Annotated in this window: 60 protein-coding genes (2 of these 60 cut by a window edge); 27 read left to right on the top strand and 33 right to left on the bottom strand. The window is 72.1% G+C overall.

The features are described 5' to 3' along the window. Together ACYP53_RS06640 and ACYP53_RS06635 are read left to right on the top strand one after the other, a co-directional pair. On the top strand, window positions 1-164 hold the final stretch of the coding sequence (locus tag ACYP53_RS06640) for a recombinase family protein (protein WP_459646892.1). It extends 1,486 nt beyond the left edge of the window; the window shows 164 of its 1,650 coding nt (coding positions 1,487-1,650); its start codon lies beyond the left edge, outside the window; it ends in the stop codon at window positions 162-164. 125 nt (window positions 165-289) lie between these two features. Further along, window positions 290-1,120: a hypothetical protein gene (locus tag ACYP53_RS06635; RefSeq protein ID WP_459646891.1), complete on the top strand. Its 831-nt coding sequence runs from the start codon at window positions 290-292 to the stop codon at window positions 1,118-1,120. Window positions 1,121-1,219: 99 nt separating this feature from the next. Here ACYP53_RS06635 and ACYP53_RS06630 read toward each other — a convergent pair whose 3' ends face one another. Next, window positions 1,220-1,624 (bottom strand): hypothetical protein, encoded by a 405-nt coding sequence (locus ACYP53_RS06630; protein WP_459646890.1) that lies wholly within the window; start codon window positions 1,622-1,624, stop codon window positions 1,220-1,222. A 105-nt stretch (window positions 1,625-1,729) separates the two neighbouring features. On the opposite strand from ACYP53_RS06630, the gene ACYP53_RS06625 reads away from it, so the two are divergent. Then, complete coding sequence (locus ACYP53_RS06625; RefSeq protein WP_030057082.1) at window positions 1,730-1,981, top strand: hypothetical protein; 252 nt, start codon at window positions 1,730-1,732, stop codon at window positions 1,979-1,981. 66 nt (window positions 1,982-2,047) lie between these two features. Here ACYP53_RS06625 and ACYP53_RS06620 read toward each other — a convergent pair whose 3' ends face one another. Beyond that, window positions 2,048-4,549: a helicase-associated domain-containing protein gene (locus ACYP53_RS06620; RefSeq protein WP_459646889.1), complete on the bottom strand. Its 2,502-nt coding sequence runs from the start codon at window positions 4,547-4,549 to the stop codon at window positions 2,048-2,050. A 189-nt stretch (window positions 4,550-4,738) separates the two neighbouring features. Here ACYP53_RS06620 and ACYP53_RS06615 point away from each other — a divergent pair, with 189 nt between their 5' ends. Beyond that, window positions 4,739-5,710 (top strand): hypothetical protein, encoded by a 972-nt coding sequence (locus ACYP53_RS06615; protein WP_459646888.1) that lies wholly within the window; start codon window positions 4,739-4,741, stop codon window positions 5,708-5,710. Window positions 5,711-5,756: 46 nt separating this feature from the next. Here ACYP53_RS06615 and ACYP53_RS06610 read toward each other — a convergent pair whose 3' ends face one another. Genes ACYP53_RS06610 through lxmK form a run of 3 tightly spaced genes read right to left on the bottom strand, consistent with a single transcriptional unit; the run spans window position 5,757 to window position 9,142 of the window. Then, window positions 5,757-7,034 (bottom strand): NAD(P)/FAD-dependent oxidoreductase, encoded by a 1,278-nt coding sequence (locus ACYP53_RS06610; protein WP_459646887.1) that lies wholly within the window; start codon window positions 7,032-7,034, stop codon window positions 5,757-5,759. A 37-nt stretch (window positions 7,035-7,071) separates the two neighbouring features. Beyond that, window positions 7,072-8,037 (bottom strand): T3SS effector HopA1 family protein, encoded by a 966-nt coding sequence (locus ACYP53_RS06605; RefSeq protein WP_459646886.1) that lies wholly within the window; start codon window positions 8,035-8,037, stop codon window positions 7,072-7,074. Window position 8,038: 1 nt separating this feature from the next. After that, the gene (gene lxmK, locus ACYP53_RS06600) at window positions 8,039-9,142 is read right to left on the bottom strand and encodes a class V lanthionine synthetase subunit LxmK (protein ID WP_459646885.1); all 1,104 of its coding nucleotides are present in this window, start codon (window positions 9,140-9,142) and stop codon (window positions 8,039-8,041) included. A gap of 158 nt (window positions 9,143-9,300) precedes the next feature. Between lxmK and ACYP53_RS06595 the strand changes: the two genes are divergently transcribed. The 7 genes from ACYP53_RS06595 to ACYP53_RS06565 all read left to right on the top strand — a co-directional run bounded on the left by ACYP53_RS06595 (window position 9,301) and on the right by ACYP53_RS06565 (window position 16,635). After that, on the top strand, window positions 9,301-10,569 hold the full coding sequence (locus ACYP53_RS06595; protein ID WP_459646884.1) for a M16 family metallopeptidase: 1,269 nt from the start codon (window positions 9,301-9,303) through the stop codon (window positions 10,567-10,569). Next, a complete protein-coding gene (locus tag ACYP53_RS06590; RefSeq protein WP_459646883.1) occupies window positions 10,569-11,831 on the top strand; it encodes a M16 family metallopeptidase in 1,263 nt (420 codons plus the stop codon). The genes ACYP53_RS06595 and ACYP53_RS06590 overlap by 1 nt, the downstream gene beginning before the upstream one ends. Window positions 11,832-11,881: 50 nt before the next feature. Then, a complete protein-coding gene (locus ACYP53_RS06585; protein WP_459646882.1) occupies window positions 11,882-12,853 on the top strand; it encodes an LLM class flavin-dependent oxidoreductase in 972 nt (323 codons plus the stop codon). Next, on the top strand, window positions 12,850-13,464 hold the full coding sequence (locus ACYP53_RS06580) for a flavoprotein (protein ID WP_189919844.1): 615 nt from the start codon (window positions 12,850-12,852) through the stop codon (window positions 13,462-13,464). Before ACYP53_RS06585 ends, ACYP53_RS06580 begins: the two co-directional genes overlap by 4 nt. Next, on the top strand, window positions 13,461-14,390 hold the full coding sequence (locus ACYP53_RS06575; RefSeq protein ID WP_189919846.1) for a hypothetical protein: 930 nt from the start codon (window positions 13,461-13,463) through the stop codon (window positions 14,388-14,390). The genes ACYP53_RS06580 and ACYP53_RS06575 overlap by 4 nt, the downstream gene beginning before the upstream one ends. Before the next feature lie 103 nt (window positions 14,391-14,493). Next, window positions 14,494-14,778, top strand: coding sequence for a helix-turn-helix domain-containing protein (locus ACYP53_RS06570; protein WP_189919848.1), 285 nt, complete (start codon window positions 14,494-14,496; stop codon window positions 14,776-14,778). Window positions 14,779-14,850: 72 nt separating this feature from the next. Beyond that, window positions 14,851-16,635, top strand: a complete 1,785-nt coding sequence (locus ACYP53_RS06565) for an ABC transporter ATP-binding protein (protein ID WP_189919850.1) — start codon at window positions 14,851-14,853, stop codon at window positions 16,633-16,635. A 71-nt stretch (window positions 16,636-16,706) separates the two neighbouring features. Here the strand turns inward: ACYP53_RS06565 and ACYP53_RS06560 are convergent, their stop codons facing one another. From ACYP53_RS06560 to ACYP53_RS06550, 3 genes are all read right to left on the bottom strand, one after another. Beyond that, window positions 16,707-17,981: a cation:proton antiporter gene (locus tag ACYP53_RS06560; protein ID WP_189920116.1), complete on the bottom strand. Its 1,275-nt coding sequence runs from the start codon at window positions 17,979-17,981 to the stop codon at window positions 16,707-16,709. Between the two features lie 73 nt (window positions 17,982-18,054). Beyond that, window positions 18,055-19,227, bottom strand: coding sequence for an ABC transporter permease (locus ACYP53_RS06555; protein WP_189919852.1), 1,173 nt, complete (start codon window positions 19,225-19,227; stop codon window positions 18,055-18,057). Beyond that, the gene (locus tag ACYP53_RS06550; RefSeq protein ID WP_189919854.1) at window positions 19,224-20,141 is read right to left on the bottom strand and encodes an ABC transporter ATP-binding protein; all 918 of its coding nucleotides are present in this window, start codon (window positions 20,139-20,141) and stop codon (window positions 19,224-19,226) included. The genes ACYP53_RS06555 and ACYP53_RS06550 overlap by 4 nt, the downstream gene beginning before the upstream one ends. 63 nt (window positions 20,142-20,204) lie before the next feature. Between ACYP53_RS06550 and ACYP53_RS06545 the strand changes: the two genes are divergently transcribed. After that, window positions 20,205-20,621 (top strand): hypothetical protein, encoded by a 417-nt coding sequence (locus tag ACYP53_RS06545; protein WP_459646881.1) that lies wholly within the window; start codon window positions 20,205-20,207, stop codon window positions 20,619-20,621. Next, entirely contained in the window at window positions 20,618-20,932 is a 315-nt protein-coding gene (locus ACYP53_RS06540) for a transcriptional regulator (protein ID WP_189919858.1), read from the top strand. The genes ACYP53_RS06545 and ACYP53_RS06540 overlap by 4 nt, the downstream gene beginning before the upstream one ends. 207 nt (window positions 20,933-21,139) lie before the next feature. On the opposite strand, the gene ACYP53_RS06535 is transcribed toward ACYP53_RS06540, so the two are convergent. The 4 genes from ACYP53_RS06535 to ACYP53_RS06520 all read right to left on the bottom strand — a co-directional run bounded on the left by ACYP53_RS06535 (window position 21,140) and on the right by ACYP53_RS06520 (window position 22,741). Further along, the gene (locus ACYP53_RS06535; protein ID WP_189919860.1) at window positions 21,140-21,322 is read right to left on the bottom strand and encodes a hypothetical protein; all 183 of its coding nucleotides are present in this window, start codon (window positions 21,320-21,322) and stop codon (window positions 21,140-21,142) included. Between the two features lie 57 nt (window positions 21,323-21,379). Beyond that, window positions 21,380-21,532, bottom strand: coding sequence for an LxmA leader domain family RiPP (locus ACYP53_RS06530; protein ID WP_189919862.1), 153 nt, complete (start codon window positions 21,530-21,532; stop codon window positions 21,380-21,382). Between the two features lie 217 nt (window positions 21,533-21,749). After that, window positions 21,750-22,097 (bottom strand): helix-turn-helix domain-containing protein, encoded by a 348-nt coding sequence (locus ACYP53_RS06525; protein WP_229928855.1) that lies wholly within the window; start codon window positions 22,095-22,097, stop codon window positions 21,750-21,752. A gap of 467 nt (window positions 22,098-22,564) precedes the next feature. Beyond that, entirely contained in the window at window positions 22,565-22,741 is a 177-nt protein-coding gene (locus ACYP53_RS06520) for a hypothetical protein (RefSeq protein ID WP_459646880.1), read from the bottom strand. Between the two features lie 345 nt (window positions 22,742-23,086). Between ACYP53_RS06520 and ACYP53_RS06515 the strand changes: the two genes are divergently transcribed. Further along, the gene (locus tag ACYP53_RS06515; protein ID WP_189919868.1) at window positions 23,087-25,123 is read left to right on the top strand and encodes a helix-turn-helix domain-containing protein; all 2,037 of its coding nucleotides are present in this window, start codon (window positions 23,087-23,089) and stop codon (window positions 25,121-25,123) included. A 168-nt stretch (window positions 25,124-25,291) separates the two neighbouring features. Here ACYP53_RS06515 and ACYP53_RS06510 read toward each other — a convergent pair whose 3' ends face one another. Next, the gene (locus ACYP53_RS06510; protein WP_459646879.1) at window positions 25,292-25,927 is read right to left on the bottom strand and encodes an NAD(P)-dependent oxidoreductase; all 636 of its coding nucleotides are present in this window, start codon (window positions 25,925-25,927) and stop codon (window positions 25,292-25,294) included. A gap of 133 nt (window positions 25,928-26,060) precedes the next feature. Here ACYP53_RS06510 and ACYP53_RS06505 point away from each other — a divergent pair, with 133 nt between their 5' ends. Together ACYP53_RS06505 and ACYP53_RS06500 are read left to right on the top strand one after the other, a co-directional pair. Beyond that, window positions 26,061-26,834: an SDR family NAD(P)-dependent oxidoreductase gene (locus ACYP53_RS06505; RefSeq protein ID WP_459646878.1), complete on the top strand. Its 774-nt coding sequence runs from the start codon at window positions 26,061-26,063 to the stop codon at window positions 26,832-26,834. A gap of 127 nt (window positions 26,835-26,961) precedes the next feature. Further along, complete coding sequence (locus tag ACYP53_RS06500) at window positions 26,962-27,588, top strand: TetR/AcrR family transcriptional regulator (protein WP_189919874.1); 627 nt, start codon at window positions 26,962-26,964, stop codon at window positions 27,586-27,588. A 132-nt stretch (window positions 27,589-27,720) separates the two neighbouring features. On the opposite strand, the gene ACYP53_RS06495 is transcribed toward ACYP53_RS06500, so the two are convergent. Continuing rightward, on the bottom strand, window positions 27,721-28,593 hold the full coding sequence (locus ACYP53_RS06495; protein ID WP_459646877.1) for an alpha/beta fold hydrolase: 873 nt from the start codon (window positions 28,591-28,593) through the stop codon (window positions 27,721-27,723). A gap of 74 nt (window positions 28,594-28,667) precedes the next feature. On the opposite strand from ACYP53_RS06495, the gene ACYP53_RS06490 reads away from it, so the two are divergent. After that, on the top strand, window positions 28,668-29,258 hold the full coding sequence (locus ACYP53_RS06490; RefSeq protein ID WP_459647957.1) for a TetR/AcrR family transcriptional regulator: 591 nt from the start codon (window positions 28,668-28,670) through the stop codon (window positions 29,256-29,258). Window positions 29,259-29,314: 56 nt separating this feature from the next. Here the strand turns inward: ACYP53_RS06490 and ACYP53_RS06485 are convergent, their stop codons facing one another. Continuing rightward, window positions 29,315-30,043 (bottom strand): dienelactone hydrolase family protein, encoded by a 729-nt coding sequence (locus ACYP53_RS06485; protein WP_459646876.1) that lies wholly within the window; start codon window positions 30,041-30,043, stop codon window positions 29,315-29,317. A 155-nt stretch (window positions 30,044-30,198) separates the two neighbouring features. Here ACYP53_RS06485 and ACYP53_RS06480 point away from each other — a divergent pair, with 155 nt between their 5' ends. Continuing rightward, a complete protein-coding gene (locus tag ACYP53_RS06480; RefSeq protein WP_189919880.1) occupies window positions 30,199-31,275 on the top strand; it encodes a fatty acid desaturase family protein in 1,077 nt (358 codons plus the stop codon). Between the two features lie 223 nt (window positions 31,276-31,498). Then, window positions 31,499-33,310 (top strand): RICIN domain-containing protein, encoded by a 1,812-nt coding sequence (locus ACYP53_RS06475; protein ID WP_459646875.1) that lies wholly within the window; start codon window positions 31,499-31,501, stop codon window positions 33,308-33,310. A gap of 143 nt (window positions 33,311-33,453) precedes the next feature. Here the strand turns inward: ACYP53_RS06475 and ACYP53_RS06470 are convergent, their stop codons facing one another. The 6 genes from ACYP53_RS06470 to ACYP53_RS06445 form a co-directional block, all read right to left on the bottom strand. Further along, a complete protein-coding gene (locus ACYP53_RS06470; RefSeq protein WP_459646874.1) occupies window positions 33,454-34,626 on the bottom strand; it encodes a methyltransferase domain-containing protein in 1,173 nt (390 codons plus the stop codon). 3 nt (window positions 34,627-34,629) lie between these two features. Then, window positions 34,630-34,788, bottom strand: coding sequence for a hypothetical protein (locus ACYP53_RS06465; protein ID WP_189919884.1), 159 nt, complete (start codon window positions 34,786-34,788; stop codon window positions 34,630-34,632). Between the two features lie 128 nt (window positions 34,789-34,916). After that, entirely contained in the window at window positions 34,917-35,165 is a 249-nt protein-coding gene (locus ACYP53_RS06460; protein ID WP_459646873.1) for a Scr1 family TA system antitoxin-like transcriptional regulator, read from the bottom strand. A gap of 153 nt (window positions 35,166-35,318) precedes the next feature. Next, on the bottom strand, window positions 35,319-36,200 hold the full coding sequence (locus ACYP53_RS06455) for an alpha/beta fold hydrolase (protein WP_033824403.1): 882 nt from the start codon (window positions 36,198-36,200) through the stop codon (window positions 35,319-35,321). A 234-nt stretch (window positions 36,201-36,434) separates the two neighbouring features. Beyond that, a complete protein-coding gene (locus ACYP53_RS06450) occupies window positions 36,435-37,439 on the bottom strand; it encodes an NADP-dependent oxidoreductase (protein ID WP_359985489.1) in 1,005 nt (334 codons plus the stop codon). Window positions 37,440-37,570: 131 nt separating this feature from the next. Beyond that, entirely contained in the window at window positions 37,571-38,257 is a 687-nt protein-coding gene (locus ACYP53_RS06445) for an SDR family oxidoreductase (RefSeq protein ID WP_459646872.1), read from the bottom strand. 110 nt (window positions 38,258-38,367) lie between these two features. On the opposite strand from ACYP53_RS06445, the gene ACYP53_RS06440 reads away from it, so the two are divergent. Next, entirely contained in the window at window positions 38,368-38,928 is a 561-nt protein-coding gene (locus tag ACYP53_RS06440) for a TetR/AcrR family transcriptional regulator (RefSeq protein ID WP_459646871.1), read from the top strand. 41 nt (window positions 38,929-38,969) lie between these two features. After that, window positions 38,970-40,184, top strand: a complete 1,215-nt coding sequence (locus ACYP53_RS06435) for an IS630 family transposase (RefSeq protein WP_459646870.1) — start codon at window positions 38,970-38,972, stop codon at window positions 40,182-40,184. A gap of 140 nt (window positions 40,185-40,324) precedes the next feature. Here the strand turns inward: ACYP53_RS06435 and ACYP53_RS06430 are convergent, their stop codons facing one another. Beyond that, the gene (locus ACYP53_RS06430; RefSeq protein ID WP_459646869.1) at window positions 40,325-40,870 is read right to left on the bottom strand and encodes a DUF6879 family protein; all 546 of its coding nucleotides are present in this window, start codon (window positions 40,868-40,870) and stop codon (window positions 40,325-40,327) included. A gap of 286 nt (window positions 40,871-41,156) precedes the next feature. Here ACYP53_RS06430 and ACYP53_RS06425 point away from each other — a divergent pair, with 286 nt between their 5' ends. Together ACYP53_RS06425 and ACYP53_RS06420 are read left to right on the top strand one after the other, a co-directional pair. Beyond that, window positions 41,157-41,912 carry a DUF6879 family protein gene (locus ACYP53_RS06425; RefSeq protein ID WP_459646868.1) on the top strand — a complete coding sequence of 252 codons (756 nt, stop codon included), beginning with the start codon at window positions 41,157-41,159 and terminating at the stop codon, window positions 41,910-41,912. Next, window positions 41,909-42,754: a helix-turn-helix domain-containing protein gene (locus ACYP53_RS06420; RefSeq protein ID WP_459646867.1), complete on the top strand. Its 846-nt coding sequence runs from the start codon at window positions 41,909-41,911 to the stop codon at window positions 42,752-42,754. Before ACYP53_RS06425 ends, ACYP53_RS06420 begins: the two co-directional genes overlap by 4 nt. 79 nt (window positions 42,755-42,833) lie before the next feature. Here the strand turns inward: ACYP53_RS06420 and ACYP53_RS06415 are convergent, their stop codons facing one another. Together ACYP53_RS06415 and ACYP53_RS06410 are read right to left on the bottom strand one after the other, a co-directional pair. Then, entirely contained in the window at window positions 42,834-43,025 is a 192-nt protein-coding gene (locus ACYP53_RS06415) for a DUF397 domain-containing protein (RefSeq protein ID WP_459646866.1), read from the bottom strand. 10 nt (window positions 43,026-43,035) lie between these two features. Continuing rightward, window positions 43,036-43,884 carry a helix-turn-helix domain-containing protein gene (locus tag ACYP53_RS06410; RefSeq protein WP_459646865.1) on the bottom strand — a complete coding sequence of 283 codons (849 nt, stop codon included), beginning with the start codon at window positions 43,882-43,884 and terminating at the stop codon, window positions 43,036-43,038. Between the two features lie 253 nt (window positions 43,885-44,137). On the opposite strand from ACYP53_RS06410, the gene ACYP53_RS06405 reads away from it, so the two are divergent. Further along, entirely contained in the window at window positions 44,138-44,503 is a 366-nt protein-coding gene (locus ACYP53_RS06405; protein ID WP_459646864.1) for an ATP-binding protein, read from the top strand. Then, entirely contained in the window at window positions 44,503-44,757 is a 255-nt protein-coding gene (locus ACYP53_RS06400) for a hypothetical protein (protein ID WP_189921252.1), read from the top strand. The genes ACYP53_RS06405 and ACYP53_RS06400 overlap by 1 nt, the downstream gene beginning before the upstream one ends. A gap of 179 nt (window positions 44,758-44,936) precedes the next feature. Here the strand turns inward: ACYP53_RS06400 and ACYP53_RS06395 are convergent, their stop codons facing one another. Beyond that, on the bottom strand, window positions 44,937-45,305 hold the full coding sequence (locus ACYP53_RS06395; protein ID WP_459646863.1) for a nuclear transport factor 2 family protein: 369 nt from the start codon (window positions 45,303-45,305) through the stop codon (window positions 44,937-44,939). Window positions 45,306-45,375: 70 nt separating this feature from the next. On the opposite strand from ACYP53_RS06395, the gene ACYP53_RS06390 reads away from it, so the two are divergent. After that, window positions 45,376-46,251: a LysR family transcriptional regulator gene (locus ACYP53_RS06390; RefSeq protein ID WP_459646862.1), complete on the top strand. Its 876-nt coding sequence runs from the start codon at window positions 45,376-45,378 to the stop codon at window positions 46,249-46,251. A gap of 100 nt (window positions 46,252-46,351) precedes the next feature. On the opposite strand, the gene ACYP53_RS06385 is transcribed toward ACYP53_RS06390, so the two are convergent. The 3 genes from ACYP53_RS06385 to ACYP53_RS06375 form a co-directional block, all read right to left on the bottom strand. Next, window positions 46,352-46,693, bottom strand: coding sequence for a hypothetical protein (locus tag ACYP53_RS06385; protein ID WP_459646861.1), 342 nt, complete (start codon window positions 46,691-46,693; stop codon window positions 46,352-46,354). Between the two features lie 62 nt (window positions 46,694-46,755). Continuing rightward, window positions 46,756-47,343 carry a TIGR03086 family metal-binding protein gene (locus ACYP53_RS06380; protein WP_459646860.1) on the bottom strand — a complete coding sequence of 196 codons (588 nt, stop codon included), beginning with the start codon at window positions 47,341-47,343 and terminating at the stop codon, window positions 46,756-46,758. 56 nt (window positions 47,344-47,399) lie between these two features. Then, entirely contained in the window at window positions 47,400-48,587 is a 1,188-nt protein-coding gene (locus ACYP53_RS06375) for an alpha/beta hydrolase family protein (protein WP_459646859.1), read from the bottom strand. 179 nt (window positions 48,588-48,766) lie between these two features. Here ACYP53_RS06375 and ACYP53_RS06370 point away from each other — a divergent pair, with 179 nt between their 5' ends. Next, the gene (locus ACYP53_RS06370) at window positions 48,767-49,606 is read left to right on the top strand and encodes an AraC family transcriptional regulator (RefSeq protein ID WP_459646858.1); all 840 of its coding nucleotides are present in this window, start codon (window positions 48,767-48,769) and stop codon (window positions 49,604-49,606) included. On the opposite strand, the gene ACYP53_RS06365 is transcribed toward ACYP53_RS06370, so the two are convergent. From ACYP53_RS06365 to ACYP53_RS06345, 5 genes are all read right to left on the bottom strand, one after another. Continuing rightward, window positions 49,588-50,298 (bottom strand): VC0807 family protein, encoded by a 711-nt coding sequence (locus ACYP53_RS06365; RefSeq protein WP_459646857.1) that lies wholly within the window; start codon window positions 50,296-50,298, stop codon window positions 49,588-49,590. The genes ACYP53_RS06370 and ACYP53_RS06365 overlap by 19 nt on opposite strands. A gap of 124 nt (window positions 50,299-50,422) precedes the next feature. Beyond that, the gene (locus ACYP53_RS06360) at window positions 50,423-51,406 is read right to left on the bottom strand and encodes an ABC transporter substrate-binding protein (RefSeq protein ID WP_189919915.1); all 984 of its coding nucleotides are present in this window, start codon (window positions 51,404-51,406) and stop codon (window positions 50,423-50,425) included. A gap of 90 nt (window positions 51,407-51,496) precedes the next feature. Next, on the bottom strand, window positions 51,497-52,369 hold the full coding sequence (locus ACYP53_RS06355; RefSeq protein ID WP_189919917.1) for an ABC transporter ATP-binding protein: 873 nt from the start codon (window positions 52,367-52,369) through the stop codon (window positions 51,497-51,499). Then, window positions 52,369-53,436, bottom strand: coding sequence for a FecCD family ABC transporter permease (locus tag ACYP53_RS06350; RefSeq protein WP_459646856.1), 1,068 nt, complete (start codon window positions 53,434-53,436; stop codon window positions 52,369-52,371). The genes ACYP53_RS06355 and ACYP53_RS06350 overlap by 1 nt, the downstream gene beginning before the upstream one ends. Beyond that, window positions 53,433-53,530, bottom strand: partial view of a FecCD family ABC transporter permease gene (locus tag ACYP53_RS06345; RefSeq protein ID WP_459646855.1) — the final stretch only. Its footprint extends 988 nt past the window's final position; the window shows 98 of its 1,086 coding nt (coding positions 989-1,086); its start codon lies off the right edge, out of view; it ends in the stop codon at window positions 53,433-53,435. Before ACYP53_RS06345 ends, ACYP53_RS06350 begins: the two co-directional genes overlap by 4 nt.

The following is a 53,530-nucleotide window of genomic DNA, read 5'->3' as shown; positions in this document are numbered from 1 at the left end:
CCCCGGCGGCGAAGGCGGGCAAGGTCCTGGATCTGACTCGGCTTGCCCTCCACTTCGGAGAGGAGGGGCTGATGCGGCGGTCGGTGTCAAGGAAGGTCACGACAGTCGAAGGGCTCGACAGCTCAGGCACTGGCACATCCGAACCTGGTCAAGCGAAAGGCTGACGAGGTAGGCGATCGCCCCGCCTTCGGACCGTGCCGAAGACAAGGCGAGTCTTTGGCTTCTGACAGTGTGAGTTGTCGCCCACCGTGTGTCAGGCTTCACTCAGAAGGCGGATGAAGGAGCAGCGTTGACCTCAGAAGGTATCGAAGGCATCCCCAACGCTCCGGGGGCAGTCCATAACAGCATGTCCGGGACGGTTTCCGGTCCGGTGGTACAGGCATCGCAGATCGGCAACATGACGATCAACTACAATGCGATGCCGCCTCCAGTTGACGTAGCTCCCGATCAAGGCGCAATTGAAGAGCCTTCCTCGAATTACTTCGAGCCTGTTCCTAGGTCTCTGGATTTGATTGCCTCGATGGCTATGCGCCAGCCACCGTCTTGGGAGTATCTTATCTATGCGGGATATTTGCACATCGGAGTGAAGGAGCTGGAGTCGAGGTGGCTGGACTACAGTCTGGGGCATAGGCTTGTCGGCCCCATGTTCTCGAATGCTGAAGATTTGTCCAATCATATAGCTGTGGCATTCAATGAGGCAGCCGACATTGCCCACCAGGTGGGACTGTGGCTCTCTCCTGATGCTCAGGAGAGAGCGTTTGGTGCGCCAGGGGAGCCGGGCGACTCGGTGCTGATCGAGCATCTGGCACGCCGACTGGTCGGTACCTACGGAAGTCTGATCGACTGGTCCATTTCAGTGAGATCTATAAGGACTCCTGAGCATCTCTCCCGGATTGTCGATACTGCTGCAAAATTTGCCGACAAATCCATCCGGAAATTCCGTCTTTTTGTTGCCGATCTACTGGAGAGGCTTGATCGACTCTCGACCCTCGGGGCGGATGCGCCGACGGGGTCGATATTTCTTGATTTCTCTTACGTCATGGATATTGATTCCGGAGTGGTCGATGAGTTTCAGGCGGAGTTGAGGCGTGTGAAGCGGCGCCAGCGCCGATGGTTCTGACTGCAGCACGAGGGCTTGCCAGCTTGTGGCGAGCTGGCAGCTTTGCTGAGTGCAGTCGCAGTGGCCAGTGTCGCGCATTCCGCGGAGAACCGGGACGGGCTACTTCCACTCGTACAGCTTGCCCGTGGAGGTGCCGTCCGGGGCGGTGTCGAACTCGAAGAGGCCGACGGCGGAGTTGAGCCGTTCCAGCTGCGGGGCGGCGGTGGAGAAGAAGATCGCGCCGCGGTACTTGACGACGCCTCCCTCGGCGAAGTGGCCGATGCCGCTGCCGTGCCAGGTGACGGTCTGGCCGTCGGCGGTCATGTCGACGCCCTGGCCCTCGCCGAACAGCGTGCCGTCGGCGCGGAGCTCGGTCTCGTACGTGCCGAAGCCGGAGACCTCGACGCCGAAGTAGGTGGCGGTGCCCGCGAACGACACCTCGACGACCGCGTGCCCGTCACCGGCCGCGATGACCCGTCGGCCGGTGTCCTTGCCGTTGACCTCACCGATCAGTTCGCCGAGCATGATGCCTCCTCTGCGCAACCCCCTGTCCTTCCGGACTACGCCGCGTCCCGGGGCGGCGCAACCGCACGCCGGTGACCGGCGGAGGCCTCGCTCGTTGAGCCGGTCATGAACAAGTCGAAGCGTGTTCTCACCGCCCTCGCCCTGATGGGCACGGCCTTCGCCGCCACCGCCTCCTCGGCCGGCTCCGCGCACGCCCTCGCGGGCATCGGCGAGGGGCCCGGCGGCCTGCTCGCGGCTCCCGGTTTCCTGATCGCCGACCAGGTCGGCGGCGGCTCGCTGCCGATCGGACAGGGGGAGATCGGCAGCCTGGCGGACAAGGCGGTCCAGGAGAAGATGAAGGAGTCGAAGGGGCACTGACGCCCCCGGCGGGGGCCTGCTCCCTCCCCGCTCGTCGGGGTCGGCGACCTCGTCCGGTTCGGCGGCTTACTCGTCGAGTTCGGCGACGCCGGTGATGCGGTGCAGGGCGAAGGTGCGCAGTTCGTCTGCGTGGTGGTCGAAGGCGGTGACGTAGCCGCCTTCGACCTTGACCGGGTCGATGATCCGCTGACTGGCGATGCCCTCGGCGTTGAGGTAGCCGATCCACATCCGCTCGCCGAGCAGGACGGCGGTCTGCAGGGCGGCCAGGGTCTCGGCGGCGGCGGTCCGGGGGAGGGCGCGCGGGTCGGGGGAGTGTTCGCGGCGGGTGGCGGTGGCCGCGCGGTCACCGGCCCGGATGGCCTTGATGGCGGCGGCGAGCAGGGTGTCGTCGGGGCCGGGCGGTCCGTCGGGGACCGGGACGGGCGCCGCGCGGGGCGGGGTGCGGTGGCTGTCCGGCCGGGTGATCAGCACGTCGCCCTCGGCGGACTCGGCGGCCGGCGCGTAGCCCATGGTGCGCAGCGTGGTGAGCAGCACGTCGGGGGCGGCCTGGGCGGCGAGGACGGTGGGGGCGAGCAGCCGCAGCCGCAGGTCGGCGGAGCGGCGGTCGGCGAGCACCTCGTTCAGCAGGGCCGGGTCGTCGCAGCGCAGGTAGGAGGAGGCGGCGCCGACCCGCAGGATGCCGTGCCGGCGGGCGACGTCGTCGATCAGGTAGGCGAGCGGCTGCGGGACGGGCGTACGGCTGTGCTGCTCCAGGAAGGTCCGCAGGTCGGCGGCGGTGCGTCCGGCGTCGAGCGCCCGGCGGACGGACGCCGGGGTGAACCGGTAGACGGTGGCGCCGCCCTTGGACTCGATGTCGGCGCAGAGCGCGAGCGCGTGGGCGAGCGGGGTGAGCAGCGGGCCGGGGGCGATCGCGGTGAGGTCCGGCTGGAGGATCACGTGGTCGAGCGGGCGCGGGAGCAGCGGGGCGAGCACCTCGGCGGCGTCGGCCTCGGCGGTGAGCAGGGCGCGGGCGGGGGCGGCGAGGGCGCCGCGGCCGGTGACGCCGAGGAGTTCGGCCTCGGCGAGGGTCCAGGCGGTGAGCTCCTCGCGCAGGTCGCGGCCGTCCGGGCCGGTCGGGCCGCCGCGCAGCGGGCGCTGCCAGCGCAGGGTGGGGAGCAGTTCCTCGGCGGTGGCCGGGGTGCCGGGCGGCAGTTCGGCGAGCAGGGCGAGGGCGGCGCGGCGCACCGACGGGGCGAGGGTGCGGTCGAGTTCGGGGCCGAGGGCGGCGCGCGGCTTGCCCTTGCCGTCCGGGGTGCCGGTGAGGGCGGGGACGCGGGTGGCGGCGAGCCAGGCGGTGGCGAGGACGGACCAGCGCGCGGCGGTGTCCAACTGCAGCCAGCTGTCGTACCCGGGGGTGGGGGCCCAGCGTTCGTCCACCTCGCCGTCGGGGGCCAGCAGGCCCGCGGTGTAGGCGAGTTCGAGCCAGAAGGCGGCCTGCTGCTCGGTGGTCTCCAGGGCCTGGGCGGTGCGCTTGAGGTCGCGGACGCCGAGGCCGCCGGCCCGCAGGGTGAGCGGCGGGGTGAGGCCCCAGCCGTCCAGCAGTTCCTCGACGGTCTTGACGGCGGTGTGGGCCTGGCCGGCCGCGGCGCTGTCCACAGCCTGTGGATCGCGCGGGGCGGCGGCGGGCGCGGGCTCGGGCTGGACCGGTTCGACGGTGCGGTGGGTGCGGCCGCCGCGCAGGTGCAGGGCGAGTTCGCGGGGCAGCACGACGCTGCCGGGGCTGGTGGGCAGCAGCAGTCCGCGGGCGAGCAGCCACTCGACCGGGCTCTGCGCGTCCTCGGCGGTGACCGGGCGGGCGGCGTCCGGGACGGTGCCGGTGGGCGGGCCCCAGACCAGCCGGTCCAGCAGCCGCAGCGCGGGCTCGGGGGCGGTGTCCAGCAGCGCGGCGCAGCGGGCGCGGTCGGTGAGCAGCGCGGTGAGCGCGGCGACGGCGGTGACCGGGTCCGGGGTGGCGGGCTGGCCGGCCGAGGCGAGCAGCTGCTGCAGCCGGGCCGGGGACATGCCGACGGTGGCGTCGGCGAGGGTGGGGCCGAGGCCGGTGCGGCCGGGGTTGGCGGCGGTCGGGGCGAGCGCCTCGCGCACGGCGAGGACCAGCCGCAGGCCGTTGTCCGGGCCCCAGAGCAGTGCCCGGTCGCGCAGGGTGGCGAGCGCGCGGGGCAGGGCGGTGGCGACGGCGGAGCGGTCGGCCGGGGTGAGCGGGGTCGCGCCGGGGTGCGGCTTGACCTTGGCGGGGCCGGTCAGCAGGGAGCGGACGGTGGCCGCGGAGGTGCCGTCCGGGGCGGTGGCCAGCGCCTCGGCGGCCTGGAGGGTGAAGCGGTCCAGCCGCTCCAGGGCGCGCAGCGCGGAGGCGCGCGAGGAGAGCCGGGCGGACAGCTGGGTGAGGTCGCCGGGGACGGGGTTCAGCAGGTCCGGGCGGGAGCGCAGCAGGGCGGCGAGCGCGTCGTCGGGACGGGCGCGCAGCTCCTCGGCGAGGGTGCGCGGGCCGGCGGGCGTCCTGCCCCGGCGTTGGTGGCCCTGCTGTGTGGTCATTCGACCTAGGTTAGTCGGGCGTGCGGACGGCGTGGTGTCCCTCGCCCGGCCCCGGGGTGGGACTCGCGTCGCCCGGCCTCGGGGTGGGACTCGCGTCGGCGGGGGCGGGGTGGGTAGCGTCACGCCGAGGGCGGTTCGGTGGGCGGCCGCGCTCTGTACGGGCGGGCCGGGCGAGGCGGGGTGTCGGTGATGACGGACGGCGAGTGGTGGCGCAAGAGCGGGCCGTGGAGCGAGCGCTCGGACGGCGGCGCGCAGGGCGGTGCCGGTCAGGGGGGTGCGGCGGGTTCCGCGGGCGCCCCGGCCGTGCCGCCCGCGCCGTCGGTGCCGCCGGCGGCACCCGCCGCGGACCCCGACAGCGTGTACGACCCGCCGGCGCCGAGCGCGGCCGGGATCCCGTCCGTCCCGCTGAACCCGCCGGACGCGGTCGACGCCGAGCGGCGGGCGTCCGCGATCCCGCCGCCGACGGTGAGCAGCACCGGCCCGTGGACGATGACGGTGTTCGACTTCTCGGACGGGCCGGAGCCCGCGCCGAAGCCGATCCCCGAGCAGCGCGCGGCGGACGCCGCCGCCGAGGCGGAGGCGGCCACGGCGGCGGTGCCGGCCGTGGCGGACCCGAAGGCGGCGCGGAAGGCGCGGAAGCTCGCCAGGGGTAGGGGGAAGGCGGCGCCCGGGGCCCCGGGCGCTCCTGCGGCTGCGGCCGGTGGGAAGAAGGCCGGGAGACGCGGCGGAGGGAAGGCGGCCGGGAAGGGCGCGGCGAAGGCGGCCGGGAAGGACGCGGGCGCGGACGCGGCGGCGGCGCGCAAGCCGTCCCCGCTGATCCTGCTCTCCAGCGCCCTGCTGGTCGGCGGCGCCGTCAGCGGGATCTTCCCGGTCATGCTGGTGGGCTGGGGGCTCGGCTACCTCTCCCGCCAACTCTCCGAGCTGACGCGCAAGTTCGTGATCCTCGGGATCCCGCTGATCACGATGAGCGCGACCACCGTGTTCTCGATGCGGCACGCCAAGCAGGGCGGCGGCCAGGGCGGCGGACTGCAGTCCGGGTCCCCGCTGGGACAGATCGGCTGGACCTCGGCACCGAACGTGCTGCGGGTGTCGGCGGTGATCTCCGCGGTGGTCCTGCTGCTGCTCGGCCTGCGCCGCCGCCCGCCGCAGCAGCAGGGCTGAGGCGGGCGGCGGGACGGCGGGCGGCGGGACGGTCGGCGGGGAGGGTTCAGCGGGCCGCGGCCGCGGTCGCGACCTCGTGGATGACCTCCAGCATGCCCTCCTCTCCCATCGGGTCGAAGCTGACCAGCTCGGGGAGCGCCTTGACGCCGGAGATGAGGGTGATGAAGCCGACCCGGGAGTTCTCGATGTAGGTGCGGCCGATGCCCTGGGCACGCTCCATGTACTCCTCGCGGAGCCGGGTCGGGTCCATGAAGAACCGGACGTAGGCGAGGATGTCGTCGTAGAGGCGGCGGTAGACCGCGTCGAAGTTGCCGAGGGCCTGGTCGGCGTCCTTCGGGTTGTCGAGGGCGGCGTTGATGGCGCGGGCCGCGAGCCAGGCTCCGGAGGTGCCCAGCCAGACGCCGGAGGAGAAGAGCGGGTCGATGAACGCGGCGGTGTCGCCGACGGCGACCCAGCCGGGGCCGTGGAAGCTGTCGCTGACGTGGGACCAGTCGCGGGCGGTGTGCATCTCGCCGGTCCGGGTGGCCTTCTCGACCATGGTCCTGGCGATGGTGCTGTTGGCGATGCCCTGCTCGAAGACCTCCTGCTGGCTCCGGCCGGCGCGGGTGGCCTCGGAGAGCTGGTCGGCGGGGAGGACGTAGCCCATGCTCAGCTGGTTGTCGGACAGGGGGATGCCCCAGATCCAGCCGCCCTGGTCGAGGGCTTCGACCATGATGTCGTAGGGGTCGTCGATCGGCGTGTAGCCCTCGAAGTAGCTCCAGACGGCGACGTTGCGCAGGTCCTCCTGCCAGGTGACGCCGGTGAGCTTGCGGGTGACGGTCCGGCTCTGCCCGGAGGCGTCGACCACGTACCGGCTGGTGACCCGGTGCTTGGTGCCCTGGTGGGTGTAGACGACGCCGGTGACGGTGCCGGTCTCGTCGGTCAGGACCTCGGTGACGTGGGCTTCCTCGATGACGTCGGCGCCGAGCTCGCGGGCGTTGTCGAGGAGGAGCTGGTCGAACTCGTCGCGGCGCACGTGCCAGGTGTGGTCGTGGCCGCCGATGGCCTGGCTGAAGTCGGAGCGCCAGGGCTGCGGGTCCTTGCCCCACTTGAGGTTGATGCCGGTCTTGCGCTGGAAGCGGCGCTCGCACTCGTCCAGGACGCCGAGTTCCTCCAGCATCGGCGACATGCCCGTGACCAGGGACTCGCCGATGTGGTAGCGGGGGAACCGCTCGCGCTCCAGGACCAGGACGCTGCGGCCCGCCTTGGCGAGGAAGCTCGCGGCGGTCGATCCGGCCGGGCCGCCGCCCACCACGACGACGTCGTACTGCTTGGTTCCAGTCATTGCGTTCGGGCCTTTCAGGGGTGGAGTGAGGCGGGGGTCAGTAGCCGCGGAGGACGTCGACGACGGGCGAGGTGAGGTTGCGGGCCGGCATGGCCGGGTCGATCCCCGCGTCGATGAACGCGGCGGAGACGATCTCCTCGACGATCTCCTCCTCGCCGTCCTCCAGGAGGGCGTGCTGGATCAGGGCGTCGGCGAAGACCTGGGTGCGGTGCTGCCCGAAGCTGAGGTCCCGCCGGGTCGGGCGGGGATCGTCGGGCTCGAACGCGCAGCCGACCGATTCGGTGATCGGCTGGGTGAAGGGGGAGGTGCCCCGGCCGAGCAGACCGGTCGCCTGCAGCGCCTCGGCGATGGGGCGGGCCTGACGCCAGCTCGGGCGCGGCAGGTACACCACGACGGCGTCGTTGCGGGGGTAGAGCAGTCGCGAGGACGAGATCTTGGCGTGCCAGGGGGTGTCGACCTGCCCGAGGAAGGTCATCAGCGCGCGCCAGACGTCGGGGGCGACGTCGGGGGTGTCCAGGCGCGCGTACAGGCGGAGCATCGGGCCGCTGCGGATGACGGCGCCGTGGCCGGAGGTGACGTAGAAGAAGCCGGGGGAGAGGCCGGGGCGGGCACCGGGCACGAGGACCTTGACCGAGCCGTCGGGCTGCTCGGCGAGCTTCTCGTGCGGGACGCGCACGCGCAGCCCGTCCAGCAGGACCAGGGTGTGGGCCTCCTCGGCGAGGAGGACCTGTGCGCTCGTCGGGGTGCTGAGCGGGCCGGTGGCGTCGTTCAGGAGCGCGTCGAAGTCCGGTTCGCGGAAGCTGCGGCGGGCGCCGTCGAGCGGCTTGTCGCGTCCGGTGTGGAGGGTCTGGTAGAGGGCGGCGCCGAGGCGGCGGGCGAGGGCCTGGGAGGTCTCCTCCTCGTAGGTCTCTCCGGCGGTCTCCGCCGACAGCGCGCCGGGCGCGACGGTGACCTGCCCGATGAGGTCCCGCACGTCGCGGGCCAGTTGCAGTTGTCCGAGCACGTCAGGCCTCCAGTCCGAGGGTCGAGGTGAAGTCGGCCGGGGAGAGCAGCACGGTGCGTCCGATGCCGGCGGCGGCCTTGTTGACCGGGGAGAGCTGGCTGGCGCTGTCGGCGGCCGCCAGCATGCGGTCGATCATGTGCCAGCCGGCGTAGGCGGCGGCCCGTACGGGGAGGTCGGCGTCCGCGGTGATCGCGGCCGGTGCGGCGGCCAGGTAGGCGCGGTAGAAGGCGCGGACCAGCGGTGCGTGGCGCTCGATCTCGGCGGCGCCGGCGGCGATGATCTCCTCGTGCGTGGCGACGTGCCCGAAGGAGGAGGAGGCCGCGAGCTTCGCCGGGAGCCCGGCGGCCGCCTGGAACAGCCACTCCCCGGCGAAGGCGCCGACGTCGCGGGCGGGGTCGCCGAGCCGGGCCTCCTCGAAGTCGGTCAGGTGGAGCTGGTCGCCGGCCAGCAGGAACTGGTCCAGCCGCAGGTCGCCGTGGACGGGGCAGCGGGTGGTGCCGTCCGGGGTGTCGGCCCGGCGCAGCGCCTTGAGGGCCTCGATGATCTGCGCGTCCGCGTGCAGCAGCCGCCACATCGCCAGCTCGGCCGCCGAGGCCCGGCCGTAGTGTTCGAGGGGCAGGGCGTCGAGCAGGCCCACCGGCGGCAGCGGGTGCTCGCTCGTCTCGAAGTCCGGGGCCCGGAGGCCGTGGAAGGCGGCCACCGCCGTCCCGGCGCGGGCGCACAGCCCCTCGTCGAAGGACTCGTCGAGGGCCAGCTGCGCTCCGCTGGTGCTGTCCGGGATCTGCTCGAACACCAGGAGCGCGTGGTCGGCGTCCGCGCCGATGAGGCGCGGCGTGAGCGGTTCCTCCCGGATCGCCCCGGCGGCGCCGACGGTGCGGCGCAGGCGGTCGTCCCGGTCCCCCGCCAGGAGTTGTTTGACGAATACGGGTGTTCCGTTCCCGGTGGTTCCCGACCAGTTGTTGTTGCGGCCTCCCGTGGCGCTTACCGTGTCCGGGTCGAGGGGGCCGAGGCCGAGGCTTCCGAGAAACGCGTCGACGTGCGGAACCGTCTTCAGGTCCACCGGCTGAAATCGGGGGAGCTTTCCCCGTTCGCGGATATTCACCATGCTCCGCACCTTAGGCAGGCCGGGTGCCGGGCGACAACGCTCAACTTTCCGGGTTCTTTGACTCGTCGACCCCTTGAGGTGGGTCTGACCTGCGGATATGTCGGATCCGGCGCAAGTAATGCTTGCCCGTCCACGGGGCGCGTGCTGTCATCTCCACCATGCCGGAGTCCATCGAACAATTGACACTCGGCAACGGATTGCGCGTTGTCGAACAGAGCATCCCCGGCGTCACCGGAGTGGGAATATCGGTGAATTACGGGGTCGGTTTCCGAACCGAGACCGTCACCCGGTCCGGATTCGCCCACCTCTTCGAGCACATGATGTTCCAGGGTTCCGCGAACGTCGCCGGCGGGGAGCATTTCGCGCGGGTCCAGGCGTACGGCGGGTTCGTCAACGGCAACACGTTCCCGGACGTGACCGACTACCACCAGGTGGTTCCCGCCGCGGCCCTGCGCGAGGTGCTGGAGCTGGAGGCGGACCGGATGTCCCGCCTCGCCGTGACGGAACGCAACTTCGCCACCCAGCGTGACGTGGTCAAGGAGGAGATCCGCCTGCAGGTGGCGGGTCGTCCGTACGGCGGCTTCCCGTGGATCCCGCTGCCCTCGGTGCTCTACGACAAGTGGCAGAACACGCACAACGGCTACGGGGAGACCGCCGACCTGGACGCGGCCTCGGTGGAGGAGTGCGTCGACTTCTACTCCCGCTACTACGCCCCGGGCAACGCGGTGCTCGCCGTGTGCGGCGCGGTCGAACCCGGGCAGGGCCTCGCCCTGGCCGAGCGCTGCTTCGGCCCGCTCGCGGCCCGCCCCGTCCCGGAGCCGATCGACATCACCGAGCCGCCCGCCCCCACCACGCGGACCGCGACCTGTGAGGACGCGCTGGCCCCCCGGCCGGCCCTCGCGCTCGGGTGCCGCCTGCCGGACGCGAGGGCCGACCTCGCCGGCTACGCCGCGTTCGTCCTGCTCTCACGGCTGCTGACCGGGGCCTCCAGCTCCCGGCTGCGCCGCGCCTTCGCCCCCCTGGGCGCGGTGGTCGACTCCTCCGTCGGGCTGTTCGGGCCCCTGGTCGCCAAGGACCCGGACACCTTCGTCGTGGTGGCCCACCACCCGCAGGGGGCGGCCGGGGCCGCGCTGGCCACGATCGAGGAACAGTGCGCCGAGGTCGCGTCGGGGGGAGCGGGCGAGGCGGAGGTCGCGCAGGCCCAGGCGGCCGCCGTCACCGAGCTCTACCAGAACCTCGATTCGCTGGCCTACCGGGTGCGGTTCCTCGCGCGGGGCGCGCTGCTCTTCGACCGGCCGGGCATCGCCGAGGACCTGGCCCGTGCCGTCGCCGCGACGGACGCGGGCTCCCTCGCCGCCGCCGCGGCCGCCGTGTGCCGGCCCGAGGGCCGCGCGGTGCTCAATCTCGTCCCGAAGGGAGACCGGTGATGGACTCGCGCACACTGCCCGAGCTGCCGGAACTGACGACCCGCCGACTGCCGGGCGGGCTGACACTGGTCGCCTCCGGGCTGTCGACCACTCCGCTGGTGCAGGCCCACCTCGCGGTCCCGATCCCGGTCCGCCGGGACGCGGACGGCGCGGTGTTCGACGTACTGGCCGCGTGCTGGCCCGACCTTCCCGCCTGCGCCCGCTTCGAGCAGCACGGGGGCGCGGTGTCGGTGGCGCGCCGCGGCACCTGGCTGTTCCTGTCCCTGGTCTGCCTGGGCGACCGACTGCCGCTGCTGGCGCGGACGCTGGCCGACGCGGTCACCGCCGGGTACACCGAGGAGCAGGTGCGCCGGGCGGCGTCGCGGGCGGCCCAGCAGGCCTCCCTGGCCGCCGCGCAGCCGGCCGTCCAGTCGGCCCGCCTGCTGTGGGAGGACTACTACGGCGCCCTGCCCGCCTTCCTGAACCCCGCACCGGACCCGGCGGCGATCGTCGAGGTCACGGCGCGGGACGTGAACGCCGCCCACGCCCGCGCCGTGTCCCCGCGCGACGCGTACCTCGTCGTCGTCGGCGACCGCGTCGGCCGCGAGCAACTCGACGTCCTCGAAGAGCACTTGGCCGCCTGGACGCCCGGGGACGGCGAGGAGCGTGCGACGGTCCCGCGCCCGCCGCTCCGCCCCGGGCCGGCCGAGGTGCGCACCCGGCACCGCGACGGCTGGCCGCAGGCCCACATCCGGCTGGCGGCCGAGGCGTCGTCCCGGCGGGAGCTGCGGTCCTTCGCCGCCGATCAGATCGCCGCGCTGATCCTGGGCGGCTCCTTCGCCTCGCGGATCAACACGGTGCTGCGCGAGGAGCGCGGTCTCGCCTACCGCACGGCGGCGTCCGTCGGCGACCACCTGGACGGCGACGTGTTCGCGATCGAGGCGGACGTCGGCGCCGGCGCCGTACCCGAGGCCATGGCCCGGCTCGGCGAGATCCTCGACCGGTTCGCGGACGACGGCCCGACCGCGGCGGAACTGCGCGACGCGGTCGGCCACATGACCGGCAAGTACGTGCTGAACCTCGGTGCGCAGAGCAGTCGCGCCGCCTGCCTGCTGTCGTTCCTGACGCTCGGGATGCCGTTGACGGACATCGCGGACCTTCCCGCGCACATGGCCTCGCTCACCGCCGAGGACGTCCGGCGCGCCGCCTCGCGGATGCGGCTGGAGCACCTGCGCGGCGTCGTCTGCACCGACTCGGCAGCCGTGCCCACCGGCCGGCGCTGACACCCGGCCGCCCGGCACCACCAGACCCCCGTGGAGGGATGAAGCCCCGCATGTCCACCAGCGTTTTCTACCCCGTCATGGTCACCGACATGGGCTCGGTGACCTCCTACGCCCGCCTCGCCGAGACGGCCTCCGGCCGCCGGCTGTGGCTCGGGCAGTCGCTCAGCATCGAGACGCACCACGTGTTCGCCGCACTGTCCGCCACGGGCCTGGACCTCTCGTACGGCTCCGCGGTGACCGTGATGCCGCTGTGCCATCCGCTGACCGCCGCCGTCAACGCCCGCTCGGTGGCGATGCTGTCCGGTCAGCCCTACGTGGCCGGCATCGGTCCCGGCGCCGCCGCCCTGCAGCGCAGCATGCTCGGTGCGCCGTACCCGCGCCCGATCGCCACCACCCGCCGTTACGCCACCGTCGTGCGGACGCTGCTGGAGGGCGGGAGGTTCGCCGCTCCGGACGGTCCGTGGGCCACCGAGGGCCTGGAACTGCCCGACGTCGAGGCACCACCGGTGCAGCTGGGCTTGGGCGTGCTGCGCGAGCCGATGGCGCGGCTCGCCGGGGAGGTCGCCGACTGGGCGATCACCTGGCTCACGCCGCCCGCCTACCTGCGCGAGCGGATCGTCCCGGCCATCACCGAGGCGGCCGCCGCGGCCGAGCGCCCCAAGCCCCGACTGGCCGCCGTCGTGCAGTGCGCCGTCGCCCGGCCGAGGCGGGATCTGGCCGTCACCGCCTTCCACGCCGTGGGCAACCACCTGTCGGCGCCGCACTACACCGACATGCTCAACCAGGCCGGTGTCCCGGCCGACCCCGCCGACCCGCGGACCGGGGCCGAACTGCTGGTGGAGCACGGGGTCATGGCCACCGGCACCCCGGAGGAGATCGCCGACCGGCTCGACGACTACCGCGCGGCCGGCGTGGACGAGGTCATCGTCAACGTCGGCGGCGTGCACATCACCGAAGGGGTCGGTGCCGCCGTGCGCGACCTCTCGGCGATCCTGGCGGCGGTCGGGAGGCGAGCCCGGTGACGACGCCGTCAGCGGCCCTGGCCGACGGGAGCGCCCCCGAGTTCGCGGGCAGGCGACTGCTGTACGTCACCACCGGCGGGGTGCAGGCCATGTTCCTGCCGATGTGGCTCTCGTGGCTGCGCGCCAACTATCCGCGGACCGAGGTCCGCGCCGTCGTGACGGCGTCGGCGCGGCGCTTCGTCGGCTCCACGGCGGCCGCCGCGGCCGGCGGCGGCGGTCTGCCCGTGGTGGACCGGTGGCCGGACGAGCCCGACCGCGCCCTGCACGTCGAACTCGCCCAGTGGCCCGACACCGTCCTGGTCCACCCGGCCACCATGCACTTCGTGGCCCGGTTCTCCCAGGGCCTCGCCGACACGCCCACGCTGCTCGCGCTGCAGTGCACCCGGGCGCCGGTCGTCGTGTGCCCGGCGCTGCCGCCCGGCGGCCACCACAACCCCGCCTACCGGCGCCACGTCGCGGAGCTGTCCGAGCGCGACAACGTGACGGTGCTCCCGCCGATCCCCGGGATGAGCCTGTCGACCGGGGCGGAGGGCATCGGCACGGCGGCGCTGCTGCCCAACGCCATCGCCGCGCTGGAGGATATGCGCGCCTGGGCCGGGGGTCCGGCATGAGCCCCGGGGCCGGCGAGCGGGTGATCGCCGAGTTCGGCACCGGCATGGTCCGCACCGCCGTCACCGGGCGGTCCGACGGCACGGTGCGCTGGCAGCGCTTTCCCGGGCCCCTGCGCGACGGCGGATTCGCTCTGCCGGACGCCGCCTTCCTGGCGGCGCTGGCGCGGGCCTCCGGCGACGACGTCCGCTTCGCCGTCCCGTCGGTGGCCACACCGGACGAGTACCGCTGGGAGGTCTCCGGCTCCAGCAGCGCGGCCGCGCTGCTGGAGTCCGGGCCCGGAGCGGCGACCGCCCGGCTGCGGCGCCTGGCCGGCGGACTCGGCCGGCAGCTGCGGGCCCTGCACGACCAGCCGCCACCGCCGGGGCCGGCCCTGCCCCCGCCCGGGTACCTGGTCAGGCTGCGCGACTGGCTGGCCGACGGGTCGGGCCCGGGAGCCGCGGGCGACTTCCACCGGCGGCTGCGGGAGGACCTCGGCCCCCTGAGGTGGGGGCGGCTGACGGAGCTGGTGCACTGGGTCCTCCACCCCGGCCCCGGCGAGCGCCGCACCGTCCTGCACGGCTGGTTCTCCCTGGGCGGCGTCGTGGCGGCCGACGACGGCGCCAGGCCCGCGGTGTGCGTCCTGTCCGGCGGCGACGGCGCACTGGGCCGGCCCGAGGCCGACGTGGGGTGCCTGCTGGGCGAACTCACCGAGTACGGGATGGCGGCCGAGCGCTCCGGCGTCGGCTGGCCCGCCGTGCAGACCCTGCGCAACCAGTTCCTCGCCCACTACGGCCCGGGGCTGGACCCCGAGGTCCTGGCCGCGGCGGTCCTGGCGCGCGTCGCCGCGCACGCCCGGGACTTCGCCGCGTACGTCGGCTGGGACGCCCAGCTCGACGGCTACGGCCCCATGCTGGCGACCCTCGTCGACGCCACCGCCCCCGTCTGAGGAGCCAGGGCGTGTCTTGTGGATCTTGCCGGACAGGCCGGCCCGGCAGTGATCCACAAGACACGCCCCAGACCCAGAGACCACCTGCCGGAGGCCTCCGCCCGTGCCACGAGATCCCAAGCCGTCGCCCGAAGAGAAGTCACGCATCGTCCTGGACCTGCTCGCCCACCGGATCACCCTGTCCGCGGCCGCCCGACAGGCCGGGGTCTCCCCGCAGGCCGTGTCGGTGTGGCGCCGCCAGTTCATCGACGGCGGTCACGAAAGCCTGCACCGGCGGGGCCGGCGCAGTGAGGCGTCCCGGCGCGAACGGGAACTGCTCGGTGAGATCAGCGCCCTGAAGGCCGCCCTGGGCGAGGCGCACCTGGCGCTGCGCTCGCGCTCGTACTGACGCCCCCTGACGCCCCGTCGCGTGCTCGCCGGGCCGCCCGCCCACCCCCCTTCCGACTGAGAGGAAACCGCCATGCCGGTCATCGATCCGGACGAGCAGTCACCGCCGAACGGCGGCACCAGGCCGATCAGCCTGCGCCGGGAACTGGCCAGGATGCCGGGGCAGTTCGCCGCCGCCCTGGGCCTCGCGCTGGTGGCCACTGCCGCGTCCCTGTCCGTGCCGCTGCTGCTGCGGCAGATCGTCATGGACTTCGCCGGGCACCAGGCGATCTGGGTGCCCGTGGCGCTGATGTGCCTCGCCGCCGTGGCCAGTGCGGTCGGCCAGGCGTCGGCCGGCTACCTGATCTCACGCGCCGGTGAGCGCATGGTCCTGCGGATCCGGGCCCGGATCATGGCGCACGGGCTGCGCCTGCCGATGGCCACGGCCAGGGCCCAGGGGGCGGGCGAGCTGACCGCGCGCATCACCTCCGACGCCGTGGTGCTGCGCCAGGTCGTGGACGTGGGCGCGCAGCTGCCGCTGGCCGCGGTCACGGTGCTGGCCACGCTCGGTGTGATGGTCTGGATCGACTGGATACTGACCCTGGTCACCGTCGCGGCGATGGCCGTGGTGAGCCTGGTGCTGTCCTGGGTGATGACGCGGCTGCGCTCGAACTTCGTCCTGCAGCAGACGGCGGTCGGTCACATCGCCCAGCGTTTCGCCGCGAGCCTGCAGGCACTGACGACGATCAAGGCCTACCGGGCCGAGGGCATGGCGGCGAACGCGCTGGAGCGCGACGCCGACGAGCTGCGCCGCGTCTCGCTGCGCGGGGCGAAGCTGGAGGCGCTGGTGCCGTCGGCGACGGCCCTGGCCAACCAGTCGGCCATGATCGCCGTGGTCGTCACCGGCGGGGCCCGGATGGTCGCGGGGCAGCTGGGCATGGCCGACTTCGCGGCGTTCCTGCTGTACCTGGTGCAGACCCTGGCTCCGGCGACGGCCCTCACGACCGCGGTCGGCCGGCTGCAGGCGGGGCTGGCGGCCCGTGACCGGTGCAACGAGCTGCTGGCGCTGCCGGCGGAGGCCGGGGCCTCGGCGGACCTCGCCGCGCCGGTGCCGGTGCCGGACGCCGACGCCGTGGTGTTCGACGCGGTGTCCTTCAGCTACCCGCAGGCCACCTCGGCCGCCCTGGACCGGGTCTCGCTGCGCGCCGGACGGGTGGGGCTGACCGCGATCGTGGGCTCCTCCGGGGCGGGGAAGAGCACCGTCCTGTCGCTGATCGACCGGTTCGTCACGCCGTCCGGGGGCCGCATCGAGGTGCTCGGGCACGACACCGGCCGCTGGCCGCTCGACGCGCTCAGGGCCAGGATCGCCTACGTGGACCAGGAGTTCACCCAGCTGGAGGCGACCGTCCGGGAGAACCTCCAGCTCGGCCGGTCCGGGCCGGCCTCGGACGAGGAGCTGGAGCGGGTCCTCGACGCGGTGGCCCTCGGCGCGGACGTCGCGGCCCTTCCGCAGGGCCTCGACACCCCGCTCGGCCGGGAGACCAACCTGTCCGGCGGACAGCGCCAGCGCATGGCCCTGGCCCGGGCCCTGCTGTCGGACGCCGAGATCGTGCTGCTGGACGAGCCGACCAGCCAGCTGGACGGTCTCAACGAGCACCGTTTCCGGCAGATCGTGGACCAGTTGGCCGCCAGCCGCTGCGTGGTCATCGTGGCGCACCGCCTCTCGACCGTTCAGCACGCCCGTCAGGTCGTGGTCATGAACCAGGGCGGTGTGGTGGACGCGGCCGACCACGCGACGCTCATGGAGCGCTGCCTCCCGTACCGGGAACTGGTCGCCGCCCAGGCGGTGTTCGCGATGGAGCCGGTCGCCGTCGGCTGATCCGGACACGGGTGCGGCGCCTGCGGTTCGACCGCAGGCGCCGCACCCGTGTCCGCTGTCCGCGGCGACGGTCAGGGCCGCGCCCCGGCGGCCTCCCGGGCGGGGGTCGCCGGCCGGCCGCCGGAGGTCTCCCGGGCGAGTTCGGTGCCGCCGCGGGTGAGCAGGTTGAGCAGCGGCGTGGTCGCGGCGGTGGTCAGCAGCGCCATGAGCACCAGGATCGAGAACAGGTCCGTCCCGATGACGCCGAGCTGGCGGCCGATGTTGAGCACGACGAGTTCGGTCAGGCCGCGGCAGTTCATCAGGACGCCGAGGGCCGCCGCCGGCCGCCAGGCACAGCCGGTGAGGCGGGCCGCGAGGGTGGCCGATCCCCACTTGCCCGCCACGGCGGCGCCCAGGACGGCGAGCGTCCACAGCCACAGGGACGGGCCGGCGGCCAGCCGGGCGAAGTCGGTGTGCAGGCCGGTGTCGACGAAGAACAGCGGGAGCAGGATCGGAACGGCCACGGCGCGCAGCCGGGCGGTGCAGCGCTCCAGCGCCGGCAGTCCTCGCGGGGTGACCGCGCCGAAGAGGAACGCCCCGAACAGCGGGTGCACACCGATCCGGTCGGTCACGTAGGCGGTCAGGCACATGCCGACGAAGACGGTCACCATGACGAGCTCGTCGGAGGCGCGCTCGGCGCGCTGGAGGAGCCGGAGCAGCCCGGGGCGCAGGGCGACCAGGGCGGCGGTGACGGCTGCCGCGAGGGCGAGGGTGGTGAGTGCGGAGACCGGTGATCCGGCCGCGCAGAGCGCGACCACGCCGGCCAGCAGGCACCAGGCGATGGCGTCGGAGGCTGCGGCGCAGGCCATGGCGAGCGCCCCGAGCTGGGTGGTGGCCAGGCCGCGGTCGCTGAGGATGCGGGCGAGGACGGGGAAGGCGGTGATGCTCAGCGCCGTTCCGATGAACAGGACGAAGGCCGTCCGCCCGGTGTGCGCCGGCGCCAGCGTCGGGTACATCGCCCAGGCGAGCGCGCAGCCCAGGGCCAGCGGGACGAGGATGCCGGCCTGGCTGACCGCGGCCGCGGTCCGGCTGTGGCCGCGCAGCGAGCCGAGGTCGAGCTCGAAGCCGACGAGGAAGAGGAAGACCAGCAGTCCCAGGTTGCCCAGGCTGGAGGTGATGGGCAGCACGGCGGGCGGCAGGAGCCAGTGCTGGAGGTCGGGGGCGAGCCAGCCGAGGAGGGACGGACCGAGCAGGATGCCGGCGAGGATCTCCCCGATGACGGCGGGCTGGCCCAGTCGGCGCACCGCCCAGGCGCTGGCCTGGCAGGTGAGGATGACCGCGGGTACGGCGATGAGAACGGCGAGCATCGGGTCTTTCGGCAGCACGATGCCTCCTTGTCTGGATCGTTCGGACGGGGCGGGACGCGACGCGGGGTGCCGGTCAGGCGGCCAGGGCCTGACGCCAGCGGACGGCGGCACCGACCCGGAGGATCGAGTTTCGGTAGACCCGGGCGGCGAGCCGCATGGTGACGGCGGTGGCGGCGATGGTGACCGCCGCGGCCGCGGCCTGCTGGGGGAGGGACACATTGCCCGCGCCCGCCTGCAGTGGCATCAGGAGCCCGGAGAACGGCGGGACGTACTGCACGATCTGCACCCAGGACGAGGAGAGGGACTGGACGGCGGCGACCGCGACGGCGACCGGCGCGAGGGTGAGCAGGACCAGGGGCATGAGCACGGTCTGGAGGTCCTCGGGGCGGGACACCAGCGAACCGGCCGCCGCGAACAGGCCCGCGAAGAGCGCGAAGGAGAGCAGGAACCAGAAGCCGGCCGAGAGGAGGGCCGCGGTGCCGGGCAGGCTTCCGCCGGCGTCCGGGAACAGTCCCCTGGCGCCGAGCATCGCGCCGAGCATGGCGGCGACCTGGACGACGGCCGCGGTGGCGATGCCCGCGACCTTGCCGACCATGAGCTGCAGCGGGCTGACGGTGGCCAGCAGGACCTCGACGATGCGGGTGGACTTCTCCTCGACCACTCCCTGGGCGATGGCCGATCCCTGACCGACGATCTGCATGAACAGGACGACGATCATGCTGATCAGGCCGCTGATCTCGGCGGCGCCGACCCCCGCGCCGACGGTGTCGAGACGGGGCCCGGCCTGGACGACGGCCTGGTCGAGAGCGGCGGTGTCGATGTGCTGGAGCGCGTAGGCGTGGTTCGTGGCCCAGGCGCGGCCGAGTGCCAGGGCGACGGCCCGGGCCTGGTCCGGGGTGTCCCCGCGGAGCACGACGGTGACGTGGTCCGCGGTGACGGCGGCCGCGGCCTCGGCCTTGCGGTCCGCGGTCAGTCGCCGGGCGGCGTCCAGGTCCGGGCACGGCACCAGGCGGGCGCCGGAGGGGGCCGGGCCGAAGTCCGCGGCGGGGGCGCCGCAGGCGGCCACGCTGGAGGTCTTGGGCTTGCCGGCGAAGTCGAGGCCGACGGTGAGCCCGAACATGAGCAGGCCCAGGACGAGCAGGCTCACCAGGTAGCCCTTCGTGGCCATCCGGGCCTCGATCTCGCGCCGGTAGACCTGCCAGGTGCCCTGCAGCGGGCGGGTGTGCTTCTCGGTGGGGGTCTTCATGCGGGGGTACCGTCCTTCGCGGGGTCGACCAGGTCGCGGAACAGCTCGGTGAGGGTGGGGCGGCGCCGGTTCAGGGCCCGGACGGTGCCGTGCCGGACGGCTTCGGCCAGCAGGTCGTTCTCGGTGTGGCCGTCGGCCAGTTCCACCAGTACGCCCGCCGCGTCGGGCCGGTAGGACGCGACGGCGGGTGTCCCCTCGGGCCAGCCGGGCGGTGCCCCCTCGACCTCCAGGTAGAGGGAGTGCCCGGTGCGGGGGGCGCGCAGTTCGTCCAGGCTGCCTTCGGCGGCGAGCCGCCCGGCGGCGATGACCCCGACCCGGTCGCACAGGCGCTCGACGAGGTCGAGCTGATGGCTGGAGAACAGGACGGGGACCCCTTGGGCCGCCTTCTCGCGCAGCACCTCGCTCATGTCGTCGACGGCGGACGGGTCGAGGCCGGAGAAGGGCTCGTCGAGGATGAGCACATCGGGGTCGTGGATCAGGGCGGCGGCCAGCTGCACCCGCTGCTGGTTGCCCAGGCTGAGGGTGTCGATGGGCTTGTCGTGGTGGGCGTCGATCCCCAGTCGCCGCGTCCAGCGGGTCATGGCGGAGCGCGCCTGGGCGGTGGACTGGCCGTGGAGGCGGCCGAGGTAGAGCAGTTGCTTGGCGACCGTCATCTTCGGGTAGAGGCCGCGTTCCTCCGGCATGTAGCCGAAGCGGGCCGCCTCGGGGCGGCCGACCGGGGAGTCTCCCCAGTACACGGCCCCCTGGTCGGCGGCCAGCACGCCGGCGGCGATGCGCAGTGCCGTGGTCTTGCCCGCGCCGTTGCCGCCGACGAACCCGAAGATCTGTCCGGGGTGGACGGTGAAGTCCAGGCGGTCGAGGGCCTGGTGGCTGCCGTAGCTCTTGGTGACGCCCTTGTAGGTCAGTGGCTTCACGGAGTACTACTCCCTTGGAGATAAGTAGTTGCCATTCGGGGAACTAGATGCCAGCATGGAGTCATGGATGCAGACGAAGCGAACGAGGCACTCGACCAGGCGCGCCGCTCCTACGCGACGGCCACCCAGCCCCCGCTGCCCGGCTGGGCGCCCGCCCTGTGCGGTCTGCTGGTGGCCGGAGCGATCACCTTGGACGGGCTCGCCCCGGACGACACCTGGCTCCGGCTCGCCGCCATCGCGGGGGGCGCCGCCCTGGGGCTGCTGGCCCTGGGCCTGCTGCGCAATCTGCGCCTGCGCCAGGGGATCCGCGGTCTGCGGGGCCCCGCCCGCAAGGCTCAGACGGAGCTGTTCTCCGTCGGCCTGGTGTTCATCGTCCTGGGCCTGGGGGCCTTCCCGGGCGGCCGCCTGATCTATGCGGGGATCGGTGTGTTCGCCGGGGCGTTCGCCTGGTGGAAGCTGCAGACGAAGGCCGGGCGATGACCGACGGCGACGGCCTGGACGAGGCCTTCCGTACCGCCACCAAGCTGCGCATCTGCGCCTTCCTCTCCGCGTGCGACGAAGCGGAGTTCCGCTCCGTCCAGGAGTACTGCGAGCTGACGCCGCCGGCCCTGTCCAAGAACGTCTCGGCACTCGAGGAGGTCGGCTACGTCTCCGTGCGCAAGGGGTACGTCGGCAGGAGGCCGCGCACCTGGCTGGCCCTCACCGAGGAGGGGGCGAGCGCGTTGGCCGGCCACCTGGGCGCCCTGCGGAAGATCGCCGACGACGCGGCGGCCCACGCCCGCCGCCGGTAGGCGTCCGGGCTACGGCGCCAACCCGAACATCGGCGCCAACCCGGACCACGGTGCCAACCCGGACCACGGTGCCAACCCGAACATCGGCGCCAACCCGAACATCGGCGCCAACGCAGAGCGGTGCGGCCGTCTGGGGGTCAGACGGCCGCACCGGCACATGTCAAGAACTGATCTACTGGACGATCAGGTGATCAAACGATCAGATGATCAGCAGCCGGCCTTGACGGTGGCCGAAACGCTCGCGCTGACGACGGCGCCGGAGGCCGCGAGGGAGGCGATCCAGCTGACCGACTCGACCGAGGCCAGGGTGTCGCCGCCCAGGCCGAGGGAGTACTCCTCGGTGGTGGTGTAGGCGACGTAACCGGCGATGAGCTTCTCGTTGGCGTTCATGTGATGACTTCCCTTCGAAATGTGGATGTTGACGTGGTGGTCAGAACAGCTGGCTGATCAGCAGCCGCCGATGACGGTCTGCGCGGACAGCGCCGCCGAAGCGACGAAGGAGCAGACCGGGGTGGTCGCCGGGGCATCGGCCGCGGCGCCGCCGCCGAACTCCGCAGCGTCGGTGTACGCGGCGTATCCGGCCATCAGCTTCTCGTTCATCTCACTACCTCCCGAGTAGGAACCCTCTTGTGGGCTTCTTCTCGGGCCGGGGGGCTCCGGGGAACCCCCGGCCCGACGAGGAAGAGTCCATCACCGGGGCCAACACACCGTCGAGGAACCGCTCGTGGTCGGTTGACCCGTGAACGCCTCTGACCTCGGGACTTCGATCGGAAGTCGCAACCTGGTGCGAATGTTGACGTGGCGGGTGGGCCGCCGCCTACGCGTGCCGTCTGCCGCCGATCACCGGGACCATGCCTCTGGCCCCGATCTCGGCGGGCCCTCTTCGGGCACCCGGTCTGCGGACGAGCGCGCGCATCTCGCGCAGCTGCAGGTACGAGTCGCCCAGTGCGCTCTTCAACTTCTCGATCTCCTTCAGGAGCTGCTGCTCACGGCCGCTGTGCTCGGTACTGGTGTCGAGGCCCTCACAGCCGGCCTTGATGAAGCAGCGCTTCCAGTTGCTGATGGCCTGGCTGGAGACCCCGGCGACACGGGCCGCTTCGGCAGCGGTCGTCTCGCCGGAGAGGACGGAAAGGATGATGTCTGCCTTCCGCTGAGGCGGAAGCAAGGGTGGTCGTGCCAACGTGTCTCCCCCGTGGTCGGACGAACGAGTCAGCTGTGGAACCAGCGTCTGGCCATCACGTGGGCCGCCGTCACCCACGGGTCGCTGAGGCCCGGCCAGGCCCGCATGAGGCGACGCCAGCGTCCGCCACGGGTGACGTCGGCCTGTCCTCCCGTGCAGGCCCGCCCGTCGGGCGAAGGTCCGGGCCGCGCGTCGGACGACGGCCCGGCCGCCCCGGCCCGTGGTTCCGGTGCCGCCTTCGCGGCGGCGGGTGACCTATGGACTTCCATACCTTTTTCCTCCGTTCCATGCCGTACGGATCGTTTGCGTCGTCGGTCGATCGGCGCGCGGGAAGCCTCGTCCGCCCCGGAGCGGCGGTCGCCGTCCCAGGATTCTTCGGGCGGGCGGGAGTTCGTGGACGGTCGGAGGCGCGGGGCCGACGGAACGGCCTTTCGCCGATTCGCCGGATTCACTCACACGCAGGACCATCCGGACAGCGCCGGCGACTGCTTCACCGCGCGTTCGCACAGCCTCCTGCTCACGTTCCTGGCCTCTTCCGGACTGCCCGCCAGCACGTAGATGGCGAGGTTGAGCACGCCGGGCGAGGTCGACACGTAGACGTGCTCCAGGTGGTCGGTCGCCGTGGCCACTGACCAGAGGAGATCCGTCATCACGGCCGGTTCCAGCCTTGGCCGTTCAGCGGTCGAAGCGGCTGTGATACTTCCGAGAACGAGCAGCATTTCCATGTGATTCATCAGTCCCAGATGATTCCGCCGGGGAGTACCAACATTTCGCCCTCCTCTCCCGTACGGGAACCATTCCGTTCCCGCGGTTGACAGTTGCTACCGACGGGTCTGAGTATTGCTGGCCCTGGCCAGGCCGCGGAAGACAGTCGGTCCGAGCGGAAACGCTCTTGAGCGCAAGCTCTCACCGGCCGTGCCCGGCCCGGGGAACCGCCCACGCACCACCTGTACTTCAGCTCGAGAGGCAAGCCAGTGACCCGCCTGTCCGACGCCCACTCCTCCTGCTGCCCCGGCGTGGAAGCCGTCCGGGCGGCGCCGGCGAAGCCCCTGAGCGGCGTGGTCGCCCGCTACCTCGGTTTCCGCGCGCCGCAGAGCTGTGCCCACTGGAGCTGCATGGAGCTGCCCTCAGGATCGGCGAGCCTGCTGTTCCTGTTCGAGGGGCGGGTCGACGTCCAGGCACTGGCGGGGGGCGGCCACACGCTGCACGGCTCCGCGCTGGCCGGTCCGCGCAGCACCGCCAGGAGTGCCACCTACTCCGGCCACCTCAACGGCGTCAATGTCGCCCTGACACCCTTCGGCGCCTACCAGGTGCTTGCGCAGCCCGTCTTTGTTAGCGCTAACACCATCGTGGACCTGGACTCCGTGCTCGGCCCGGACGCGCAACGGCTCCAGGACCGGCTGCAGAGCGCCAACTCGTGGCAGCAGCGCTTCGCCGTGCTCGACCGGTGGTTCCTCCACCGGATCCGCAACGGGCCGACGGTCGCGCCCCAGGTGCGCGAAGCCCACCGCCTCCTCACCCGCCGGACCGGCCGCGACACCCGGCCCGGCCTCGCCGAGATCGCCCGGAGGCTCGGCTGGAGCGAGCGTCACCTGCGGACCCGCTTCAACGAGCAGATCGGCCTCGCCCCCAAGCTGGTCGCCCGGATCGCCCGCCTCCACCACGTACTCGTCAGCCACACGCAGGGAAGCAGCTGGGCCGAGATCGCCGCCGGAGCCGGCTTCACCGATCAGGCCCACCTGTCCGCCGAGATCAAGGCGATGACCGGGCTGCCGCCGACCACGCTCGCGCAACTGCGGGCCGCCGGCCCGTCCGACCTCGACCGCGTCCCGAACCAGGTGACGACCCTCCTGCTGCCTGCGCCGACGCGGGCCGCGCCCGTCCCGAACGTTTCCGCTTTGTACAAGACAAGTCCTGCCGCCGCCGGAGAGACTGCCCAGGGAGATCAACAAGAGAGCCGGTGGGGGGCCACGCGCGCCTCATCGCCATCACGGGGGATGATCACAACCATGCTGTCCGTGCTCGGGCTCGACCCGCACACAGAATCCGTCTACGCCTTCCTCGCCACCGCCCCGCAGGGCCACGGCGTACCCGCCATCGCGGACCACCTCGGCATCCCCGAGGAAGGCGTCCGCACGGCACTGGACCGCCTCGCCGAGCTCCAGCTGCTGCGCGAGTCCTTCAGCGCCGAGGGGAGCTGGCGGGTCGTCAGCCCGCACGTCGGACTCCACGCGCTGCTGCACGACCAGGAGGAACAGCTCCGGACCCGGCAGAGCGAACTGGCCAGGGCCCAGGCCCAGGTCAGCAAGATGATCGACTCGCTGTCCAGACACGGCGGCGACGTGGACCCCTCCCTCTGTCGCCGGCTGGACAGCATCGACGCCATCCAGACGGAACTGGAGGCCATCGCCGAACGCGCGCAGCGCTCCGTCCACAGCTTCATGCCCGGCGGAGCCCACTCGCCCCAGGCGCTCGCCGCCGCCGAACGCAACAACGCCCGCGCCCGGGCCCGCGGCGTCGACATCCGCACGATCTGCCTCGACAGCGTGCGCAACCACGCGCCGACCCTGCAGTACGCCCGGGCCCTCAGCGCCGCGGGGGGCCAGGTCCGCACGGTTCCGACGCTTCCCATGCGCATGCTGCTGGTGGACGACGAGACCGCCCTGGTCCCGGTCGACATGAACGATTCGCGGGCCGGCGCCGTCGTGCTGCGGCTCCCAGGCGCCGTCGCGGCCCTGGAGGCGCTGTTCGCCATGGCGTGGGAACAGGCCCTCCCGCTGGGCGTGGTCGACGGCGACGAGCAGGCCGTCCCGCCGGAGCAGGGCATCTCCGGAGCGGACCGCGAACTGCTGCGCCTGCTGGCCCAGGGCCTGACCGACAGCGCCGCCGCCACCCGCCTCGCCGTGTCCGTCAGCACGGTGCGTCGGACCATGGCCCGGCTGATGGAGCAACTCGGCGCCCGCAGCCGCTTCGAGGCGGGCCTTCGGGCGGCGCAGAACGGATGGCTCTGACGCCGCCCGGCGGAGGTCGGGCGGGCTGGGGCCCGTCTTCGAACCCCCGCCTGTGGGGGTTCGAAGACGGGCCCCAGGGGGAGCAGGAAGTCGGGGCAGTCGACTTCCTGCTCCCGGCCTGTCGGGCGGGGTGGCTGCCGTCCGTGGTCGACGGGCGGAGGCCAGCCGTCAGCCGTCGGAGAGGTGGACGAGGCGGCGGTAGGTGTCCGGGTCACCCAGGTGGTCGGTGATCCAGCGGGCGACGGTGGCGCGGGTGGCGGTGCCGGCGCGGGGGAGCGGCCGGTCGTAGGAGACCGCGGGGTTCGCGGAGGGCGGCCCGTCCTTGAGCATCGGCACCCGGACGACCGTCCAGCCGACGTCCGACGCGGCGAGCACCGACTCCATCCGGGCCAGGTCCCGGTGGATCTCCCGGTACAGCCGGTCGACCACGAGCTTGGTCACCACCCGTTGGGCGAAGGGGAGTTGGCCGGTCTCCAGACCGGCTGACCCCATCGTCACCAGGTGCCGCGCACCGCCGGAGCGGACGGCTGCGGTCAGGGCCAGGGCGCCGTCGGAGAAGACGGTGGTGGCCTGGCGGCCGGTGCTGCCGAGGGTGGCGACGACGACGTCCTGGCCGTTCAGCGGCTCCAGCAGTGAGCCGGGTCGGCGGACGTCCGCCTGCGCGGTGCGCGGGGTGCCGTGCGCGAACCGGGGCAGCCGGGCGGGGGTGCGGGCGACGGCGGTGACGGTGTGTCCGGCCGCCAGCGCGAGGTCGACCACCAGGCGTCCGGTGCGGCCGGTGGCGCCCACGACTGCGATCTTCATCGGTTGCTCCTTGCTGGGTCAGCGGGCCGACGCTGCCTGCGACCGTCCCTTGTGATTCATTCAGACGGACTGTATGAATGAATCTAGTGAACCACAGCACACCGCGAGAGCAAGCCCAAAGGAGCGATGGGACATGGGAGTTCGACAGGCTCGGTACCCCGACCTGAACGGCAGGGTCGTCGTGATCACCGGCGGCAGCCGCGGCATCGGCGCGGAGACCGCCCGGGCCTTCGCCCGCCAGGGCTCGGCCGTCGCCGTCCTCGGCCGGGACGAGAAGGCGCTGGCCGAGGTGGCCGAGGAACTGCGCGCGGACGGCGCCCGGGCGCTCGGCCTGGTCGCCGACTGCACCGACATGGCGGCGCTCGCCTCCGCCGTCGACCGGATCGAGCGGGAGCTCGGCCCGGTCGACGTCCTGGCGGCCTTCGCCGGCGGCGACGGCTACCCCGTACCGACCGCCCGCGAGACCGAGGAGCACTGGCGGGCCGTCCTGGACGGCAACCTCACCGCCACCTTCCTCACCGTCCGGGCCTTCCTGCCCGGGCTGCTGGCCCGGCGCAGCGGTTCGATCGTCACCATGGCCTCCACGGCGGGCCGGCTGCCCAGCGGCGCCTCCGCCGCGTACGCCGCGGCCAAGGCGGGCGTGCTGATGCTCACCCGCCAGCTCGCGCTGGAGGTCGCGGCCGAGGGCGTACGGGTCAACGCGATCGCGCCCGGCGCCGTCCGCACCGAGCGGACGGCCGCGCAGATGCCGCCGGAGGTGCAGGCCGCGGTCGCCGCCGCACACCCGCTGGGGCGCCTCGGCGAGCCGGAGGACATCTCCGCGGCCACGCTGTTCCTGGCCTCCGACGCGTCCTCCTGGATCACCGGGCAGACCCTGGACGTCAGCGGCGGGCGGGTCATCGTCTGAGCCCCGGGGTGTCCTCCCGCCGCGGGGGCGGGCCGGGCCGGGTGGGGTGATCGGCGATACTGCCAGTTCGCGTGGAACCGCCGGTTTCCCGCGGACGGTTCACGCGGAGCGAGTGGAGGCGAACGGGATGAGCCCCCGGTCCTACCGGATGGGACAGCGGCAGGCGGAGGTCGACGAGACCCGGGCCCGGATCGTCGCGGCCGCCCGGGTGCATCTGGCGGAGACCGGCGGGCTCTCGCTGGACGCGGTCGCCCGTCGCGCGGACGTCGCCCGGGCCACGGTCTACTACCAGTTCGGCTCCAAGACGGGCCTGCTGGAGGCGGTCTGCGACGCCCTCGCCGCCCAGGGCGGCATGGCCCGGCTGGCCGAGGCGTTCGGCCTGGCCGACCCGTGGGCGGCGGTGGACCGGTTCGTCGAGGTGATGGGCGGGTTCTGGGCGGTCGACCGGGTCTGCACCCGCCGGCTGCGCGCCCTGGCCGCCCTCGACGACGAGGTCGGCCGGGTCATCGCCGATCGCGACGCCCGCCGTCGGGAGGGTGCTGCGGTCCTCGCCGCCCGGCTGCCGGCCGCGCCGCCGGACGCGGCGAGCCTGCTCTTCGTCCTGACGGCCTTCGAGACCTACGACGCCCTCGCGGCGGAGCTGGCGGCGGGGGCGGACGCGGCGGCCGGGGACGACCTGACCGCCGCCGTGCCCGCCGTCGCCCGCCTGGTCCGTGCCGCCCTCGGTGCGGACCGGGCGGAGGCGGGGGCGTAGGGCCCGCGGGCCTCAGCGCAGCGGGAGCGCCGTCACGCACGAGGCTTCCCCGGGTGTCGGGCGCTCCCGGCCGGTGCGCCGCGGTTTCACCTGAACGACCGGCCGACCCGGCTCCCGGTGTCGGCGTCGAGGTCAACTGGCCTGTCCGGTGGTGGTGCTGAGGATTCCGGCGAGGACGGCCGCCGGGTCGTCGGTGGGCAGGGCGTGGCCGGCGCGGGGGACGAGTTCGACCCGGGCGGCGGGGGCGAGGCGGTGCAGCCGGGCGGCGGCCTCCCGGGCGTCGTGCAGGGCGCTGCGTTCGCCGAGGAGGAAGTGGACGGAGGCGTCGAGGCGGCCGAGTTCCTGGTCGGTGAGGGTGGTGGCGGGCGGCAGCCGGCGGCGGAAGCCCATCGAGGCGCGGACCAGGGCCATCAGTTCGGTCTCCAGGATGGCGCTGTTGCCGACGAGCCGGGCCAGCCGGGGCCGGAGCGGGCGCGGGGCCGTCGCGGCGAGGCCGCCGGCGATGAGCCAGGTGTAGAAGCGGCGGCCGGGGTCGGCCAGGCCTGCCGGGTCGACGAGGGTGAGGGTGGCGGCGCGACCGGGGTGGTGGATCCGGTGGTGGAGCGCGATCCAGCCGCCGTAGGAGCAGCCGACCAGGTGGACGGCGGGCAGGTCGAGGGCGGTGAGGAGTTCCTCCAGCCAGGCGGCGGCGTCCCGGCCGTCCCGGACGGGGGCGCTCTGCACGCTGGCGCCGGGTTCGCCGACGGTGTCGACGGCGATGACGGGGTGCCGCCGGGCGAGGGCGTCGAGGTAGCCGTGCCACATCAGGGCGTTGCCGCCGGAGCCGGGCAGCAGGACGATCGGCTGCCCTGCTTCGGGGCCGGTGCGGTGGACGCGGGTGGTGCCGTAGCCGGTGGGGACGTCGAGCGACGTCCGGGGCTGCGGCCAGAGCCGGGTGAGTGCGTGCTCGTAGGCGGTGCGGAAGCGGGCTTCGGCCTTGCCGTTCCTGAACTCGCTGATTCGCATGGTACATGTGTATCACAGGCATGATACGGGTGTACCAGGAGAAGCGCCGAACCCGCGGAGGCCGGACCATGACCGTGAAGGTCGACCACGAGGAACGCCGGCGGCAGATCGCCGAGGCCCTGCTGCGCATCGCCGACACCGAAGGCCTGCAGTCGGCCAGCATGCGGGCGGTCGCGGCCGAGGCGGGCGTCTCACTGCGGCTCGTGCAGTACTACTTCACGACGAAGGAGGGCCTGCTGCTGGACGCCCTGGCCAGGCTCGGCGCCCAGCTCCAGGCCCGGATGGAGCGCTGGATCGGCGAGGCGCGCGCCCCGCGCGAGGTGGTCACCGCGATCCTCTCCTGCATCCTGCCGACGGACGCCGAGAGCCGCCGGATCACCAGGACGTACGCGGCGTACTACACGCTCGTGCTCGGCGACCCCGCCGTGCTGGCGAAGCAGGCCGCGCAGCCGCCGGCCGTGCTGGAGGGCTTCCTCGCCAAGCAGCTCCGCGCGGCGCAGGAGGCCGGGCGGATCGACGCCCGCCGGGACGTGGGCACGGCGGCGGCCGGGCTGCTGGCCATGGTCAACGGGCTCGGGTCGAGCGTCCTGGGCGGCCAGCGGGACGGCGACGAGGCGCTGGCGATCCTCACGTACCACCTGGACGAGCTGTTCCGTACGCCGTGAGCCCGGTGGCCCCCGCGCCCGTACGGACGAGCGCGGGGGCCACCGGGGGCCCGGGCCTACAGCCGGTCGGCCAGGGCCCGGTGGACGCGCCGCCAGGCGTCCTCGGTGGCGGCGCCGTCGTGCCCGTCGGCGCGGTCGGCGGCGAATCCGTGCCCGGCGCCCGGGTAGGTCACCAGCTCGTGGGCGACCCCGGCCCCGGTGAGCTTCTCCTTCACCGCCTTCCACTCCTCCAGCGGCAGGATGTGGTCCTGGTCGCCGTTGAAGCCGAGCAGGAACACGCCGTTGGCGGCGATCCGGTCGGCGGTCTCCAGCGGCGGGACCGGGCCGACCAGCGGGAAGCCCGAGTTGAGCATCCAGCCCGGGTAGAACACGGCGGCCAGCTCGAAGCGCAGTTCGGTGGCCGCGCGGACGGCGATGTGGCCGCCCATGCTCATGCCCAGGAACGCCACCCCGCGCCCGCCCGCCAGGCCGCGGGCCGCCGCCAGCGCCTCGGCGGCGTCGGCCACCAGCTGGTCGCGGTCCAGGGCGCGCATCAGGACGAGGCCCGCCTCGCGCTCCTCGGCGCTGTAGCCGAGTTCGGTGCGACGGGCGTCGCGCCAGTAGAAGTCCGGCGCCAGCGCGACGTACCCGAGCGCGGCCAGCTCGGCGCAGATCCCGCGGACGTAGTCGTTGACCCCGTACAGCTCGGAGCAGACGACGACGGCGCCGCGCACCTCGCCCTCCGGGTGGTGCACGTACGCCTCGATGCCGCCGGGTGTGCCCAGCTCCTGCCATTGACCGGTCATCAATTCCCCCGTGGTGCAGGTCGGATGGTTGCGGCGGACATCGTAGAGGGTCGGCACGGCCGGGCCCGCACCCGTCTCAGCTCGGGGGTTAGCCCCCGTACGGGAAGGGTGCTTCCCCCGTTCTTCGGACCGCCGCGCCCGACCAGACTCGGGGCATGCCCACACAGACCGTGACGACGGCCGACGCCCCGGCCCTGCAGCCGGCGCCCGACGCGCCCGCCCCGCAGACCGGGCCCGCCGGCAGCGACTTCGCCCGACTGAGCCGCCGGATGGCCGCCGAGGGCCTGCTCGACCGGCGGCCCGGCTACTACGCCGTCCGGATGGCCCTGGTGCTCGCCGCGTTCCTCGGCGGCTGGTACGCCCTGTTCGCGCTGGGCGACACCTGGTGGCAGCTCGGCCTGGCGGTGGCGATGTCCGTCGTCTTCGCCCAGGTCGCCCTGCTGTCGCACGACCTCGCGCACCGCCAGGTGTTCAGCAAGCGGCTGCCGAGCGAGATCGGCGGCCGGATCGCCGCCAACCTGCTGATGGGCATGAGCTACGGCTGGTGGATGAACAAGCACACCCGCCACCACGCCAACCCGAACCACGAGGAACGCGACCCGGACGTCTCCCCCGACCTCCTCGTCTGGTCCAAGGAGCAGGCCCGGCAGGCGAGCGGGATCGCCCGGTTCATCGGGCGCCGGCAGGCGTTCCTGTTCGTGCCGCTGCTCCTGCTGGAGGGCCTCAACCTCAGCTACAACAGCTTCCGGGCGCTGCGCAGCCCCACGATGAAGCGGCCGGTGCTGGAGGGCGTGCTGCTGGTCGTGCACTTCACGGCGTACTTCGGCCTGGTGTTCGCGGCGCTGCCGACGGGGAAGGCGATCGCGTTCCTCGCCGTGCACCAGGCGCTGCTCGGGGTGTACCTGGGCGCCGTCTTCGCGCCCAACCACAAGGGCATGCTGATGGTCACGCCGGAGATGAAGCTGGACTTCCTGCGCCGCCAGGTCCTCACCTCGCGGAACGTGCGGGGCGGTGTGGTCGTCGACTCGGTGATGGGCGGCCTGAACTACCAGGTGGAGCACCACCTCTTCCCCAGCATGCCGACCCCGGCGCTCGGCCGGGCAGCGCGGATCACCCGGGAGTTCTGCGCGGAGGAGGGGATCCCGTACTACGAGGTGGGCCTGCTGCGGTCGTACCGGGAGATCTTCGCCCACCTGCACCGGACGGGAGAGCCGATCCGCTTCGGCGAGTGACTTCCCGCTCCGGCCGGTCGGTGCCCGGAAAAAACTTTTTCGATGCGCGGCAACCTTTCCGTGCGCGGCGACCACTGGGGGGTGTCCGGACGAGCGGTCTGGTCAGAGGCAACGGCTGAAAGAGAGCATCGACATGTTCCCTCGCCCATCCACGTCGTCGGAGGCGTCTCCCGGCGGTCGCGCCCGCCGTGGTAGCTCGTCGCGCTCGCACCGTGGCCGTAAGTTGTACCAGCGTCGGAGTTTCTGGGCGGCCGTCGGCCTGGCGGTCGTGGGCGGCTCCGTGGTCGTGGTCAACACGGCCTCGGCGGGAACCGTGGACACCAACTCCTGGTACCTGCTGGTCAACCGCAGTACCGGCGAGGTGCTGGACGCCCCCGCCTACGCGACGAGCGACGGTGCTCCGATGGCGCAGTGGAGCCGCAACGGCGGGACCAACCAGCAGTGGAAGTTCCTCGACTCGGGTGACGGGAACTACCGGCTGCAGAACCGGAACTCCGGCAAGGTGCTGGACGACTACGGCTGGTCGAAGACCGAGGGCTCCGAGCTGGTGCAGTGGCGCGACCTGAACGGCGCCAACCAGCAGTTCCGCATGGAGAAGTCGCCGGACGGCTACGTGCGCCTGATCAACCGCTTCAGTGGCAAGGCCGTCGAGGTCCCGGGCGGCTCCAAGGCCGAGGGGAGCCACATCGCCCAGTACCACGACTGGGCCGGCCCCCAGCAGCAGTGGCAGCTCGTCCCGGCCGGCAGCGCCGGCGGCACCGGGAACACGGGGAGCGGCAGCGGCAACGCCACGCCCACCCCGTCCCCCACGGCTGCCGCGCCCACCGCGTCCACCAAGCCCACGACGCCTGGCACGGTCCCCGCGCCGGGCGGCGGCGTTCCGACGAGCCAGGCTCCCAGCGGCACCCGCCCGGCGTCGGCGCCGCCGGCGTCCCCGACCGCCGGCGGCGCCAGCCCGGCGAAGAGCCTCATGGGCAGCACCACGATGCTCATCGGCGGCTCGATGGAGGACTCCTCGGCGAACGCCGCGCCGTTCGACGTGCGGTACAACTACGTGCACAGCCAGCCCGCGCCCTCGTCGGACTACTACACGGCGGCCCGCTGCCAGGACTCGTGGGGGGGCTGGTGGGGCTGCTGGACCGGCAGCACCACGGCGCCCGGCACCTTCGTGACCTACCGGGACTCCGTTGCGGCCAAGGCGACCTACCAGGGCAAGTCGCGCCCGCAGAAGCAGCTCTGGACCTGGTACTCGCTGCGCGACCTCGGCGACGCGGCGGGCCAGGGCGACGGCCCGGGCGAGGTCCAGGCCATCAACAGGACCGACCTGCTCACCCGCTACCTGAACGACTACCGCTTCTTCCTCCAGAAGATCGGCACCTCGCAGGACATGGTCGACATCGAGCCCGACTTCTGGGGCTACGTCCGGTCGCTCGGCAACCCGCACCAGGTCGCCGCACAGGTCAAGGCCGCGAACCCGACGGACTGCGGCTCGCAGGAGAACAGCGCCACCGGCCTGGCCCAGTGCATGATCGCGATGACTCACAAGTACGCGCCGAACACCGGCGTGGGTCTGCACCTGTCCTGCTTCGACTGGCAGCAGAACACCCCGCAGTGCGCCAAGGACTACGCGGACCTCGGGGCGAAGAACGCCGACTTCCTGGTCACCGACGTGACGGACCGCGACGCCGGCTGGTACGCGCTGCCCGCCCACGGCAGCAAGGACACCTACTGGAACGACCAGAAGGGCTTCGCCGCCCTCGCGTTCTACAAGACCATGGCCGAGGCCGTGGGCAAGCCGGTGGTCCTGTGGCAGGTGCCCCTGGGCAACATGGCGCAGAACAACACCCCCAACCACTACAAGGACGACAAGGTCGACTGGTTCTTCTCGCACCTGGGCCAGGCGGCGGACGCACACGTCGGCGGCATCATGTTCGGCGCCGGCTGGACGGAACAGACCACGCCCGAGACCGACGGCGGGAACCTGATCAACAAGACGACCGCGTACCGCAACTCGGGCGGCACGCCGCTCAAGTAGCCACCCGCAGCCGGTCGGCCCGCCCTTCACCCGTCTCTGGGTCACCTCAGCCGCCGGCCAGGGCGTCGTCCAGGGGACTGGCACGACGCCGGCACGTGAGAGGGGAGTGGGAAGTCGGCGTGGCCGACTTCCCACTCCCCGCCTCAACTCCGAGCAGGCATCGGCTCGTCCGGGGAGTCCAGCCACACCCGCTGGCCGTCCGGAGTGACGGTGAGGCCGAAGCGCTCGAAGCCGGGGCGGCCCCGGTCGTCCCACCAGTGCCAGGCGGACCGCACCTCCTCCCAGAGGCCGCGCGGACCGGACTGCACGACCTCGTACGCGGTGCGGCCGGGCTCCCAGTCGACGGTGGCCCAGGACGTGACGGCCCTGTCGTGCAGCCAGAGGGTGTAGCTGCCGTCGGCGTAGCGCTCGACCAGCGGAAAGACCCCGGGCACCTGCACCCCGACGGCGAACATGGCCGGCCAGCTGCCCAGGGCCTCCGGGGAGAGAGTCGTCGACGACCGGGTGCCGTCCGCCGGCCACGGCCCGGACAGGTACTCCAGGCTGCCGGGCCGGTCGGCGCGCTGCTGCCGGAGCCGCATGAAAGCGGACGACCCGACGAACGGGCCGCTCGCGGTGCCGTCGCCGTCCACGGTCAGCCGGACGACCGCCTCCCCGCCGTACTCGGGGCCCCACGGCGCGACGATCAGGCCGCCGGGGCGGGTCTGCTCGATCCAGGCGGGCGGCACCCGGCGGACCGAGCAGGTGGCGATCACCCGGTCGTACGGCGCGCGGTCCGGGTGGCCCGCGGTTCCGTCGCCGACCACGAGCGTGGGTGAGTGCCCGGCGCGCGCCAGCCGCTGCCGTGCCTCGGCGGCGTTCTCCTCGTCCACCTCGACCGTCACGACGTTGCCGGAGCCGAGCCGCTGGGAGAGCAGGGCGGCGTTCCAGCCCGTGCCGGTACCGACCTCCAGCACCCGGTCCCCGGGCCCGGTGTCCAGGGCGGCGAGCATCGAGAACACCATGGTCGGCATGGAGTTGGAGGAGGTGGGAGTGGTGCCGCGGCCTTCCCCGCTGTGGTCGCCGTCGTCCCACTGGGTGGTGAGCGGGACGTCCGAGTAGACGGCACGCCACCAGGCCGCCGGGTCGGCGTGCCGGTTCACCGCCTCGCCCTGGCGGACCCCGTCACCCTGACCGGGCCAGACCAGAGCCGGGACGAACCAGTGGCGGGGGACGGAGTGGTAGCCGGGCAGCCAGTCCGCGGTGAGGGACCCGTTCGCGATGAGCGCGGAGGCCAGCCGGGCCCGGCCGGCCTCCGCTTCGTGCCGCTCGCTCACGCGTCAGCCGCCCGACGCCGGGCCGCTGCCGTCCGAGGTGTTGCCACCCTCGTCGCTGCCGCCGCCACCGTGCTTGTTGCCGCTGCTGCTGTCGTCCTGCTGGCCGCCGCCACCACCGGAGCCGGACCCGCCGCCGTGCTTGCCGCTGTCGAACACGGGCATGTTCTTCTCCCTTCAACGGCGGCGTCGAATACCGCCGTTGAGAAGTACGGTAGGGCGGAGGAGAGGGCGGGACGGCGCGCGATTCTCGAATATTCCGGACGTGGGCCGGCGGGGTTCGCGGAGATTCTTCAGAGGTCGCCGAGAGCCCGTCGGCAGCGGGTGATCACCTTGTGGGCGTCCGCGCCGTAGACGGCGGAGGCGGCCAGGGTCTCCCAGACGCGGAGGTAGAGGGACACGTTTTCCGGTTGGTCGAGCCAGAGCTCGGCGTGCCAGTCCTCGACGATGACCAGTCGCTCGTCATGGATCCAGAAGCCGTTGGCGGGAGCTAAGTGGTCTGCGTCGTAAGTCCTTCGGGGGTTGACTTCGAGACTGGGCATCGGCGTTCTCGTGGTGGGTGGCCGACATGTGGTACCGAGGGAGTTCTCGGGGGTGGTGGCACTGCAGGTGGGCGGGAGGGTGTCTGATCGGAGGCTGGCTCGCCTCGTCGCGGGTGCGCTCAGCGTGGGACTGCGGGGGTGTGGCATCGGCGGTCAGGCGTCGGGGCGTGCCTCGAGGAATGCGAGGGCGCGCACCACGAACGCGTCGTGGAACTGGAAGATCCCGCCGTGTCCGGCGTCCGGGTAGAGGGGGACGAGTTCGCCCCGGGGCAGTCGTGCGGCGAGGTCGAGGGTGTTCTCGCTCGGCACCATCCGGTCGCTCTCGCCGTTGGCCACCAGGACCGGCTGGTGGATGCGGGACATGTCGGCCGGCGCCTGCAGGCCCCATCGGTGGATGGCCTTGAGCTGGGAGAGATAGGAGATCGGGGAGATCGCCTTGTCCCGGTGTTGCGTTCGCTCCTTCAGCCGGGCCAGGAACTCCTTGCCGGCCCGGCGTCCGTTCGCGGTACGGGTGAAGAAGAGGTACTGCTTCGGATCTTGGAGGGTGAGCAGTGCTCGGAGGGTGTCGAGGTGGGAGATCCGGGTCACGTTCTTAATACCCTTGCCACCGGCGGGTCCTGTGCCCGCGAGGATCAGCCTGCGAACGAGTTGCGGTTCGTTCTGTGCGATCACCTGGGCGACCATCCCGCCCATCGAGAAGCCGAGGATGTCCACCTGGTCGAGCTCGAGTGCCCGGATGAAGGTGACGGCGTCGTCGGCCATTTTCTCGATGGTCTTGGGTGTCGAACCGGTGGACGCGCCGACGCCCCTGTTGTCGAACGTGATCACCCGGTGCCTGGCGGCGATGCCGTCGACGACACGGGGATCCCAGTTGTCGAGTACCGCGGCAAGATGGGTGAGGAAGATCACCGGGATGCCGGACCGGGGGCCGAGGTCGCGGTAGGCGAAGGTCACTTGGTCGGCGGTGACGGTGCGGGTCGGTGCGTCCCGGTAGGACATCACCGTGCCGCCGCTACCTTCATGTGTGTCGTTCATGGGTGTGCCCTTCGGTCTCGGATCTACCGCGGCCTCGCTCCGGCCGCTTCGTCCTCGCGGGTGTGCGCAGGACGGCTTCCCGGTCTTCCGACTGCGGGCGCGGGGCCGGCGGCCGGATGAGTGGGAGGGGCGCGCGGTGCACCTCTGGTCGATTCCTGTGGTGGCGGGGAGGGGGGATCCACTCGTCTGCCGAGGCCGGCCGGTCAGGTGGAGGCGGGGACCGGCCGGCAGACCTCACTCCATCGCGATGACGACTTTGCCGGCCTTCGCGCGGCCCTTCTCGGCGTACTCCATGGCGTCGCGGGTCCGGTCGAAGGGGAAGACCCGGTCGACGACGGGGTGGATCTGCCCGGCGTCGACGAGCCGGGTGAGTTCGCGCAGCTGGCCGCCGTCGGCCTTCATGAACAGGAACGAGTAGGTGACGCCGTGGCGCTTGGCACGGCGCCGGGTCCTGAAGCTCAGCGCGTTCATCGCCTGCCGCAGGAGCGGGTTTGCGCCGAGCTCGCGGGCGAAGTCCGCGTCGGGCGGCCCGGCGATGCTGATGACCTTCCCGCCAGGCTTAAGGACCCGCAGCGACTTCTCCAGGGTCTCGCCGCCGAGGGTGTCCAGGACGACGTCGTAGCCGTCCAGGAGCTGCTCGAAGTCCTGGGCGCGGTAGTCGATGACCACGTCCGCGCCGAGTTCCTTGACCAGGTCGGCGTTGGCCGCGCTCGCGGTGGTGGCCACATGTGCGCCCAGGTGCCTGGCCAGCTGGAGGGCGATGGTGCCCACTCCGCCGGAGCCCGCGTGGATCAGGACTTTCTGGCCCGGCCGGACCTGCGCCTTCTCTACCAGCGCCTGCCAGGAGGTGAGGGCGACCAGCGGGAGGGAGGCGGCCTGCGCCATGGTGAGGACGGCGGGTTTGGGGGCCAGGTCGTCCTGGTGGACGGCGATGAGTTCGGCGAAGGTGCCGATGCGATCCTTGTCGGGCCGGGCGTAGACCTCGTCGCCCACCGCGAAGCGGGTGACCGACGAGCCGACCCGGACCACCACTCCGGCGAGGTCGTTGCCCAGGACGAGCGGAAGGCGGTACGGCAGGATCCTCTTGAAGGCGCCGTCGCGGATCTTGAAGTCCAGCGGGTTGACGCTCGCCGCGTGGATCTCGACCAGGACATCCTCGGGACCCGGCTGCGGATCGGGCAGCTCGGCGGCGTGCACCGCCGACTGGTCGCCGTACTTCTCGATCAGGTAGGTCTTCATCTCTCCGTCTCCGTGTCCCGTCCGTACCCGAACGCGATCTCCGCTCGCTTCCGGGCCTGCCCCGGTACGAGCCACTTTCTGCTAGTCACTGCTGGTTCACGGCGCCCCACGCCGATGCGGCGGAGTGCTTCTCACGCCGTGTTCGGCGACGTGGCCAGGCTCTGCTTGACGTACCGGGTGGTCTCGTCGGCGAGGACCTCGGGCAGGCCCGCCTCCACGGCGGACAGGGCCTGGGTGGCGACCTCGGCGGGGTTTGCCTTCTGGTCGGCGGGAACGCCGGCGGCCATGTCGGTGTCCATGTACCCGACGTGCAGCGCCGTCACCGTGATGCCGCGGGGCGCCAGTTCCTCTCGGACCGCGCCGGTCAGCGCCCATGCCGCCGCCTTCGCCGCAGCGTATGCGCCGAGGCCGGCCGGGTGCAGCCAGGACAGGACCGACAGCACGTTGAGCACGCCGCCGCCGCCGTTGGACTCGATGACCGGGGCGAAAGCCCGCGTCACGGCGAGAGGGCCGAAGAAGTTCACCTCCATTTCCAAGCGCACCGCGTCCGGGCTGCCCGCGATCAGCGGCGTTCCGGTGGAGATGCCCGCGTTGTTGACCAGCAGCGTCGCGTCGGCGGCGATGCGGGCCGCCGCCCGGATCGACTCCGCGCCGGTAACGTCCAGCCGCAGCGGGACGACGCCCGGAAGGTCCACCGTCTCGGGGCGGCGGGCCGCCGCGTACACCTTGGCCCCGCGCTCCACGAGCTGGGCGGCAAGATGCCGCCCGAGCCCCCGGTTGGCGCCAGTGACCACCGCGACCGCGTTCTTCAGTTCCATGAGCACTCCCGACGTAGTGGGCGGCAGCTGATCGCCACGATAGATTTCATCCAACATCTAACTGGAGTCTAGAATAGATTCGACTCGACATCCAACTGAGAGGGTGACCGATGGGCCGCGTATCGCAGGCACAGGCACGGGACAACCGCCGACGGGTCGTGGAGACCGCCTCCCGGCTCTTTCGGGAACAGGGCACCCACGTCAGCGTCGCCGACCTCATGAAGGCCTCCGGCCTGACCCACGGCGGCTTCTACAAGCAGTTCACCTCCAAGGAGGCACTCGTCGACGAAGCCACCGCCCACGCCTTCGCCGAACTCGCCCGCCACCACAAGGACGGCCTCGACCAGTACGCCGGACAGCGCGACGCCGCCCAGCGGGCGCTGATCGACGCCTACCTCTCCACCGAGCACCGCGACAGCGCCGCGGACGGCTGCCCCGCCGCCGCACTCGCCGGCGACATGGCCCGCGACGGCGCAGACGGCGAGGCCCGCCGCGTCTACACCCAGGGAGTCGGCGACTTCGCCGACTGGCTCGCCACCGAGGACCAGGACGGCATCACCCGGCTCTGCACCATGCTCGGCGCACTCATCCTGTCCCGCGCCACCAAGGGCTCCCCACTCTCCGAGAAGATCCTCACCACCGCACGCGAGGCACTGGCGGCCACCAACTGACCAAAGACGCGGTACAGGGCGGCACCGCGCAGGAAGGGCGCGTGCCGTCGACCTACCGTCATCCACTTCTCGCGATCGGCCTGCCTGCCTTGCCCGTTCCCTCGGCCTGCCCGATAACCCTGACCGCCTCCGAGCGGGAGCGGTTGAAGAAAATGGCCTACGGCCACAGGACCGAGCACCGGATCCGGCAGCGCGCCCACGTCGTGCTGCACGCGGCCCGGGGCCGGTCCAACGCCCGCATCGCCCGTGAGACCGGGCTGCACCTGGACACCGTCCGTACGTGGCGCGGCCGCTTCGCCGCATCTCGGCTGCCCGCCCTCGGCGAGCTCAAGCGGTCCGGCCGTCCCGCCTCCTTCACGCCGCTGCAGGCTGCCCAGGTCAAGGCCCTCGCCTGCCAGTTGCCCGCCGAGAGCGGCACACCGCTCGCACGCTGGTCGGCCCCGGAAATGGCGCGCAAGGCGGTCGCCCGGGCCATCGTCGGCACAATCTCCGCCTCCACCGTGCGGCGCTTTCTCAAGCAGGACGCGCTCAAGCCCTGGCAGTGCCAGTCCTGGATCTTCATCACCGACCCCGCCTTCCGCCCCAAGGCCGAGCGCCTCCTTGACCTGTACGCCCGCACCTGGCAGGGCGAGGCGCTCAGTGCGGACGAGTACGTGATCAGTGCCGACGAGAAAACCTCAGTCCAGGCCCGCTGCCGCTGTCACCCCACCCTGGCCCCCGGGCAGGCCAGGACGATGCGGGTGAACCACACCTACGGCCGCGGCGGGGCCCTGGCCTATCTCGCCGCCTACGACGTCCACCACGCGAAGGTCTTCGGCCGCTGCGAGCCAACCACTGGCATCTCCCCCTTCATGGCCCTGGTCAACCAGGTCATGAGCCAGGAGCCGTACGCTAGCGCGAAGCGCGTGTTCTGGGTCGTGGACAACGGCTCCTCCCACCGCGGCCGAAAAGCCGCCGACCGGCTGGCATCGGCCCACCCGACCGCCGTGCTCGTCCACACCCCCGTCCACGCCTCCTGGTTGAACCAGGTGGAGATCTTCTTCTCCGTCGTCCAACGCAAGGTCGTCTCACCCAGCGACTTCACCGACCTGAAGCAGGTCTCGGACCGGCTCCGAGCATTCGAAGACCGCTACAACGCCACGGCACAGCCGTTCCAGTGGAAGTTCACCACCTCCGACCTGAACGATTTACTGGCCAGGCTCGACCGACATGCCGCCGATCACCCAGAAGAATCCTCCACAGCCCTCACAACCTGACCAACCCCCGAAGGAATTGCGACGCCGACCACTAAGTCAGCGGCGCCGGTCGGCCAGTTGCCGACCTGTGAGACCGCCCTCGGCCCGCAGCTCACGGAGCCGCTGACCGAGAGCGATTCTGGCGTGCTGGAAGTCGGTGCTCACACGTCGGACGGTACCCCAGCGGCGAATTCACGGCTCGGGACGGCGTAGTGCCAGGCGGCGTCCCGGACCTGGCAGGCGCGGGCCACCTGCACCGGGTCGCTGATCAGCTCGATCTCGGTGATCTCGTCCTCGGTGTTGAAGTGCAGCAGGGCGATGACGCGGGAGTCGAACACCCAGGCGTCCTCCGCCGGGAGGTCCAGCCGGTCGGCGTCGGCACGCCAGAGGTAGCGGGTGTCCTCGCCGACGAGGTTGTTCCGCTCGGCGTTGTTGAGCAGGTACCGCTGCCCGATGGTGGGCGGGTTGTCCATGATCCGCACCCGCTCGAACCGCTTGCCCAGGGCTGACTGTTCGCGGCGAGTGACACACCACGGGTGGTCCAGGTCCCATTTGACCTCAAGGCCGGCGATGAACTGCTGGTAGTTCTCGCTCTGTTCGTCGGAGCGGTACCGGCGACGGGTCTCCAGCCGGAAGGCCGTGTGCTTGAAGCTTACGAACATCTCCTCGAACTCGTCGTAGCTGATCAGCACGCGTTCCCGGCCCACAGCCGCTCCCCTCGCAGTCGGTCATTCGGAATCAGGATGCCCTGGAGCCCTCGCTGAGGGACCCGTGATTCCCGAAATACTGCCGAGGTGCGGCGAAGGTGGTGCGGATGGCGCGAAGCATCAGCGCCGATGTCCCTGTCTGCTCGAAGACGGCCCGCTGGTAGTGATTCCGGGCAGACCGGAACGTCACCGCGGGTATCTGAGAATAATCAAGAATCACCCCGGACAGGACGCCACTTGAGGCCGATCATGAGAACTTCCTGCCTGTCGGATAGGGGAGAGAGCCATGGCTAGGCGACTGCGGGTCGTGGGTAGCACCTCAGGGGTCGGTGACTGTCCGACGCTGTACGAGGACGTGGACACCGGTGAGGTGGTGGTGCAGGGGTACGCCGTGACCGACCCGGAGGAGGTGGCACAGCTCAAGTACGTGAAGGACGATGAAGGCTTCGTAGTCGTGCCCCGCGAACTGCTCGTGAGGTTCGCGCCGAAGGAGGCAACGCCCGTGCCCGAGTTCGTGCCCCAGCAGAAGATCACCGAGTTCATCAACGACGGGTTCGAGCACACCGCCTGGCGATTGGAGACGAGGACCGGGTACCTCTCCGACAAGCAGATGCCCTCGTACGCGGAGTTCCTGCGGACGGGCGACACGGCGGGCGAGGTCGGGCATCCCTGGTTCGAGAATGTGCGTCGCATGGTCGACAAGGGCAAGAGGTTCGAGCGGGTGCGCCTGGTGGACAACCCGCCGACCGAGGGACAGCGGTATCTGCTGGCGTGCGCCCGGACCAACGTGGCTGCCGGCGAGGACATTCGGTGCATGTGGCGGTCGGACGCCGAGGCGGCCGGACTGGCCGGGTTGTCGGACTTCTGGCTCTTCGACTCCCGTACGGTCGCGCGCTTCCACTTCGAGGGTGACCGCACCGTGGGCATGGAGCTGGTCACCGACCCGTTGGAAGTCCTGCGAGCCTGCCAGGCCCGTGATGCCGCTTGGCACCACGCAACGCGCTACGAGGAGTTCAGGGCTCAGGTACCTTCCGGCATGTGAGTCCCGACTTTCGACATGCGCGGTCCGCTCTCGGTGCCCGGATGCGCGAGCTTCGCACCGAGAGCGGCCTGTCCGGCCGCGCCTTGGCTGCGCGGCTGGGCTGGCCGCAGTCGAAGGTCAGCAAGGTGGAGAACGGAAAGCAGTCGCCCACCAGGGCCGATGTAGTTGCGTGGGCCGAGGGCGTCGGAAGGCCCGATACGGCTGCGGAACTGGTGGGCAGACTGCGGACGGTGGAAACGCAGTACCGGTCGTGGCGGCGCCAGCTCGCTGGCGGTGTGAGGCCGGTACAGGAAGCTCATGCTGAGCAGGGCAAGAGGACCGGCGACCGGCGGTCATTTGATCCGACCTTGATTCCAGGCCTGCTTCAGACGGCCGGGTACGCCCGTGCGGTGCTCTCCCGGTACACCCGAATCCATCTATCGATTCGTGACGTCGAGGCTGCGGTGGTCGCCCGCATGGAACGGCAGAGGGTACTCAAGGACCGGTTCCGATCGTTCCATTTCCTGGTGTGGGAAGGGGCCCTTGTATCCCGCCTCTGCCCGCCGGCCGTACTGGCCGACCAACTGGAACGTCTTGTGCCGTGGTTGGCGGGCGGGAACGTACGCCTCGGGATCGTGCCCTTCGGCGCTGACCTGCGAGTTCCCGTGGGAGTGGGTTTCTCGATCCATGACGACACCCTGGTCGTGACCGAGTCATGGCACGCGGAGATGTGGTTGGACGATCCAGCGGACGTTGCGCTTCACATCCGTGCATGGGAGGCGTTGGCAGAGAGCGCCGTCTACGGCCCGGCGGCCCACCGCGTGATTGCCAGGGCCGCCCGTGCGTTTCGCGAGCAGCACTGAGAATTTCGCCCCGAGCGCTCTGACCCGAGGCCGGAGGTCTTGTTGCGGCCCCTCGCGTGGGCGAGGGGCCGCTGGGTGCTCAGGCGTGGTGGTCGAATTCGCCGGCCTTGATGCTGTCGAGGAGGGAGGCGAGGGCGGCGGGGGTGGTGCGGAGGATGGTGTGGCCCTCGTCGGACTCGCGGAGTTCGACCGCCCCGTCCGCTGAACGGACCTCCACACAGTCGCCACCGGATCCGCTGAAGGACGACTTCTGCCACTCGGTGCTGGTCATGTTGGGCCTTTCAGAGGTTCTGTGCGATCTTGCGGATGAGGCCGCGGGAGTCGTTCTCGTTGAGGGCCATCGATTCAGTGCGTTCGAAGATGGATCGGTAACTGGCCAGCTCGCTCGCGGCATCTAGATGTATGGGGCCTTGTGATGATTCGACCTCGATGGTGTCCAGCTCCGGCACGGAGCCGACCGCGTAGGTGAGGTTCTCAACAGCCCCGGGGAAGGTGTCGATATCGAACGGGACAACTCGGATGGTCATCCAGGCTTGTTCGGAGTCCTCGATGAGAGATGCCAGTTGTTCCCGGAGGATCGGAGTGCCACCAAAGCGAGTCCACAACACCGATTCGTAGATGAAGCAGGTGAGGGGCTTCTGGTCGCGGCGCAGATCAGCCTTGCGTTGCATTCTGAAGGTCGTGCGAGCCTCCAACTCATGCCGGGGGAGCGGAGGGACCAAGCGCCCGAAGACTGAGGAGGCGTAGCTGATGGTCTGGCAGGGGCCGGGCATGTGAGTGACGACCCACAGCATGAGGCTGTTCGCGCTCTTTTCCAGCTCGGCGACTTCAAGGAATCCATCCGGGATGGTTCCGCGGTACTCCTCCCACCAGCCCTTGGAACGGTCCTGGATCACTGACTCCAGGGCATCGATCAAGGGCTCGTTCATGCACTTGCAGGCAGCGGCGAAGGAACGGAGCCGCTCGGGGCTTACGCCGACCTTGGCGGCCTCGATCTGGCTGACCTGAGTCCGGTCGATGCCGAGGGCTCTGCTCAGGTTCGCGGTCGACAACCCGGCGGCCTCGCGCATCTTCCGGAGCTCGGCGCCGACACGGCGTTGACGAAGCGTCGGGTTGAGTCGTGGCGGCATTGGTTCCTTCCTTGCCCGTGTGGCCCAAGTCTGCCGCGCTGTCTCGCGCGGGGTCCACTTGAGGATGAATCTATCCGCGATCGGGATCACATGTGATTCCGTTGGGGTATGGTCGATGTCACATCGATCCGACGGATCGTCAGTAACGCCTGCTAGCAAGCACCGCAGAGCAGCCACGTATTCCACCTGGCCTGGCTCACGGCGACATGTGTTCCGCCGGTTCTTCCCTCACTCACGCCTCGGGAGAAGTCCCATGCGTCACCTCAACACGCCCTCGATCGCCATCGCCCGTCAGTCCCTCGGCGACACCATGACCCGCGTCGGCTGGTCCCCCTCCGCCATCTTCGACGCGCAGCTCGCGCTCGTGGAGCTCCTGGTCAACGCCTGGCGGCACGGCTCGACCCCCGCGCCGATCGTCCAGATCATCTCCGCGAACCAGACCCTCCGTGTCTCCGTCACGGACGAGAGCCCGATCCCGCCCTCCCCGCAGGCGCCCGACCTGCTCTCCGAGTCCGGCCGGGGCCTCCAGCTGGTCGCCGGCCTCACCCACCGCTGGGGCGTCGACCCCCAGGAGCGTGGCAAATCGGTCTGGTTCGAGCTGCAGAAGGATGTCGCCTGATGTCCTACCGTCGCCACCCCATGAAGCCGACCGACCCCCGGATCCGGCACTACACGGACGACCACATCCGTACGCTGCTCGCCGAAGTCCAGGAACGCGGACGGAAGTTCGGCCTGATCTGGCCCTCGGCCGGCACCGACAAGACCCTCGACGGCCGCGTCCTCGTCCGCTTCGGCACCGCGCCCGCGTCGACCCTCCTCAACCTCCTCGTCCTCCTCCTCGACGCCGAACGCGAGACCCCGTGCGATTCCTGATCGGGACGGCCTTCGCCGTCCTCCTCGCCCTCGCCTTCGCGACCGTCGCCCTGGGCGTCGTCACCGCTCTCCGCGCGACCCCGCCGGACGAGGACGCGTAGGAGCAAACGCAGAGGAGGGCCGTCACCGCCCTCGGCGATCACGGCCCTCCTGCTTGCTCCGCTCCTCCCTCTCCCCGCTCAGCCGTTCTTCTCGAATCCGGCGAGCAGGGCGCGCGGGTCGAAGGTGACCCGGATCCGGGCGATCTTCCCGTTCTCCACGTGCATCCAGTTCACGGTCGGCGTGGGCTCCGCGACGCTGGTGTGCAGCTCGAACCAGGTGATGACCTCGTCGCCCTCGGCGACCCGCACCTTCACGTCGATCTTCTCCAGCACCCGCCCGAGCCCCTGCAGCCCGGCCAGCGCCTCCTCCACGCCGGAGGCCGTCCCCAGCGCCCCGACGAAGTCCACGTCGTCGGCCAGGATTCCCCGGATGGTGTCGAACTCGCCCGCCTCCCAGGCGGTGAAGTAGGTCTCGGCAAGCTCACGCGCGTTCTTCGTCGTCGTCATGCCTCCATCCTTCCGCCGCCTCGTCCATCCGTCCAACAGATGGATCCGATGTTGTCTATCATCATCAGTTATGGAGATGCATCAGCTGCGCTACTTCGCCGCCGTCATCGACGAGGGCTCCTTCACGGCGGCCGCAGCCCACCTGCACGTGAGCCAGTCGGGCGTGAGTACCCAGGTCGCGAAGCTGGAGCGCGAGTTGGGGCAGCAGTTGCTCGACCGGGCGGGCCGTCGGGTCAGCCTGACCCCGGCGGGGGAGGCGATCCTGCCGCTGGCCAAGAACGCCCTCGCCACCCTGGACGCCATCCAGCACACCGCCGCCGAGTTCGCCGACGCGGTGCGCGGGCGGGTGCGGCTCGGCATGATCATGGGCTGCTCGATCCCGCCGTTCCTGGACGTCGTCGCCGACCTGGGCCGTACTCACCCCGGGATCGAACTCAGCCTGCACGAGGGGCACTCCGACCTGCTTCAGGCGCAGATCCGCTCCGGGGACCTGGACCTGGCGCTGATCGGCTTCGCCGGTGACGCCGACCCGGGCCTGGACGTCGACGTGGTCGTGGACGAGCGGATCGCCGCCGTCGTCCCGGCCGGGCATCCGCTCGACCGCGACGGGCTGAGGCTCGCCGACCTCCGGGGCGAGAAGATCCTCTGCCTCTCCCCGGGCACCGGCCTCCGGGCGGCCTACGAGGACTCCTGCCGACGGCTCGGCCTCGACCCGCGCGTGGACATCGACGCCAGCTCCCCGCTCGCGGTGCTCCGCCTGGCCGAGCGCGGCGCCGGGGTCGCCGTCCTCAGCGCCTCCTCCTCGGAGGGCGAGGGCCTGCGGGCCGTCCCGATCACCGACGCGGCGACGTTCGCCCGGCTCGGCCTGGTCGCCCGCCGCGACCAGCACTCCCCGGCGGTCCGGCTGCTGCGGGACAAGCTCCGCGCCGCGCTGGGGAGTTCCTGAAGCTCGGCAGTGTCCTGACGGTCATGAGCGGAGCCGGATGACGAGTGAGGCCGCGGCGGACGTCACGCGATCGACGGGAGGCCTCCGGCTCGGGCCTCGATCAACCCGCGTCCAGGGCTCCGGCCCGCTCGACCAGGCCGGCTGCGATGTCGTCCCAGTCCGGGCCGTGAAGCCGCAGGCTCGCGGCGGCCTCCCGCAGCAGCTCCGGCTCGTCCGGCCGCTGCAGGAGCAGCAGGCGGTAGGCGAGGTTCCGGATCCAGACCGGCAGGTAGCCGTCGGCCAGATTCGGGCAGAGCTCACGCAGCATGGCGAGGATCGCGTCCGCGTCGGCGAAGGTCAGCCGCTCGACGAAGAAGAACTCCTGGTGGTCGCCGTCGCACTCCGGTGGCGGGCCGTACTCGTCGCCGTAGAGACACCGCGCGTACTCCGTCAGGGTGTGCATGATCCGGAGCCTACGACGCGGTGGTCCGCCGGACGGGAGCCGGCCCTGCCGGTGGACGGATCCTAGGCCTTCCAGTGCGGGTCGCGGCCGGAGGCGGCGAGGGCGCGGTGCCACGCGGAGGCGTCGTCCGGCAGGGCCACCGCCTCGGCGAAGCCCTCGTACTGGCGGTACAGCTCGGCGTTCTCCGCCACGATCTCGCCGACCAGGGCGGCCAGTTCCTCGTCGACCTCGATCTCCCCGCCGGCCGCCCGGGCCACGTCCCAGCCGTGCAGGAGCAGCTCCAGGATCAGCATCCGGGCGATGCCCGGCGCCGGCATCGGGGAGCCGCCGAGGTCGACGTCCCCCTCCCAGGCGGCCGGCTCGGCCCAGGCCGCGACGGCGCGGTCCAGCTGCGCGGCGTACGCGGCGCGCCATTCGGCGTCGGCGGTGAAGTCCCGCTCGATCAGCTCCTGGGGCAGCTCGGTGCGGCGGGCCCGGTGCTCCAGGCCGTGGGAGGTGTAGAGCACCCAGTGGTTGACCAGCGCGCGGGTGTCGAAGCCGGTGCAGGGCGTCGGCCCGTCCAGCGGCTGCCCGGCCGGGACGGCGGCGGCGACTCCGGCCGCGGCGGAGGCGGCCCGGGCGAGGAAGGGGTGCATCGGGTGGACGTTCATGGTCCCGATCCTCCGCCGGGCCGCGCCGCCCGGTCTTGAAGAAACGCGACGCCGTACTAGGGATGGAAGAGTACTTCCGGATTGTCCGGCGAGGGGCCGTCCAGCAGCGGACTGTGGGTCCCCTTCAGCGTCTGGTCGAAGAACGCCGTCACGTACTCGCGGGTGATCGCCACCCCGCGTTCCGGGGAGAGGGGCGGCGTCGGGAACCCGGCCTGCTCCTTGAGCAGGTCCAGGTCGCTGAAGCTGAAGTGGTCGGCGCCGGCGACCGTCAGCCACTTCTTGTAGCCGCCGAGGGCGGCCCAGGGGTGCTCCCAATCGGTGTTGGCGGTCGTACCCAGCATGAGGAACGGCCGGTTGATCTGGCCGGGCGTCGGGTCCGGGTGGAAGCTGCCGTCCATGTTCACTCCGGCCCGTACGCGCGGATCGGCGATCATCGTGGCGGCGGCCGCCGCTCCGCCGATGGAGTGTCCGGCCATGCCGATCTCGTGCTTGTCGATGAGGTGTGCCAGGCACCACGCGGTATCGCCGTGCGTCAACCGGTCGATCACGAAGGACACGTCCAGCGCGCGGCTGGCGGGGATGGCGTCGATCCGCGAAGGGTCGTCGCAGATCGCGCACGACGACGTCTGGCCGTTCGCCAGCGTCTCGCCGCTGTCCTCGTAGGTGTCGCCGACGAGCGCGACGACGTAGCCGTGACTGGCCAGGTCGGTCGCGAGCGAGGTGAGCGTCATGCGCGGGTCCTCGTGCGCGGGTGAGAGGACCACCAGCGGATACTTGCCGCGCTGCGGCCGCGCGCCGTCGAAGGCGTGAGTGGTGACGCCGGAAAGGCTCTGCGGGGTGACGCCGGAGCTCGCCGGCAACTTCAGGCGCTGGATGATTCCGGCTGCCTCGCCGAGGGTCATGTACGGGGCCGGGGTCCCGGTCCCGGGGACGGCCGGGTAGACCATCGTGACGGTCAGTTGGCGGGGGCCGGATGACGGCACCCACGGGTCGGGACGGTTCGCGTCGGTGAGGTGGATGACGTCCACGCCGGCGGCGTAGGGGCCGGTCGGCGCGGGGAGCGCGCCGTGGAAGGTCCGCGTGGGCGCGGTGGCCGTGGCGGTGGCCGGTGCGGTGTCGAACGCCTGCGTGGCCACCGGTGCGGCCGACGGTGTGGTCGTGGCGGCGAACCCGGCGCCGGTTCCGGTGACGAGGGCGGCGAGCGCCAGCGCCGCGACGGCGCTGATACGGCGATTGCGTTTCATGGGGTCGACGCTAGTTTCCGCGGTTCCGTGGCGAATCGGCTCGTGGATGTAAGCAGTCGGGTGTCGTCCGTAGCCCTCGCGAGGTACCGGAGTAATCCGCCGGGAGTATGCCGGGGGTACGTCGTGCGGCGCGGGGTTCCCCCCGGAGGATCGACGCGGCGCTGCACTAGCCTGGCGCCATGACGGACGCTCCCGGACCCGAGCCCGGACCCGAGCCCGAGCCCGGACCCGGCCCCGAGCCCGTCCCCGACCTCGGCCGCGGCGTGCTCCACCCGGCCCGGGCCGCCGAGCTGATCAGCGTGGAGCGGCTGGCCCCCGCGCCCGCCGTGGCGCGGTTCGTCGAGTACTACTGGCTGGTGCGCTGGGACCTGCACGGCCTGCCCCCGTACGAGCAGAAGGTGCTCGCCCACCCCAACGTCCACCTGGTCTTCGAGGCCCCGCGGGCCCGGGTCTACGGGGTGGACCGTTCGCTCTTCGTCCGACGGCTGGAGGGCGCGGGGCACGTGCTGGGCGTGAAGTTCCGCCCGGGCGCCTTCCGTCCCTTCGCCGGCCGCCCGGTGGTCTCCCTCGCCGACCGGTCCGTCCCGGCCGCCGAGTTCTTCGGCCCGGAGGTGGACCGCCGCAACGCCGGGATCCTCGGCGAGCCGGCCGCCGCCCTGGCGGACGGCTTCCTGCTGCCCCGGCTGCCCGCGCCCGATCCGGTGGCGGAGGAGGTCGCCGTGATGGTGGAGCGGATCACCGCCGGGACGGACCTGCGCCGGGTGGACGAGCTGGCCCGCGAGCTGGGCGTGACCGTCCGCCGTCTCCAGCGGTTGTTCGCCGAGTACGTCGGGGTCTCCCCGAAGTGGGTGCTGCGCCGCGCCCGGCTGCACGAGGCCGCCGAACGGGCGGGCAGCGGCGGCGAGTTGGACTTGGCCGCACTCGCCGCCGAACTGGGCTACGCCGACCAGGCGCACCTGACCCGCGACTTCACCGCGGCGGTCGGCGTCCCCCCGGCCCGTTACGCGGCGGCGGGCTGACCGGCCTCCGCCGCGGCGGCGGCCGCTTCCGCCGCGGCGCGGCCCTTGGCGCTGGCCCGCTTGGCGTAGGCGATGGTGAAGTACACCAGCCCGCCGAGCACCACGTACGGAAGGATGTTGTTGACCGTGACGACCGTGCCGTGCGACAGGGTGTAGACCAGCACGATCCGCAGCACGGCCTCCAGGACGAAGGCCGTGCCCCACACGACGGTCAGGTTGCGCTGGACCCGGCGGAAGCCCGGGTACTGCCACATCGAGTTCCACCAGGCGACCATCTCCGGGGTGCCGTCGGTGGCGAACTTGCGCCCGAAGTAGAACATGATCGGCTTCGGCGCGGCGAGCGAGACCAGGTAGACCACGCCGAGCAGGCCGGAGACGAAGGAGTCCTTGGCCAGCAGCATCTTCGGATCGGTCGGCCCGACCAGCGAGACGACCAGGGTCAGGGCGACGAAGACCAGGGAGACCACGGCGAACTCGTCGATCCGGCGGTGCCAGAGCAGGTAGATCACGGTGTCGAGCACCGGCCCCAGGCCGGAGAGCAGGATGGCGGTGGATTCGCTGTAGCCGGCGTCGTGCAGCTGGTTGTAGATCATGATCGGCGCGACCACGTTGAAGCCGATGCTGATCAGCCAGCCGAGCGCGGCGGCCTTGCCCTTGCGGGCAGGGGCGGTCGGAGCTACCGCAGTTGACATGGTGTCGTCCCCCGGGATGAATGGTGTGATTGGCGGCCCATTGTGGCGGAATAGCCGCTCCACTGCACAACTCTCGGCGAGTCGACATGTCGTCAGTAGACCGACTAGGGCCCCAAGACGGGCCCTAAGCCCCGAGGAAACGCTGCAGTTCGTCCAGTACGTAGTTGGCCCCGGTGTAGCCGATCCCCTGGAACCACAGCTGGTCGTCGACCGGGAACGCCCGGTGCGCCTTGACCGCCCCCAGCGCCTGCCAGCCGGGGCTCGCCAGCACCGCGTCGGTGCCGGCCCGCTCCGGATCGCCGTAGGTCGCGTACAGCAGCAGGTCGCCGTCGGCCCTGCCGAGCTGGTCCGGCGGGACCTCGAAGTCCGACTGGTCGGTGTTCTGGGAGTCCGGCCGGCCGACCTGGGCGTCGGCGAGCACCGTCCCGGGGAAGCTCTGCCGGCCGTACAGCCGGATCCCGCCGCCCTCCACGAACCGCACCAGGCTGACCTTGCGGCCGGACAGCTTCGCGTCGGTCAGCGCCTGCGCGACCTGCCCGGCGTGCTTCTGGTACGAGTCGGCGAAGGCCTCCGCGGCCGCCTCCCGGCTCAACGCCTGGGCGTGCAGCCGGACGTTGGCCTTCCAGGGGGCGCCGGTGGTCTGGGTGAGCACGGTGGGGGCGAGCTCGCGCAGCTGATCGTACCGGTCGCCGTCGCGCGCCTGGTTGGAGAGGATCAGGTCCGGCCGCAGCGCCCGTACGGTCGGCAGGTCGGGTGCCCCGGCCGGGCCGACCAGCCGGATCCCGGTGGTCCGGGTGGCCGGCCAGTAGTCGGGGTAGCTGGTGTCGCGGGCGGGGAGGGCGGCGCCGACCGGGGTGATGCCGAGGGTCAGCGCGGAGTCGAGCACGTCGGTGTCCAGGACGACCACCCGCATCGGCTTGCCGGGCACCCGCACCGGCCCGGTGGCGGTGTTCACGGTCACCGGCGGCACCGGGACGGCGGACGGCGAGGCGCTCGGGTCGAGGCTGTCGGCGGTGCCGGGGGCCTGGTGCCGGACGCCGCCGGTGCACGCCGCGAGCGCGGCCCCGCCGAGGCCGGCGAGGAGGGTACGGCGGGTGATCCGGTGCATCGGCGGTCCTCGGGGAGCTCGGGGAGCGGGAGGGTCGGGGCGCCGTCGATTATGTCCGAATTGGTGCTTAAAGTGCCGTTAAGCGTGCCGTCAGGCCTCCACCACTGCGGCCTTCTCGGCCTCGGCCACCCACGGGGCGCCCGGCACGACCAGCGGCGTGCCCGTCACCGGATCCGGCACCACCACCGAGTCCAGCCCGAACACCTCCCGCACCAGCTCCGCCGTCACCACGTCCCCGGGCGGGCCCTGCGCGACGACCCGGCCGTCCCGCATGGCCACCAGGTGGTCGGCGTACCGGGCAGCCTGGTTGAGGTCGTGCAGCACGGCGACGACCGTCCGCCCGCGCTCCACGTTCAGCCGGCGCACCAGGTCCAGCACCTCCACCTGGTGGGCGATGTCCAGGTAGGTGGTCGGTTCGTCGAGCAGCAGGATGTCGGTGCCCTGGGCGAGCGCCATCGCGATCCAGGCGCGCTGGCGCTGGCCGCCGGACAGCTCGTCCATGCTGCGCTCGGCCAGGTCCGCGGTGGAGGTGCGCTCCAGCGCCTCGGAGACGGCCGCCTCGTCCTCCGGCGACCACTGCTGCCACCAGCTCTGGTGCGGCTGGCGGCCGCGCGAGACCAGGTCCGCCACCGAGATGCCCTCCGGGGCGGTGGGCGACTGCGGCAGCAGGCCGAGCCGCTGGGCGATCCGCTTGGTCGGGATCCGCGCCAGCTCCTGGCCGTCCAGCAGCACCGCGCCCGCGGCCGGCTTCAGCAGCCGGCCGAGGGCGCGCAGCAGGGTCGACTTGCCGCAGGCGTTCGGGCCGACGATCACCGTCACCCGCCCGTCCGGGATGCGGACGTCCAGGTCCTCGACGACCGTGCGCGCGTCGTAGGCGAGGGTGAGGCCCCGTGCCTCCAGACGGTGCCCGGACGACAGGCGCCCGGACGGCGGCTGGTCGGTGGACGGCTGGTGGGCGGACATCAGGAACCTCCACGGCGGGATCGGATCAGCAGCCACATCAGGTACGGCGCGCCGACCATGCCGGTCACCACGCCCACCGGCAGCTCGGTCGGCGCCAGCAGCCGCCGGGCGATCAGGTCGGCGAGGACCACCACCAGCGCGCCGGTCAGCGCCGAGCAGAACAGCGGGACCTGCGCCGAGCGGGCCAGCCGCAGCGCGATCTGCGGGGCCATCAGCGCGACGAAGTCGACCGGCCCGGCGGCCCCGGCCGCGCAGGAGGCCAGCACGATGCCCAGCAGCGCCATGCCGAGCCGGATCCGGTCCAGCCGCAGCCCGAGGCCGACGGCGGTCGCGTCGTCGAAGGAGATCGACCGCTGGGCGCGGGCCGCCCACAGCGCGACCGGCAGGGCGGCGAGCAGCACCCAGGCCAGCCAGCCGGCCTGGTCGTAGCCGGAGCCGTTCAGGCTGCCGGTCATCCAGACCTTGGCGGCCTGGGCCTGGAAGCCGTCGCCCTTGGTGAGGAACACCGAGGTGAGGGAGGAGAGGGCGACGCTGATCCCGATGCCGATCAGCACGAAGCGCTGCGCGTGCAGCCCGCGCCGCCAGGCCAGGGCGTACACCAGCAGCCCGGCGACCAGGCCGCCGGCCACCGCCGCGTACGGCGCCTGGCCGGTCGAGCCGACCACCCCGTACGCCGTCAGCCCGACCACGGTCGCGGTCGCGCCCCAGGTCACGCCCACCACGTCGGGGCTGGCCAGCGGGTTGCGGGCGACGGTCTGGATCAGCGCCCCGGCCAGCCCGAGCGCGGTGCCGACCAGCAGCCCGACGACCACCCGGGGCAGCCGGAACTCGCCGACCACCAGCTGGTCCGGGCTCGGCCGCCCGAGCACCACCTTCACCACCTCGGCGGGCGACACGGTGGACTCGCCCAGGCAGAGCGAGGCCACCACCGTCCCGGCGAGCGCCACCAGCAGCCCGAGCGCGACGAGCGCCGAGCGCCGGTGCAGCAGGAAGGACGCCCGCCCGGCCCGCACCACCGAGTAGCCGCGGAGCGTCACGCCACTCGTACCGGAGGAGAGCGGGGTCACGCCGCCACCACCTTCCGGCGGCGGACCAGGGCCACCAGCACCGGGACGCCGACCAGGGCGGTCATCACGCCCGCCGGCACCTCGGACGGCGGGA

This window comes from Kitasatospora sp. Ki12 (assembly GCF_054601375.1).
The sequence above is the reverse complement of the archived record's forward strand: the minus strand, read 5'-3'. Positions and strand labels throughout refer to the sequence as shown.

Excerpts from the sequence above, each read along its gene's own strand:
- ACYP53_RS06630 (WP_459646890.1), bottom strand. The coding sequence starts at position 1,624 with ATGCTCGGCGAACTGATCGGTGAGGTCAACGGCAAGGACACCGGCCGA.
- ACYP53_RS06625 (WP_030057082.1), top strand. The coding sequence starts at position 1,730 with ATGAACAAGTCGAAGCGTGTTCTCACCGCCCTCGCCCTGATGGGCACG.
- ACYP53_RS06620 (WP_459646889.1), bottom strand. The coding sequence starts at position 4,549 with ATGACCACACAGCAGGGCCACCAACGCCGGGGCAGGACGCCCGCCGGC.
- ACYP53_RS06615 (WP_459646888.1), top strand. The coding sequence starts at position 4,739 with ATGACGGACGGCGAGTGGTGGCGCAAGAGCGGGCCGTGGAGCGAGCGC.
- ACYP53_RS06610 (WP_459646887.1), bottom strand. The coding sequence starts at position 7,034 with ATGACTGGAACCAAGCAGTACGACGTCGTCGTGGTGGGCGGCGGCCCG.
- lxmK (WP_459646885.1), bottom strand. The coding sequence starts at position 9,142 with ATGGTGAATATCCGCGAACGGGGAAAGCTCCCCCGATTTCAGCCGGTG.
- ACYP53_RS06595 (WP_459646884.1), top strand. The coding sequence starts at position 9,301 with ATGCCGGAGTCCATCGAACAATTGACACTCGGCAACGGATTGCGCGTT.
- ACYP53_RS06590 (WP_459646883.1), top strand. The coding sequence starts at position 10,569 with ATGGACTCGCGCACACTGCCCGAGCTGCCGGAACTGACGACCCGCCGA.
- ACYP53_RS06585 (WP_459646882.1), top strand. The coding sequence starts at position 11,882 with ATGTCCACCAGCGTTTTCTACCCCGTCATGGTCACCGACATGGGCTCG.
- ACYP53_RS06575 (WP_189919846.1), top strand. The coding sequence starts at position 13,461 with ATGAGCCCCGGGGCCGGCGAGCGGGTGATCGCCGAGTTCGGCACCGGC.
- ACYP53_RS06565 (WP_189919850.1), top strand. The coding sequence starts at position 14,851 with ATGCCGGTCATCGATCCGGACGAGCAGTCACCGCCGAACGGCGGCACC.
- ACYP53_RS06560 (WP_189920116.1), bottom strand. The coding sequence starts at position 17,981 with ATGCTCGCCGTTCTCATCGCCGTACCCGCGGTCATCCTCACCTGCCAG.
- ACYP53_RS06555 (WP_189919852.1), bottom strand. The coding sequence starts at position 19,227 with ATGAAGACCCCCACCGAGAAGCACACCCGCCCGCTGCAGGGCACCTGG.
- ACYP53_RS06545 (WP_459646881.1), top strand. The coding sequence starts at position 20,205 with ATGGATGCAGACGAAGCGAACGAGGCACTCGACCAGGCGCGCCGCTCC.
- ACYP53_RS06540 (WP_189919858.1), top strand. The coding sequence starts at position 20,618 with ATGACCGACGGCGACGGCCTGGACGAGGCCTTCCGTACCGCCACCAAG.
- ACYP53_RS06535 (WP_189919860.1), bottom strand. The coding sequence starts at position 21,322 with ATGAACGCCAACGAGAAGCTCATCGCCGGTTACGTCGCCTACACCACC.
- ACYP53_RS06530 (WP_189919862.1), bottom strand. The coding sequence starts at position 21,532 with ATGAACGAGAAGCTGATGGCCGGATACGCCGCGTACACCGACGCTGCG.
- ACYP53_RS06510 (WP_459646879.1), bottom strand. The coding sequence starts at position 25,927 with ATGAAGATCGCAGTCGTGGGCGCCACCGGCCGCACCGGACGCCTGGTG.
- ACYP53_RS06505 (WP_459646878.1), top strand. The coding sequence starts at position 26,061 with ATGGGAGTTCGACAGGCTCGGTACCCCGACCTGAACGGCAGGGTCGTC.
- ACYP53_RS06500 (WP_189919874.1), top strand. The coding sequence starts at position 26,962 with ATGAGCCCCCGGTCCTACCGGATGGGACAGCGGCAGGCGGAGGTCGAC.
- ACYP53_RS06495 (WP_459646877.1), bottom strand. The coding sequence starts at position 28,593 with ATGCGAATCAGCGAGTTCAGGAACGGCAAGGCCGAAGCCCGCTTCCGC.
- ACYP53_RS06485 (WP_459646876.1), bottom strand. The coding sequence starts at position 30,043 with ATGACCGGTCAATGGCAGGAGCTGGGCACACCCGGCGGCATCGAGGCG.
- ACYP53_RS06480 (WP_189919880.1), top strand. The coding sequence starts at position 30,199 with ATGCCCACACAGACCGTGACGACGGCCGACGCCCCGGCCCTGCAGCCG.
- ACYP53_RS06465 (WP_189919884.1), bottom strand. The coding sequence starts at position 34,788 with ATGCCCGTGTTCGACAGCGGCAAGCACGGCGGCGGGTCCGGCTCCGGT.
- ACYP53_RS06460 (WP_459646873.1), bottom strand. The coding sequence starts at position 35,165 with ATGCCCAGTCTCGAAGTCAACCCCCGAAGGACTTACGACGCAGACCAC.
- ACYP53_RS06455 (WP_033824403.1), bottom strand. The coding sequence starts at position 36,200 with ATGAACGACACACATGAAGGTAGCGGCGGCACGGTGATGTCCTACCGG.
- ACYP53_RS06450 (WP_359985489.1), bottom strand. The coding sequence starts at position 37,439 with ATGAAGACCTACCTGATCGAGAAGTACGGCGACCAGTCGGCGGTGCAC.
- ACYP53_RS06445 (WP_459646872.1), bottom strand. The coding sequence starts at position 38,257 with ATGGAACTGAAGAACGCGGTCGCGGTGGTCACTGGCGCCAACCGGGGG.
- ACYP53_RS06440 (WP_459646871.1), top strand. The coding sequence starts at position 38,368 with ATGGGCCGCGTATCGCAGGCACAGGCACGGGACAACCGCCGACGGGTC.
- ACYP53_RS06425 (WP_459646868.1), top strand. The coding sequence starts at position 41,157 with ATGGCTAGGCGACTGCGGGTCGTGGGTAGCACCTCAGGGGTCGGTGAC.
- ACYP53_RS06415 (WP_459646866.1), bottom strand. The coding sequence starts at position 43,025 with ATGACCAGCACCGAGTGGCAGAAGTCGTCCTTCAGCGGATCCGGTGGC.
- ACYP53_RS06410 (WP_459646865.1), bottom strand. The coding sequence starts at position 43,884 with ATGCCGCCACGACTCAACCCGACGCTTCGTCAACGCCGTGTCGGCGCC.
- ACYP53_RS06405 (WP_459646864.1), top strand. The coding sequence starts at position 44,138 with ATGCGTCACCTCAACACGCCCTCGATCGCCATCGCCCGTCAGTCCCTC.
- ACYP53_RS06400 (WP_189921252.1), top strand. The coding sequence starts at position 44,503 with ATGTCCTACCGTCGCCACCCCATGAAGCCGACCGACCCCCGGATCCGG.
- ACYP53_RS06395 (WP_459646863.1), bottom strand. The coding sequence starts at position 45,305 with ATGACGACGACGAAGAACGCGCGTGAGCTTGCCGAGACCTACTTCACC.
- ACYP53_RS06390 (WP_459646862.1), top strand. The coding sequence starts at position 45,376 with ATGGAGATGCATCAGCTGCGCTACTTCGCCGCCGTCATCGACGAGGGC.
- ACYP53_RS06385 (WP_459646861.1), bottom strand. The coding sequence starts at position 46,693 with ATGCACACCCTGACGGAGTACGCGCGGTGTCTCTACGGCGACGAGTAC.
- ACYP53_RS06380 (WP_459646860.1), bottom strand. The coding sequence starts at position 47,343 with ATGAACGTCCACCCGATGCACCCCTTCCTCGCCCGGGCCGCCTCCGCC.
- ACYP53_RS06375 (WP_459646859.1), bottom strand. The coding sequence starts at position 48,587 with ATGAAACGCAATCGCCGTATCAGCGCCGTCGCGGCGCTGGCGCTCGCC.
- ACYP53_RS06370 (WP_459646858.1), top strand. The coding sequence starts at position 48,767 with ATGACGGACGCTCCCGGACCCGAGCCCGGACCCGAGCCCGAGCCCGGA.
- ACYP53_RS06365 (WP_459646857.1), bottom strand. The coding sequence starts at position 50,298 with ATGTCAACTGCGGTAGCTCCGACCGCCCCTGCCCGCAAGGGCAAGGCC.
- ACYP53_RS06360 (WP_189919915.1), bottom strand. The coding sequence starts at position 51,406 with ATGCACCGGATCACCCGCCGTACCCTCCTCGCCGGCCTCGGCGGGGCC.
- ACYP53_RS06355 (WP_189919917.1), bottom strand. The coding sequence starts at position 52,369 with ATGTCCGCCCACCAGCCGTCCACCGACCAGCCGCCGTCCGGGCGCCTG.